Source organism: Citrobacter sp. S46_ASV_140, assembly GCF_018919545.1.
Classification (GTDB): domain Bacteria; phylum Pseudomonadota; class Gammaproteobacteria; order Enterobacterales; family Enterobacteriaceae; genus Citrobacter; species Citrobacter braakii.
In genome coordinates, this window is record NZ_JAHLRC010000003.1 from 1 (window position 1) to 57470 (window position 57470).

Annotated in this window: 53 protein-coding genes, 1 tRNA gene and 1 riboswitch (1 of these 55 running past the window's edge); of the genes, 30 read left to right on the forward strand and 24 right to left on the reverse strand. The window is 54.1% G+C overall.

Annotated features, from left to right (window positions below; genetic code table 11):
* Window positions 1–158, reverse strand: a 158-nt coding sequence (locus tag KQJ19_RS01680) for a 3,4-dihydroxy-2-butanone-4-phosphate synthase (RefSeq protein ID WP_216403295.1), incomplete at its 3' end; no start/stop codon positions are given.
* Window positions 159–264: 106 nt separating this feature from the next.
* Window positions 265–414, reverse strand: a riboswitch (FMN riboswitch).
* Between the two features lie 132 nt (window positions 415–546).
* Here KQJ19_RS01680 and ubiK point away from each other — a divergent pair.
* Window positions 547–843, forward strand: a complete 297-nt coding sequence (gene ubiK, locus KQJ19_RS01685; RefSeq protein ID WP_003024618.1) for a ubiquinone biosynthesis accessory factor UbiK — start codon at window positions 547–549, stop codon at window positions 841–843.
* Window positions 844–877: 34 nt separating this feature from the next.
* Here the strand turns inward: ubiK and glgS are convergent, their stop codons facing one another.
* From glgS to KQJ19_RS01705, 4 genes are all read right to left on the reverse strand, one after another.
* Window positions 878–1084: a cell surface composition regulator GlgS gene (gene glgS, locus KQJ19_RS01690; protein WP_019077704.1), complete on the reverse strand. Its 207-nt coding sequence runs from the start codon at window positions 1082–1084 to the stop codon at window positions 878–880.
* 307 nt (window positions 1085–1391) lie between these two features.
* Complete coding sequence (gene hldE, locus KQJ19_RS01695; RefSeq protein ID WP_016154530.1) at window positions 1392–2825, reverse strand: bifunctional D-glycero-beta-D-manno-heptose-7-phosphate kinase/D-glycero-beta-D-manno-heptose 1-phosphate adenylyltransferase HldE; 1434 nt, start codon at window positions 2823–2825, stop codon at window positions 1392–1394.
* 59 nt (window positions 2826–2884) lie between these two features.
* Complete coding sequence (gene glnE / locus KQJ19_RS01700) at window positions 2885–5725, reverse strand: bifunctional [glutamate--ammonia ligase]-adenylyl-L-tyrosine phosphorylase/[glutamate--ammonia-ligase] adenylyltransferase (RefSeq protein ID WP_103767099.1); 2841 nt, start codon at window positions 5723–5725, stop codon at window positions 2885–2887.
* A 125-nt stretch (window positions 5726–5850) separates the two neighbouring features.
* The gene (locus KQJ19_RS01705) at window positions 5851–7152 is read right to left on the reverse strand and encodes an inorganic triphosphatase (protein ID WP_103767098.1); all 1302 of its coding nucleotides are present in this window, start codon (window positions 7150–7152) and stop codon (window positions 5851–5853) included.
* Between the two features lie 241 nt (window positions 7153–7393).
* Here KQJ19_RS01705 and KQJ19_RS01710 point away from each other — a divergent pair, with 241 nt between their 5' ends.
* Together KQJ19_RS01710 and KQJ19_RS01715 are read left to right on the forward strand one after the other, a co-directional pair.
* Window positions 7394–8014 (forward strand): TIGR04211 family SH3 domain-containing protein, encoded by a 621-nt coding sequence (locus tag KQJ19_RS01710; protein ID WP_016154533.1) that lies wholly within the window; start codon window positions 7394–7396, stop codon window positions 8012–8014.
* A 61-nt stretch (window positions 8015–8075) separates the two neighbouring features.
* Complete coding sequence (locus KQJ19_RS01715; protein WP_047358654.1) at window positions 8076–9311, forward strand: multifunctional CCA addition/repair protein; 1236 nt, start codon at window positions 8076–8078, stop codon at window positions 9309–9311.
* A 52-nt stretch (window positions 9312–9363) separates the two neighbouring features.
* Here KQJ19_RS01715 and bacA read toward each other — a convergent pair whose 3' ends face one another.
* Together bacA and folB are read right to left on the reverse strand one after the other, a co-directional pair.
* The gene (bacA, locus tag KQJ19_RS01720) at window positions 9364–10182 is read right to left on the reverse strand and encodes an undecaprenyl-diphosphate phosphatase (RefSeq protein ID WP_016154535.1); all 819 of its coding nucleotides are present in this window, start codon (window positions 10180–10182) and stop codon (window positions 9364–9366) included.
* A gap of 86 nt (window positions 10183–10268) precedes the next feature.
* Complete coding sequence (folB, locus tag KQJ19_RS01725) at window positions 10269–10637, reverse strand: bifunctional dihydroneopterin aldolase/7,8-dihydroneopterin epimerase (protein ID WP_003828442.1); 369 nt, start codon at window positions 10635–10637, stop codon at window positions 10269–10271.
* A 106-nt stretch (window positions 10638–10743) separates the two neighbouring features.
* Here folB and plsY point away from each other — a divergent pair, with 106 nt between their 5' ends.
* Window positions 10744–11361 carry a glycerol-3-phosphate 1-O-acyltransferase PlsY gene (plsY, locus tag KQJ19_RS01730; RefSeq protein ID WP_016154536.1) on the forward strand — a complete coding sequence of 206 codons (618 nt, stop codon included), beginning with the start codon at window positions 10744–10746 and terminating at the stop codon, window positions 11359–11361.
* Between the two features lie 31 nt (window positions 11362–11392).
* Here the strand turns inward: plsY and KQJ19_RS01735 are convergent, their stop codons facing one another.
* Window positions 11393–12334, reverse strand: coding sequence for a LysR family transcriptional regulator (locus KQJ19_RS01735; protein ID WP_016154537.1), 942 nt, complete (start codon window positions 12332–12334; stop codon window positions 11393–11395).
* A 212-nt stretch (window positions 12335–12546) separates the two neighbouring features.
* Between KQJ19_RS01735 and ttdA the strand changes: the two genes are divergently transcribed.
* The 10 genes from ttdA to ureG all read left to right on the forward strand — a co-directional run bounded on the left by ttdA (window position 12547) and on the right by ureG (window position 20622).
* Complete coding sequence (gene ttdA / locus KQJ19_RS01740) at window positions 12547–13455, forward strand: L(+)-tartrate dehydratase subunit alpha (protein ID WP_016154538.1); 909 nt, start codon at window positions 12547–12549, stop codon at window positions 13453–13455.
* The gene (gene ttdB / locus KQJ19_RS01745) at window positions 13452–14057 is read left to right on the forward strand and encodes a L(+)-tartrate dehydratase subunit beta (RefSeq protein ID WP_047499219.1); all 606 of its coding nucleotides are present in this window, start codon (window positions 13452–13454) and stop codon (window positions 14055–14057) included. Before ttdA ends, ttdB begins: the two co-directional genes overlap by 4 nt.
* A gap of 48 nt (window positions 14058–14105) precedes the next feature.
* Complete coding sequence (locus KQJ19_RS01750; RefSeq protein WP_049283285.1) at window positions 14106–15569, forward strand: anion permease; 1464 nt, start codon at window positions 14106–14108, stop codon at window positions 15567–15569.
* Between the two features lie 123 nt (window positions 15570–15692).
* Window positions 15693–16517, forward strand: coding sequence for an urease accessory protein UreD (locus KQJ19_RS01755; RefSeq protein ID WP_200011998.1), 825 nt, complete (start codon window positions 15693–15695; stop codon window positions 16515–16517).
* A gap of 10 nt (window positions 16518–16527) precedes the next feature.
* Window positions 16528–16830 (forward strand): urease subunit gamma, encoded by a 303-nt coding sequence (locus tag KQJ19_RS01760; protein WP_016154542.1) that lies wholly within the window; start codon window positions 16528–16530, stop codon window positions 16828–16830.
* A 9-nt stretch (window positions 16831–16839) separates the two neighbouring features.
* Window positions 16840–17160 (forward strand): urease subunit beta, encoded by a 321-nt coding sequence (locus KQJ19_RS01765; RefSeq protein ID WP_016154543.1) that lies wholly within the window; start codon window positions 16840–16842, stop codon window positions 17158–17160.
* Complete coding sequence (ureC, locus tag KQJ19_RS01770) at window positions 17153–18856, forward strand: urease subunit alpha (RefSeq protein WP_019077710.1); 1704 nt, start codon at window positions 17153–17155, stop codon at window positions 18854–18856. Before KQJ19_RS01765 ends, ureC begins: the two co-directional genes overlap by 8 nt.
* 9 nt (window positions 18857–18865) lie before the next feature.
* Window positions 18866–19324 carry an urease accessory protein UreE gene (gene ureE / locus KQJ19_RS01775; RefSeq protein WP_049283286.1) on the forward strand — a complete coding sequence of 153 codons (459 nt, stop codon included), beginning with the start codon at window positions 18866–18868 and terminating at the stop codon, window positions 19322–19324.
* On the forward strand, window positions 19324–19995 hold the full coding sequence (locus KQJ19_RS01780) for an urease accessory protein UreF (protein WP_049283287.1): 672 nt from the start codon (window positions 19324–19326) through the stop codon (window positions 19993–19995). Before ureE ends, KQJ19_RS01780 begins: the two co-directional genes overlap by 1 nt.
* Window positions 19996–20004: 9 nt before the next feature.
* Window positions 20005–20622, forward strand: a complete 618-nt coding sequence (ureG, locus tag KQJ19_RS01785; protein ID WP_016154547.1) for an urease accessory protein UreG — start codon at window positions 20005–20007, stop codon at window positions 20620–20622.
* Between the two features lie 48 nt (window positions 20623–20670).
* Here ureG and tsaD read toward each other — a convergent pair whose 3' ends face one another.
* On the reverse strand, window positions 20671–21684 hold the full coding sequence (gene tsaD / locus KQJ19_RS01790; RefSeq protein ID WP_003024694.1) for a tRNA (adenosine(37)-N6)-threonylcarbamoyltransferase complex transferase subunit TsaD: 1014 nt from the start codon (window positions 21682–21684) through the stop codon (window positions 20671–20673).
* A 235-nt stretch (window positions 21685–21919) separates the two neighbouring features.
* Here tsaD and rpsU point away from each other — a divergent pair, with 235 nt between their 5' ends.
* From rpsU to rpoD, 3 genes are all read left to right on the forward strand, one after another.
* Complete coding sequence (gene rpsU / locus KQJ19_RS01795) at window positions 21920–22135, forward strand: 30S ribosomal protein S21 (RefSeq protein WP_001144069.1); 216 nt, start codon at window positions 21920–21922, stop codon at window positions 22133–22135.
* A gap of 240 nt (window positions 22136–22375) precedes the next feature.
* Window positions 22376–24121, forward strand: coding sequence for a DNA primase (dnaG, locus tag KQJ19_RS01800; RefSeq protein ID WP_019077713.1), 1746 nt, complete (start codon window positions 22376–22378; stop codon window positions 24119–24121).
* A gap of 164 nt (window positions 24122–24285) precedes the next feature.
* A complete protein-coding gene (gene rpoD, locus KQJ19_RS01805) occupies window positions 24286–26130 on the forward strand; it encodes an RNA polymerase sigma factor RpoD (RefSeq protein WP_016154549.1) in 1845 nt (614 codons plus the stop codon).
* Between the two features lie 45 nt (window positions 26131–26175).
* Here rpoD and mug read toward each other — a convergent pair whose 3' ends face one another.
* The gene (gene mug / locus KQJ19_RS01810; RefSeq protein ID WP_103767095.1) at window positions 26176–26682 is read right to left on the reverse strand and encodes a G/U mismatch-specific DNA glycosylase; all 507 of its coding nucleotides are present in this window, start codon (window positions 26680–26682) and stop codon (window positions 26176–26178) included.
* 125 nt (window positions 26683–26807) lie between these two features.
* Here mug and KQJ19_RS01815 point away from each other — a divergent pair.
* Window positions 26808–26883 (forward strand) — tRNA-Ile (locus KQJ19_RS01815).
* Window positions 26884–27150: 267 nt separating this feature from the next.
* Here the strand turns inward: KQJ19_RS01815 and KQJ19_RS01820 are convergent.
* The 5 genes from KQJ19_RS01820 to KQJ19_RS01840 all read right to left on the reverse strand — a co-directional run bounded on the left by KQJ19_RS01820 (window position 27151) and on the right by KQJ19_RS01840 (window position 32104).
* Window positions 27151–27474, reverse strand: coding sequence for a DUF1889 family protein (locus KQJ19_RS01820; RefSeq protein WP_071524484.1), 324 nt, complete (start codon window positions 27472–27474; stop codon window positions 27151–27153).
* Window positions 27475–27587: 113 nt separating this feature from the next.
* Window positions 27588–29399, reverse strand: coding sequence for a diol dehydratase reactivase subunit alpha (locus KQJ19_RS01825; RefSeq protein ID WP_047499197.1), 1812 nt, complete (start codon window positions 29397–29399; stop codon window positions 27588–27590).
* A 10-nt stretch (window positions 29400–29409) separates the two neighbouring features.
* A complete protein-coding gene (locus KQJ19_RS01830; RefSeq protein ID WP_047358662.1) occupies window positions 29410–29838 on the reverse strand; it encodes a diol dehydratase small subunit in 429 nt (142 codons plus the stop codon).
* 2 nt (window positions 29839–29840) lie between these two features.
* Window positions 29841–30425 (reverse strand): propanediol/glycerol family dehydratase medium subunit, encoded by a 585-nt coding sequence (locus KQJ19_RS01835; RefSeq protein ID WP_016154579.1) that lies wholly within the window; start codon window positions 30423–30425, stop codon window positions 29841–29843.
* A gap of 11 nt (window positions 30426–30436) precedes the next feature.
* Entirely contained in the window at window positions 30437–32104 is a 1668-nt protein-coding gene (locus KQJ19_RS01840) for a propanediol/glycerol family dehydratase large subunit (RefSeq protein WP_016154580.1), read from the reverse strand.
* A gap of 391 nt (window positions 32105–32495) precedes the next feature.
* Between KQJ19_RS01840 and KQJ19_RS01845 the strand changes: the two genes are divergently transcribed.
* Genes KQJ19_RS01845 through KQJ19_RS01860 form a run of 4 tightly spaced genes read left to right on the forward strand, consistent with a single transcriptional unit; the run spans window position 32496 to window position 35011 of the window.
* The gene (locus KQJ19_RS01845; RefSeq protein ID WP_003828504.1) at window positions 32496–32924 is read left to right on the forward strand and encodes a heme-binding protein; all 429 of its coding nucleotides are present in this window, start codon (window positions 32496–32498) and stop codon (window positions 32922–32924) included.
* A 22-nt stretch (window positions 32925–32946) separates the two neighbouring features.
* Window positions 32947–34110 carry a 1,3-propanediol dehydrogenase gene (dhaT, locus tag KQJ19_RS01850; RefSeq protein WP_016157511.1) on the forward strand — a complete coding sequence of 388 codons (1164 nt, stop codon included), beginning with the start codon at window positions 32947–32949 and terminating at the stop codon, window positions 34108–34110.
* Window positions 34111–34126: 16 nt separating this feature from the next.
* Entirely contained in the window at window positions 34127–34480 is a 354-nt protein-coding gene (locus KQJ19_RS01855; protein WP_049040240.1) for a glycerol dehydratase reactivase beta/small subunit family protein, read from the forward strand.
* Complete coding sequence (locus KQJ19_RS01860; RefSeq protein ID WP_049283290.1) at window positions 34481–35011, forward strand: cob(I)yrinic acid a,c-diamide adenosyltransferase; 531 nt, start codon at window positions 34481–34483, stop codon at window positions 35009–35011. It begins immediately after the preceding gene.
* Here the strand turns inward: KQJ19_RS01860 and dhaR are convergent.
* The gene (gene dhaR, locus KQJ19_RS01865; protein WP_016154585.1) at window positions 34989–36914 is read right to left on the reverse strand and encodes a dihydroxyacetone kinase operon transcriptional regulator DhaR; all 1926 of its coding nucleotides are present in this window, start codon (window positions 36912–36914) and stop codon (window positions 34989–34991) included. The genes KQJ19_RS01860 and dhaR overlap by 23 nt on opposite strands.
* A gap of 92 nt (window positions 36915–37006) precedes the next feature.
* Entirely contained in the window at window positions 37007–38104 is a 1098-nt protein-coding gene (locus KQJ19_RS01870; protein ID WP_016154586.1) for a glycerol dehydrogenase, read from the reverse strand.
* Between the two features lie 561 nt (window positions 38105–38665).
* On the opposite strand from KQJ19_RS01870, the gene KQJ19_RS01875 reads away from it, so the two are divergent.
* A complete protein-coding gene (locus KQJ19_RS01875) occupies window positions 38666–40324 on the forward strand; it encodes a glycerone kinase (protein ID WP_216403280.1) in 1659 nt (552 codons plus the stop codon).
* 65 nt (window positions 40325–40389) lie between these two features.
* Here KQJ19_RS01875 and cfa read toward each other — a convergent pair whose 3' ends face one another.
* A complete protein-coding gene (gene cfa / locus KQJ19_RS01880; protein ID WP_019077741.1) occupies window positions 40390–41544 on the reverse strand; it encodes a cyclopropane fatty acyl phospholipid synthase in 1155 nt (384 codons plus the stop codon).
* Between the two features lie 67 nt (window positions 41545–41611).
* Between cfa and KQJ19_RS01885 the strand changes: the two genes are divergently transcribed.
* Entirely contained in the window at window positions 41612–42460 is an 849-nt protein-coding gene (locus KQJ19_RS01885; RefSeq protein WP_016157517.1) for a helix-turn-helix transcriptional regulator, read from the forward strand.
* Here the strand turns inward: KQJ19_RS01885 and KQJ19_RS01890 are convergent, their stop codons facing one another.
* A complete protein-coding gene (locus KQJ19_RS01890) occupies window positions 42461–43234 on the reverse strand; it encodes a siderophore-interacting protein (RefSeq protein WP_216403281.1) in 774 nt (257 codons plus the stop codon). It lies immediately after the preceding gene.
* Window positions 43235–43469: 235 nt separating this feature from the next.
* Here KQJ19_RS01890 and KQJ19_RS01895 point away from each other — a divergent pair, with 235 nt between their 5' ends.
* Window positions 43470–44144: a PadR family transcriptional regulator gene (locus tag KQJ19_RS01895; protein ID WP_216403282.1), complete on the forward strand. Its 675-nt coding sequence runs from the start codon at window positions 43470–43472 to the stop codon at window positions 44142–44144.
* Between the two features lie 53 nt (window positions 44145–44197).
* On the opposite strand, the gene KQJ19_RS01900 is transcribed toward KQJ19_RS01895, so the two are convergent.
* Window positions 44198–45718, reverse strand: coding sequence for a PAS domain-containing methyl-accepting chemotaxis protein (locus KQJ19_RS01900; RefSeq protein ID WP_200047060.1), 1521 nt, complete (start codon window positions 45716–45718; stop codon window positions 44198–44200).
* A 430-nt stretch (window positions 45719–46148) separates the two neighbouring features.
* On the opposite strand from KQJ19_RS01900, the gene ygjG reads away from it, so the two are divergent.
* The gene (gene ygjG / locus KQJ19_RS01905) at window positions 46149–47528 is read left to right on the forward strand and encodes a putrescine aminotransferase (protein WP_049259762.1); all 1380 of its coding nucleotides are present in this window, start codon (window positions 46149–46151) and stop codon (window positions 47526–47528) included.
* A gap of 90 nt (window positions 47529–47618) precedes the next feature.
* On the opposite strand, the gene KQJ19_RS01910 is transcribed toward ygjG, so the two are convergent.
* A complete protein-coding gene (locus KQJ19_RS01910) occupies window positions 47619–47951 on the reverse strand; it encodes a tRNA-binding protein (protein WP_016157522.1) in 333 nt (110 codons plus the stop codon).
* Window positions 47952–48160: 209 nt separating this feature from the next.
* On the opposite strand from KQJ19_RS01910, the gene ebgR reads away from it, so the two are divergent.
* The 4 genes from ebgR (at window position 48161) to KQJ19_RS01930 (ending at window position 54388) form a co-directional block, all read left to right on the forward strand.
* Window positions 48161–49144, forward strand: coding sequence for a transcriptional regulator EbgR (gene ebgR, locus KQJ19_RS01915; protein ID WP_019077746.1), 984 nt, complete (start codon window positions 48161–48163; stop codon window positions 49142–49144).
* Window positions 49145–49350: 206 nt separating this feature from the next.
* Window positions 49351–52443 (forward strand): beta-galactosidase subunit alpha, encoded by a 3093-nt coding sequence (gene ebgA / locus KQJ19_RS01920; RefSeq protein ID WP_216403283.1) that lies wholly within the window; start codon window positions 49351–49353, stop codon window positions 52441–52443.
* Window positions 52440–52889, forward strand: coding sequence for a beta-galactosidase subunit beta (locus tag KQJ19_RS01925; RefSeq protein ID WP_016154597.1), 450 nt, complete (start codon window positions 52440–52442; stop codon window positions 52887–52889). The genes ebgA and KQJ19_RS01925 overlap by 4 nt, the downstream gene beginning before the upstream one ends.
* Window positions 52890–52954: 65 nt before the next feature.
* Window positions 52955–54388 carry an amino acid permease gene (locus KQJ19_RS01930; RefSeq protein ID WP_016154598.1) on the forward strand — a complete coding sequence of 478 codons (1434 nt, stop codon included), beginning with the start codon at window positions 52955–52957 and terminating at the stop codon, window positions 54386–54388.
* Window positions 54389–54599: 211 nt separating this feature from the next.
* Here the strand turns inward: KQJ19_RS01930 and KQJ19_RS01935 are convergent, their stop codons facing one another.
* The 3 genes in view from KQJ19_RS01935 to KQJ19_RS01945 are tightly spaced (at most 11 nt apart) and all read right to left on the reverse strand, a layout consistent with a single transcriptional unit that may run on beyond the window.
* Window positions 54600–55658 carry a glycoside hydrolase family 130 protein gene (locus KQJ19_RS01935; RefSeq protein ID WP_216403284.1) on the reverse strand — a complete coding sequence of 353 codons (1059 nt, stop codon included), beginning with the start codon at window positions 55656–55658 and terminating at the stop codon, window positions 54600–54602.
* Window positions 55642–57225, reverse strand: a complete 1584-nt coding sequence (locus KQJ19_RS01940) for an alpha-glucosidase (RefSeq protein WP_216403285.1) — start codon at window positions 57223–57225, stop codon at window positions 55642–55644. Before KQJ19_RS01940 ends, KQJ19_RS01935 begins: the two co-directional genes overlap by 17 nt.
* An 11-nt stretch (window positions 57226–57236) precedes the next feature.
* Window positions 57237–57470 carry the end of a carbohydrate ABC transporter permease gene (locus KQJ19_RS01945; RefSeq protein ID WP_216403286.1) on the reverse strand. 594 nt of this gene lie beyond the right edge of the window, so 234 of the gene's 828 nt are visible here — the last part of the coding sequence; the start codon falls outside the window, past its right edge; its stop codon occupies window positions 57237–57239.

Sequence of the window (57470 nt, forward strand, 5' to 3'; positions counted from 1 at the left end):
TCAACGGTCATGGTTTCTGCCGGGAAAATCATATCGCCTTCGTTTTCACGATCTTCGTCGTCAAGCACCATCACACCGCGTCCTTCACGCAGCGCAGACAGCGCAAGTTCAACACGTTCGAAAGGCGTACCAAAAGAGGAAAGTAGCGTCTGATTCATGGTAAAAAAACCTCACTAAAATTATGGTTACCAGAATCAGGGCAGTCTTAGGAGTACCGTCTAAGCGGCAAAAAAATAACGTGAGCGGGTCCATGCCCGACTGGATCGTTACTCTCTCCCATCCGGACTCTAACCGTCGGCCCCGGAATTACACCGGATCTGCTGACCTTTGAGTTTGCACCCAAAGCGCTCGCGGGCTTTCAACCTGAGTTGATTTACCGCCGGTGGGGAATTTCGCCCCGCCCTGAGAATAAGCGGGTTAACTATAACGCTATTGATTACCTTCATCAACGCCTTTGCTCGTCTTAGCTTCACACAATTCTGGTTTATGCCTGTGCCAGTTCGCACTACAATAGGCAACAACACGTACCAGTTCAGGGAAACCACAATGATTGACCCGAAAAAAATTGAGCAAATTGCTCGTCAGGTTCACGAGTCGATGCCGAAAGGGATCCGCGAGTTTGGCGAAGACGTCGAGAAGAAAATTCGTCAAACGCTGCAGTCACAGCTGACCCGTCTGGATCTGGTAAGCCGTGAAGAGTTTGATGTACAGACTCAGGTTTTGCTGCGTACCCGTGAAAAGCTGGCGCTGCTTGAGCAACGTCTGACTGAGCTGGAATCGCGTGAAAAAACGGCAGAAGTTAAACCTGCTCCCGCGATCCCGTCAGTCGATCCGCAAGAGTAAAAACGACAACGGGCCGCAAGGCCCGTTTTTTCTGTTAGTGTTCCAGTTCTAGCTTCCTGGCCTCCGTCGCCTGCTGGCAGTACAGCGCATAGCGTTTGCAAAACCAGCTACGATGTTCTTCATCCATATTCCCAGTTATCGCCTGGATATCTACGGGATGGCCCTCAGCTTGCATCCTGGCAAAACTACGGGCCAGGAAATCGAAATTGTTCATTGAATACATATTGCTGTTCATGAGCATACCCTCCAGTTATTGAATATCTGTTAAGGCCATATGCTTTTTCTAATTTCAGTATTTCCCTGGATGCGAAGTTATTCTGTACATATTGTGCGCAAACCCACTGCGTTGGTTCACAGTTTCCCACGAAATCTAAGAGGGGTCGGATTTAAGGTCAGCGTGACGCACGCTTATTGTGACGTCATGTAAAAGTAAATCGGGGGGAGAAATCCCCTCTCCCCTTATTCCTTTACTCTGGGTTGAAGAAAACAGCAGCATCAATAGCAAGAAACGTATCGAATCCAAAAGTTCGATACGTTTCCAGCATTTGTTATTTATCGCTGTCTTTTTGGATCTTCTTGATGATATTGGTCGTTGAGCAGCCATCTTCAAAGTTCAGCACCAGCACTTCACCGCCGTTCGCCCACACTTCTTTGCTGCCGGCAATATCTTCCGGCTTATAGTCGCCGCCTTTTACCAGCAGATCCGGCAGGATCCCGGCAATCAGACGCTGTGGTGTGTCTTCTTCAAAAGAGACCACCCAGTCGACGGCTTCCAGCGCGCCCAGCACGATCATGCGCTGTTCCAGCGGGTTGACCGGACGCGTTTCGCCTTTCAGACGTTTGGTCGAAGCATCGCTGTTTACCGCCACGATCAGACGATCGCCCAGCTTGCGCGCATTCGCCAGATAGGAAACGTGGCCCGCATGCAGGATGTCGAACACGCCGTTGGTCATCACCACTTTCTCACCGCGCTTGCGGGCGCTGGCTACGGCCTGTTTCAGCTCAGACTCGCTCATCACGCCAAAGCCAGTGTCGGCCCGACCGCGCACGGCGTTTTCCAGTTCAATCGGGGAAACGGTGGAAGTCCCCAGTTTACCGACGACAACACCCGCTGCGGCATTAGCAAAATAGCACGCCTCTTCCAGAGTGTTCCCCGCCGCCAGCGTCGCTGCCAGCACGCCGATCACCGTATCGCCCGCCCCCGTCACGTCATACACTTCCTGCGCCTGCGTCGGCATATGCAGTGGCGATTTGCCCGGTTGCAGCAGCGTCATACCCTGTTCGGAACGCGTGATCAGCAGCGCGGAAAGGTCGAAATCTGCAATCACTTTCATGCCGCGCTCAACCAGTTCATCTTCGCTTTTGCACTTACCGGCCACCGCTTCAAATTCAGACAAATTCGGCGTCAGCAGCGTTGCGCCACGATAGCGTTCAAAATCGGTCCCTTTCGGATCGATAAGCACCGGCACCCCAGCCTTACGCGCCAGAGCAATCATCTGCTGCACGCTTGCCAGCGCGCCTTTGGCGTAATCGGAGAGCACCAAAGCGCCAATGGAGCCCAGAGCCTGGTTAATACGCTCATGCAGTGGCTGCGGATCCACGCCTTCAAAACCTTCTTCGAAATCCAGGCGAATCAGTTGCTGGTTGCGGGAAAGCACGCGCAGTTTGGTGATCGTCGGATGAGTTGGCACAGAAACGAAGTCACATTTTACGTTCACATCCGCCAGCGTTTTGCTCAGCGCACGCGCCGCGTCGTCAATCCCAGTCAGGCCGACCAGACGCGAATTCGCTCCCAGAGAGGCAATGTTCATCGCCACGTTTGCTGCGCCACCGGGACGTTCTTCAATGGTATCAACCTTCACCACCGGAACCGGCGCTTCAGGTGAAATACGGCTGGTAGGACCGTACCAGTAGCGATCTAGCATCACATCACCGACAACCATGACTCCTGCACGTTCAAACTCTGGCAGCGTTACTTTCATTCCTGTCTCCTGAGAGATTCTCTGAGGGTCTTAAAATTTGCGCGCGATAATAGCACACTTCACTCGGCAACCAGCCACTTCTGCCAGCTGTCACGCACCAGCGTACGTTCAGCGTCGAAGTGCTCCGGCGCCACATGGCCCGGAAGTTCCTGCAATGCAAGATGATGAAGTTCATCGCGCAGCGTCGTATAAGCACGGGTAAGCGCCTGCGCTTCCTGCTCATCCATAATGTCGTTTTGCGCCAGTAACTCCAGAATGCGTACGTTATCCGACCAGCGCGTCAGCTTCGGTTTTTCATGCGCATAGCGCAGCACCAGGTATTGCGTAATAAACTCAATGTCGGTGATGCCGCCTTCATCCGCTTTGATATCAAAACGATCGCGATGCTTATTGCCCAAATGGGCCCGCATTTTCTCACGCATTTCGCGCACATCGGTCTGCAAGGTTTTCGCATCGCGGACGAGGGTCATGATATCGCGACGAATCGCATCAAACTGAGAGGTCAACCGTGGGTCGCCGTACACCACTCGAGCGCGCACCAGCGCCTGATGCTCCCACGTCCAGGCTTCGTTGCGCTGGTAATCAGCGAAAGCCTCGGTTGATGTCACCAGCATTCCCGCCGCGCCGGACGGACGCAACCGCGCATCCACTTCATACAAAATACCGGATGAGGTGCGGGTGCTGAAAAGGTGCATAATGCGCTGCGACAGACGCAAATAGAACTGTCGCCCGTCAATCTCACGCTCACCATCCGTCATCACGTCCATAGGACAGTCATGCAGGAAGATCAAATCAAGATCCGAACTGTAGCCCAGCTCCCAGCCGCCCAGTTTGCCATACCCGACGACGGCAAAACCGCGCCCCTCGCGCTCGTCAAGATGGGTGGGTTGCCCGTAGCGAGCGACCATCTGCATCCACGCCTGCTGGACTACCGCATCAATAATAGCTTCCGCCAGCCAGGTTAAGTGGTCGCTCACCTTCATCACCGGCAGCGTACCAGCGATATCTGCCGCGGCAATGCGCAGCAACTGCGTTTGCTTAAACTGACGCAGCGCTTCCAACTGCTGCTCTTCGTCATCTTCCGGCACGCGCAGCAAATACTGGCGCAGTTCATCACGGTAGGCATCCGTCGCGGTGGGTTGATACAAGGTGTTCGGATCCAGCAGTTCATCGAGCAACAGCGGATACCGCGCCAGCTGGCTGGCGATCATCGGCGAGGCGGCACATAACGAAATCAGATGCTTAAGCGCTCCGGGGAATTCGCTCAGCAGCTCCAGATAGGTCGTACGGGTCACAATGCCTACCAGCAGCGGTGTGATGCGTGACAGCGGGACTGAGGCGTCGTCACGCGAACAGACATCGCTCAGCAGATGCGGCATTAAGTGATCCAGCACCTGGCGTCCGCGTGGGCCAATGGTGCGTTTATCCAGCTCTTTGCGAAAATCGGCAATCAGAGACAGCACGCGCCGGCGATCGTCATCCGCCAGATGCGTCAGCACCGGCGTGGTGTCATCTTCCTGTAATGCGTCCTGCCACAGTTCACGCCACTGTTCTGAGAGCGACTCTTCCTGGGTTTCTGCTTCGTCATCGCCAATCAACTCGTTAAACACCCGGCGCACGTTGTCCATATGACTGGCCAGCACATCGGTTAGCTGCTGCCAGTCATCGACGTTCATCCCCCACGCCAGCCGCGCGCGATTCAGTTCATCGCCTGGCAACGTCTGGGTCTGCTCATCATTGATACTTTGCAGCAGGTTCTCCAGACGACGTAAATAGAGATAGGCTGCGCGCAGTTGTTCCGCGTCGGTGTCTGACAGCAGGTGCAACGCATTGATGGCGCTGAGCGTGGGTAACAGCGAGCGGGATTGCAATGACGGCTCGCGCCCACCGCGAATAAGCTGGAATACCTGCACGATAAATTCGATTTCACGAATACCGCCCGCGCCCAACTTAATGTTGTCTTTCAGACCACGGCGGCGCACTTCGCGGGCAATCATTCCTTTCATGTTACGCAGAGACTGGATCACGCTGAAATCAATATAGCGGCGGAAGACAAAAGGCCGCAGCATAGCGCGAAGCTCACTGACGTAAGTACCGTCGCAATCGCCCATAATGCGGGCCTTGACCATCGCATAGCGTTCCCAGTCGCGCCCTTGTTCCTGGTAATAATCCTCCAGCGCGGAGAAGCTCAGCACCAGCGGGCCGCTGTCGCCAAACGGGCGTAAACGCATATCCACCCGATAGACAAATCCATCCATTGTGGGCTGATCCAGCACTTTGATGAGCCGCTGGCCCATACGGGTAAAGAACTGCGCGTTATCCAGCTCGCGACGTCCACCCTGCGTACTGCCGTGCTCCGGCCAGGCAAAAATCAGATCGATATCAGAGGAAAAATTCAGTTCGCCGCCACCCAGTTTCCCCATGCCTAAAATCAGCAGCGGTTGCGCAACACCTTGTGGATTACAGGGCGTACCCCATTCACGACAGCAGGCGGCGTATAACCAGTCACGCGCGGCGACGATCAACGTTTCAGCCAAATGGCTTAGCTGCTGCAAGATACTCTCTTCCGTCACCAGCGACAGCGTCTGCGCCCAGGCGATACGCACCATGATGCGACGGCGAAACAGGCGCAGCTCACGCATCAGCGTGTTTTCGTCGCTAACGTCGACCAATACTTGCTGTAACCAATCAGCATAGTGTTGCCATTCATCCGCCTCGGGTGGCGTGCTTTCCAGTCCGACCAGCCATTCGGGATGGGCAATAATGCTGTCGCGAAAAAAATCACTGAATGTAAGCACTGACTTCGCCTGAATGCTAAGCGAGGACTCAGATATTGCTGCTGGCAGCCGCTCAACAACGGTCGGCCAGTACTGCTGTAACGGTGAAGAGAGCTGCTTCATTTATGGATTATCCTTTGAATAGTACCGGGCAGCGGCATGTTGCCTTATCCAGCCTGCATGACGCTTTCGCCCATCGCGTAAGCCTGATAAGCGCAGCGCCATCAGGCATCCCGGCCTCACCCTGATTATCGTTTTCCGCTGTGCAGCCAGAACGGTTCCAAAGCAATCGCCTCGTTGCGGAAGTGTTCAATTTCAATGTATTGGTTAGACGCAATGGCGTGACGTAAACCCTGCCAGGTGGCGATCCATTCCGATGCGACATTTTCGTCGTAGTATCCCGCCAGCATCAGCATGCTATCAATATTGCGCGTCAGGCGCGGAAGTTGATCGGCGTACTGATCGCCCAGCGGCTGAGCAAAAGCTGTTTTCAATTCAGCGGCATGGCGCGAGAGATGGGTATCCGAGAAACGCTTAAAGGAGTCGGCTATTTTAGCCTGCGCCTTCGCATCAAGGAACGGCTGCCACCCTTTGGTCACCAGCCATTCGGTCAGCGCCAGCTTGGCCATCGCCGTTTGCGTGCTGTAAACCGCGGAAACGGCAGAAACGTCAGACGCAATGATCGCTTCCGACTGGGTCAGCAAATCACGTAAGTGAGCACTCGCTTTTCTCGGCACATTACCGCCAAACAGCATCAGAATGTGACGCACCAGGCCCATCGCAGCCAGCACCTCGGCTTTCGCCCCTTTGACGCCGCGCACCCACAGCTCTTCATGGTACTGCCACTGTGATAATGCCAGCTCCAGCGCCGCTTCCAGCCCTTGCTCAATACTCGCTTTTGCCGGAACCTTCAAAATGCGCGTCGGTTTGAGTTCACGCGGTGCATTCCCCTGAGCCAGATGATAGCCGCGCGCCGCTTTACTCAGGCTGCCCTGGCGTAAACCGGTTTGCGATACCAGCTGGTTTGCCAGCTTCAATACCACACGGGTATCGCCGCTTAACAGCTCCAGTTCAAGCTCACAGATAGGTTCAGCCAACTCGCCCGCTTTCACTTCCCCAAGATCGAGGGCCATTTCAATGCGGCTACCGTCGATATCAAGGTGCCATTTCTCACGGTAAAAATCGGTGCTGAAGAGCGGCTGTACCTGAGAGGCAAGTTCAGCGGGCAGTTCGCCATCAGGCCAGACTTCCGTTGGAAACAGGGAGAGATCCAACTCTGGCGCGTTCAGCGCAACGTTAAACTCCGGCCGCTGATGCAGGCCACCCGTCACTCGTCCGGCAATTTTCATGGTCATTTCGTAATGACCGTTCTCACCGCGAATACGCAGCCCCATATCGTGACCACGCAGCCACGCATCGGGCGTTTCGTAGTAGATATTCAGCAACTGGCTGGGCGCATGATGCTCTCCCCCCAGCGTATTCAGACGTTCACGTAGCGCATCTACAGCGTCACTATTGACGATAAATTTTAATTCGATTTCCTGGGCCATGGTCTTGTACTTATGGGTTATGTCACAGTTGAGAAAACTGACTGCGAACTAAGCTCGTTCTTTATGGTCAGTAGATAGTATTTTGCGCCAAATTGCCATGCAACGAGCAATTTGACGGGCGTAAAAGTTTCGAGTGGTGGCAAAAAGGACACAGATGATTCCGATTGATGTCGAATGCTTTGCGTAGAGACACTGATGCCACTACTATCGTTCCACTTTCTATGACAATAACGACAGCCTGATGCCAAAATTACGCCTGATTGGATTAACTTTACTCGCACTTAGCGCCACTGCAGTCTCTCATGCCGAAGAAAAGCGCTATGTTTCTGACGAACTGAACACCTGGGTCCGCAGCGGTCCGGGAGATAATTATCGCCTCGTGGGTACGGTTAACGCCGGCGAGGAAGTCACGCTATTACAGACCGATGCCAACACTAACTACGCCCAGGTGAAAGACAGCACCGGACGTACCGCCTGGATCCCACTGAAAGAGCTGAACAGTACGCCGAGCCTGCGTACCCGCGTTCCCGATCTGGAAAACCAGGTCAAGACCTTGACCGATAAGCTCAATAATATCGACACCACGTGGAATCAGCGCACCGCCGATATGCAGCAAAAAGTGTCGCAAAGCGACAGCGTAATCGACGGGCTGAAACAAGAAAACCAGAAGCTGAGGAACGAGCTTATCGTGGCGCAAAAGAAGGTCAGCGCAGCCAACCTTCAGCTTGATGACAAACAGCGCACCATCATCATGCAGTGGTTTATGTACGGCGGCGGCGTGCTAGGTCTTGGTTTGTTGCTCGGCCTGGTTCTGCCACACATGATCCCCAGCCGTAAACGCAAAGATCGCTGGATGAACTGAATCGCCTTCTCCGCCGCACTGACATATGATTAAGGGATCATAATTTCAAAAGGAAAGTGGCGTGAAGATTTATCTGGTCGGTGGTGCTGTTCGGGATGCGTTATTAGGGCTACCGATTAAAGATAAAGATTGGGTTGTTGTCGGCGCCACGCCGCAAGAGATGCTCGACGCGGGCTACCAGCAGGTAGGCCGCGATTTTCCCGTGTTTCTGCATCCGCAAACCCGGGAAGAGTATGCGCTGGCGCGTACCGAACGCAAATCAGGCTCGGGGTATACCGGATTCACCTGCTACGCCGCGCCGGATGTGACGCTGGAGGCCGATCTTCAGCGTCGCGATCTGACCATCAACGCAATGGCCCGCGATGACGACGGCGAGATTATCGATCCGTATAACGGACGCGACGATCTGGAAAACCGTCTGCTACGCCATGTGTCCCCCGCCTTTAGCGAAGATCCATTGCGCGTGCTGCGCGTGGCGCGCTTTGCTGCCCGCTATGCGCACCTCGGTTTTCGTATCGCTGAAGAAACCATGACGCTGATGCGCGATATGAACGCCGCAGGGGAACTGGAGCACCTGACGCCAGAGCGGGTGTGGAAAGAAACAGAAGGTGCTTTAACCACCCGCAACCCACAGGTATTTTTTCAGGTCCTGCGCGACTGCGGCGCACTGCACGTCCTGTTTCCGGAAGTAGATGCCCTGTTTGGCGTTCCCGCGCCCGCGCAATGGCATCCGGAAATTGATACCGGTATTCACACGCTGATGACGCTGTCGATGGCGGCCATGTTAAGTCCGGAGGTCGACGTGCGTTTTGCCACGCTGTGCCACGATCTTGGCAAGGCATTGACGCCAAAAGCGCTGTGGCCACGCCACCACGGTCACGGTCCGGCTGGCGTGAAGCTGGTCGAGCAACTGTGCCAACGCCTGCGCGTGCCGAATGACATCCGTGATTTAGCCAAACTGGTAGCCGAGTTCCACGACCTCATTCATACCTTCCCGATCCTGCAGCCGAAAACCATCGTTAAGCTGTTTGATTCCATCGATGCCTGGCGCAAACCGCAGCGCGTGGAGCAAATCGCCCTAACCAGCGAGGCCGACGTGCGTGGGCGAACCGGTTTTGAAGCGGCGGATTATCCACAAGGCAGGCTGTTGCGTGAAGCCTGGCAGGTTGCGCAGGCGGTACCAACGAAAGACGTCGTTGAGGCGGGATTCAAAGGTCAGGCTATTCGCGAGGAACTGACCCGGCGTCGGATCGCGGCGGTGGCCGACTGGAAAGAACAACGTTGCCCGAAAGCGTAGACAGAGCATTGCCGGATAAGCGTTAACGCCGCTATCCGGCAAGCTAGTAAAATCAGAAGAACACGACGTAAACGGCAGCCGCCACAATAAAGCGGTAAATCGCAAACGGAATAAACGAGATGCGCTTAATCAGCTGTAGGAAGGTTTTGATCGCCACCAACGCCACGATAAACGCCGTCACGAAACCAACTGCAAACATCGGAATATCTGATGCGCTGAGGAACGTCCAGCTTTTGTAGAGATCCAGCGCCGTTGCGCCCATCATCATCGGCACGGCCAGCAGGAAGGAGAATTCGGAGGCCGCGTAACGGCTTACTCCCATCAGCATACCGCCAGAAATCGTCGCCCCGGAACGAGAAAAACCCGGCCACAGCGCCAGACACTGGAAACAGCCAATCATAAACGCCTGGCGATAAGTCATATCATCCAGACCCGGCGCACGCGGCTCTTTCGGCTTCAGGCATTCTGCGGCAATCAGCAGCACGCCCCCTACCACCAGCGCATACATGACGTTGATCGGGTTAAACAGAGATTTGATGATGTCGTGGAAAATCAGTCCCAGTACGACGGCAGGAACCATCCCCAACAGGATATGGCCCAGCGTCAGCCGACCTTTGCCAGTGCCTTCATGTGGGACCTTACCGAAGTGAATGCCAATCAGGCCAAACAGGCGTCGCCAGAACATCACCACGACCGCCAGGATAGAGCCCAACTGGATAACCACCTCAAATGTTTTTGCGGTGTCACCCTCAAAACCCAACAAGTGGCCAACAATAATCATATGGCCGGTACTGGAAACGGGTAAAAACTCCGTCAATCCTTCGACCACACCCAAAATTGCCGCCACCAGCAGCGAGTGCATATCACTCATTAATGAACCTCTAGATAGATAAACCACGGCGAAAACGAGCCGACATAAAGACCCTTTTATACCCGTTTGGTTTAGATATTATTATTTTAATTATTTTCTTTCAGATTATTGCCACGCTCAATGATAACCCCGACGTTCGCCGCACGGGCTACCGCGCCAGGTTTACTGAGTTTGATCCGCACCCATGGAGAATTAAAACGGCTAAGCAGCAGATCCGCCACTTCTTCCGCCACGCGTTCGACCAGCGCAAAGCGCCCGCCTTCCACATGATTAACAACCGTTTGAGCAATATCAGCATAGCTCAGGCAATCAGCCACATCATCGCTTTTAGCCGATTTACGGTTATCCCACGCCATTTCGATATCGAACACCAACTGTTGTTCGATCGTTTGTTCCCAGTCGTAAACACCAATAGTGGTGATTACAGAAAGTTGCTCTATAAATACAATATCCATCACGACCTGCCTGCTTTTTGGCTAACCCGGATACCACTTCCGGCGAAATATGCGTATTATCCACAGAAGTAGCGTTTTACACGACATTTTCAAAACGGAACAGCTTATGAGTGCAATCGCGCCTGGAATGATTATCTTCGCGTACCTCTGTGGCTCAATTTCCAGTGCTATTCTGGTATGCCGCCTTGCTGGATTACCGGACCCGCGTGACAGCGGATCTGGGAATCCGGGCGCGACAAACGTATTGCGCATCGGTGGCAAAGGAGCCGCCGTCGCGGTGCTGATTTTCGACGTCCTGAAAGGTATGTTACCCGTCTGGGGTGCCTATGCGCTAGGCATTAGCCCCTTCTGGCTGGGATTGATCGCGATCGCCGCCTGTCTGGGTCACATTTGGCCGGTCTTCTTCGGCTTTAAAGGTGGGAAAGGCGTTGCCACCGCCTTTGGCGCAATTGCGCCGATTGGTTGGGATTTAACCGGCGTGATGGCCGGAACCTGGCTGCTGACCGTCTTATTAAGCGGCTATTCATCATTAGGTGCTATCGTCAGCGCGCTGATCGCCCCCTTTTACGTCTGGTGGTTCAATCCCCAGTTCACTTTCCCGGTGTCCATGCTGTCGTGCTTAATTCTGTTACGCCACCATGACAACATTCAGCGTCTGTGGCGTCGTCAGGAGCCAAAGATTTGGACCAAGCTGAAGAAAAAACGCGAAAGAGACCCAGAGTGATTTTAATGTCGGATAGCGACGCAACAGCGTCTTATCCGGCGTGGGGAATGTGATACCCCTCCACCGGTTTGCCTAATCGGTGCTGGCACCACGTCGCCAGAAACTCCACGCACACCCGAAGCTTCACGCTGCGGTACAGCGGCTCCTGATAAACCGCCCAGATATTGGCGCTTTGCGCATAGTCCGGCAGCACGCGCACCAGTTCACCGCTTGCCAGAAACGGCTGCAGGTCCCATTCGGAACGCAGCATAATCCCTTTTCCCTGTAGCGCCCACTGCAACACAATCTCGCCGCTGTTAGAGGAGAGATGTCCCGCCACCTTGACCGACTTTTTCTCCTGGCCGTTATCCAGCTCCCACACCCCGTGGGTCATATCGCGTTCTTTAGTGACCAAGCAATCATGACGACTTAATTCCTGCAGCGTTGTCGGCTCACCATATTTTTGTAAATACGTCGGCGCTGCACATAATATTCTTCTATTTTTCGTTAACAAATGCGCAATATAATAATCCGGAATCTCGTCATTAATACGAATATCCAAATCGATATTATCCTGCGCCAAATCAATTTGCCGATCGTAAAGTTCAAAATGCACCTGTAATTCAGGATAGCTATGCATCAGTTCGGTAATAGCCGGTGCAATATAACTGCGCCCAAAGCCAAAGCTACAGCCGATACGAATCATCCCTGCCGGGCGTGTTTTGAGTTGCGTGACGTCATCGACCAGATGCTGATAGCCCGCAAGAATAGCCTGCGCATGTTCATAACAACGTTGACCACTCTCCGTGAGTGTCACGCCGCGCGCGGAGCGGCTTAGCAGCGTCGTCCCCAGCGTGGACTCAAGGATCTGAATGCGTTTCGTCACAAACGCGGGCGTTTGGCCCAGCGCCGCGGCGGCGGCACTGAAGCTGCCGCTATGAACAATTTCAACCAGGACCTGCAGGTCTTTCGCGAGGGGATACGTGTTCAGCATGATCGGTATATCCGTAAAGTTGTTAACTGCAGTGTAATTCCCTCATGCGTATTAAACCCTGCCTTTGCGCAATTTTTATTGCTTATCTGAACATCATTCACGATCTGTTAATTGGATATTCACAGTGGCAAATAATATAAACCCACATTTTTAGTGGTAGTTTGTGGCGGAGAATTTATTTCCAGATAAATAAAAGAACTGGAGTTAACAAGATGAGCAATCAAAATAACCAAAATGCGATAACTACGCTGACAAACATTGTCGCCGATTTTACCGCCATGATTTCTACCCGCATGCCTGACGACGTCGTAGATAAATTAAAACAGCTGCGTGAAGGCGAAACTTCGCCGATGGGTAAAATCATCTACCACACCATGTTTGACAACATGCAGAAAGCTATCGACCTGAACCGTCCGGCCTGTCAGGACACCGGCGAGATTATGTTCTTTGTGAAGGTCGGCTCCCGTTTTCCGCTGCTGGGCGAACTGCAAAGCATCCTGAAACAGGCCGTTGAAGACGCCACGGTAAAAGCGCCGCTGCGCCATAACGCGGTCGAGATTTTTGACGAAGTGAATACCGGCAAAAATACCGGTACCGGTGTGCCGTGGGTCACCTGGGACATCATCCCTGATAACGACGACGCGGAAATCGAAGTCTACATGGCAGGCGGCGGTTGTACGCTGCCGGGACGTTCGAAAGTGTTAATGCCTTCTGAAGGCTACGAGGGCGTGGTGAAATTTGTCTTCGAAAATATCTCCACGTTGGCAGTCAACGCTTGCCCGCCGGTGCTGGTGGGCGTAGGTATTGCCACCTCCGTGGAAACCGCCGCAGTCCTTTCTCGTAAAGCAGTACTACGTCCTATCGGATCACGTCATCCGAATCCAAAAGCGGCCGAACTGGAACTGCGTCTTGAAGAAGGGCTGAACCGTCTGGGCATTGGCCCGCAAGGGTTGACCGGGAATAGCTCGGTGATGGGCGTGCATATCGAATCCGCCGCACGCCATCCGTCGACTATCGGCGTTGCCGTTTCTACCGGCTGCTGGGCACACCGTCGCGGCACGCTGTTGGTTCATGCTGACCTCTCCTTCGAAAACCTGTCTCACACCCGGAGCGCGTTATGAAAAAGATCCTCACAACCCCGATCAAAGCCGAAGATCTGGCCGACATTCGCGTTGGCGATGTCATCTACCTGACCGGTACGCTGGTGACCTGCCGTGACGTGTGTCACCGCCGCCTGATCGAACTGAAGCGCCCGATTCCTTATGACCTGAACGGCAAAGCCATTTTCCACGCGGGGCCCATCGTACGTAAGAACAGTGAAAAATGGGAGATGGTCTCCGTTGGCCCAACCACCAGCATGCGTATGGAAGCGTTTGAGAAAGACTTTATCGAGCAGACGGGCGTCAAACTGGTGGTCGGCAAGGGCGGCATGGGACCGCTAACGGAAGCAGGCTGCAAGCAGTTTAAAGCGCTGCACGTAATCTTCCCGGCAGGTTGTGCGGTCGTGGCGGCAACCCAGGTTGAAGAGATCGAAGAGGTACACTGGACCGAACTTGGCATGCCGGAATCCCTGTGGGTATGTCGGGTTAAAGAGTTCGGCCCGCTGATCGTTTCCATCGATACCCACGGCAATAACCTGATCGCCGAAAACAAAAAGCTGTTCGCTGAACGTCGCGATCCTATCGTCGATGAAATCTGCGAGCACGTGCACTACATCAAATAACCCTCCCAGAGAGGCGCTGCGCCTCTCCCTTTTCGTAGGGATACAACAATGGCACCTTTAGCTGGTTGGTGGCGATACCTGGCTCCGCTGGTGGTCATCGCCATTATTGCTGTACTGCCCGTCCCCAACGGCCTTGAGAGCCACACCTGGCTCTATTTTGCCGTTTTTACCGGTGTGATTGTGGGGCTTATTCTGGAACCTGTACCGGGCGCGGTGGTGGCGATGATTGGCATTTCGATCATCGCCGTCCTTTCACCGTGGCTGCTGTTCAGCCCGGAGCAACTCGCGCAGGACGGTTTTAAATTTACCGCCAAATCGCTGTCATGGGCGGTCTCTGGTTTTTCAAACTCGGTAATCTGGCTTATCTTCGCGGCCTTTATGTTTGGTACCGGCTATGAGAAAACCGGGCTCGGTCGGCGTATCGCGCTGATGCTGGTGAAAAAGATGGGGCACCGGACGCTGTTTCTCGGCTATGCGGTGATGTTCTCTGAACTTATCCTCGCTCCCGTCACGCCGTCCAACTCCGCGCGCGGGGCCGGAATAATCTACCCGATTATCCGCAACCTGCCGCCGCTGTATAACTCGCAGCCCAATAGCGCCAGTTCTCGCTCCATTGGCTCGTACATTATGTGGATGGGCATTGTCGCCGACTGCGTCACCAGCGCCATTTTCTTAACGGCGATGGCGCCGAACCTGCTGTTAATCGGCCTGATGAAAGGCGCGTCCCACACGGCGCTGAGCTGGGGCGACTGGTTCTTAGGCATGCTGCCGCTGAGTATTTTACTGGTGCTGATTGTGCCCTGGCTGGCGTACGTGTTGTATCCACCGGTGCTGAAATCCGGCGATCAGGTTCCGCGCTGGGCGGATACAGAGCTAAAAGCAATGGGACCGCTCTGCGCACGCGAGAAAAAGATGTTGGTGCTGATGGTCGGCGCACTGGTGCTGTGGATCTTCGGCGGCGATTACATTGACGCCGCGATGGTCGGATACAGCGTAGTGGCGTTGATGCTGGTACTGCGCATCATTAGCTGGGATGACATCGTCAGTAATAAAGCCGCGTGGAACGTCTTTTTCTGGCTGGCCTCGCTGATAACGCTGGCGACCGGGCTCAATAACACCGGTTTTATTACCTGGTTCGGCAAGCTGCTGGCAAACGGGTTGAGCGGTTATTCGCCGATGATGGTGATGGTGGCGCTCATTGTGGTGTTCTATCTGCTGCGCTACTTCTTTGCCAGCGCCACGGCGTATACCTCCGCCCTGGCACCGATGATGATTGCCGCCGCGCTGGCGATGCCGGAAATCCCACTCCCGGTCTTCTGCCTGATGGTCGGCGCAGCCATTGGTCTCGGCAGCATTCTGACCCCGTATGCCACCGGTCCTAGCCCTATCTACTACGGCAGCGGCTATTTGCCGACGGTAGATTACTGGCGACTCGGTGCTATTTTTGGCCTGATTTTCCTTGTGCTGCTGGTGATTACCGGTCTGGTCTGGATGCCCCTCGTTTTACTGTAAAACCCCATTGGGGCGGCATATTGTCGCCCCTTTATCCATAAGCTTCTCATATGATCGATTTCCCGATGTGCTGAGGCATACTTTTTTGTATGCAAACACCCTCATGCTGATAAGGGAAACGCTCTGGACACGGTTGCGCACGAGACACTCACACGGGGCTGGCAGGCCGAACTGGATCTGCATTTCACCCGCACTGGGCACAACACGGTGCTCGCCTCGGCGCGTCATCATGGTCCATTGACGGTTCAGCGCCCGTTTTACCCGGAAGAGGACGTCTGCCACCTCTATTTGCTTCATCCACCCGCGGGGATCGTCGGCGGGGATGAACTACACATTGCCGTAACTCTCAACGAAAACAGTCATGCGTTAATCACCCAGCCCGGCGCGGGAAAGTTTTATCGCAGCGGTGGGCCGCAGGCGTTGCTGCGCCAACATTTCACGCTCGCGCCGCACGCCACGCTGGAGTGGCTCCCCCAGGATACGATCCTCTTTCCTGGCGCCAACGCCACTATCCAGTCCGTCTTTCACATCGCGTCGGAGAGTCGACTGCTGGCCTGGGATCTGCTGTGTCTCGGGCGACCGGTTATGCAGGAGTCCTTCAGCCACGGCACGCTGCAAAACCGTCTGGAAGTGTGGCGAAATGGGCAGCCGCTGCTGATAGAGCGCTTGCAGTTGCAGAAGGGGGAGCTGAGCGGCGTCGCGCACCATCCCTGGGTCGGCACGTTGCTGTGTTATCCGGCCACTGAAAACATGCTGGAAGGCACGCGCGAGCGGCTGACGCCGCTTGGCGATTATGCCGGGGCAACGCTTAACGACTCACTGCTGACGATCCGCTTTCTTGCCGACGACAACCTGATTGTTCAGCGCGTTATGCGTGACATTTGGCAATTTCTGCGCCCGCTTTTGACACACAAACCGCCCGTACTACCGCGAATCTGGCAAACCTAAGAGACCCCGTATGGAACTGACCCCCAGAGAAAAAGACAAGCTGTTGCTGTTTACCGCCGCGCTGGTGGCAGAACGTCGCCTGGCCCGCGGGCTGAAGCTGAACTATCCGGAATCGGTGGCGCTAATTAGCGCTTTCATCATGGAAGGGGCACGCGATGGTCAAACTGTGGCCTCGCTGATGGAAGACGGGCGTCACGTCCTGCGCCGCGATCAAGTGATGGAAGGCGTTCCGGAGATGATCCCAGATATTCAGGTTGAAGCGACGTTTCCGGACGGATCAAAGCTGGTCACCGTCCACAACCCGATCGTTTAAGGAGCGGCAATGATCCCAGGTGAATATCAGATAGCCAAAGGCAATATCGCGCTCAATCAGGGGCGGGAAACCTGTACGATCGTGGTGGAAAATCATGGCGACAGACCCATCCAGGTGGGATCGCACTATCACTTTTCCGAGGTGAACCCGGCGCTGCGCTTTGACAGGCGGGCTGCACGCGGCTTTCGTCTAAACATTCCTGCGGGCACAGCGGTACGTTTTGAGCCGGGACAAAAACGCGAAGTCGAACTGGTGCGCGTCGCTGGCGCACAAAGGATCGTGGGTTTTCGCAGCGAAGTGATGGGCGCGCTGGAGGCAAATGATGAGTGAAATTTCACGGCAGGCGTACGCCGACATGTTTGGCCCAACCACCGGCGATAAGGTACGTCTGGCGGATACCGACCTGTGGATTGAGGTGGAAAAAGACTTCACCACCTACGGCGAAGAGGTCAAATTCGGCGGCGGGAAAGTGATCCGCGACGGCATGGGTCAGGGACAAATGCGCGCGCAAGCGTGTGTGGATCTGGTGATAACCAACGCCCTGATCGTCGATCATTGGGGGATCGTGAAAGCGGATATCGGCATCAAGGACGCCAGGATCTTCGCCATCGGCAAAGCCGGTAATCCTGATATTCAGCCCGACGTCACGATCCCGATAGGCGTGGGAACTGAAGTCATCGCCGGGGAAGGCAAGATCGTCACCGCGGGCGGCGTGGATACGCATATTCACTGGATCTGTCCACAGCAGGCACAGGAGGCGCTCGTTTCCGGCGTAACGACGATGATCGGCGGCGGCACCGGCCCGGCAGCAGGAACTAACGCCACCACCTGCACGCCGGGTCCGTGGTACATCGCGCGCATGCTGCAGGCGGCAGACGCCTTGCCGGTTAACATCGGTTTGCTGGGTAAAGGCAACGGCTCAAACCCTGACGCCCTGCGCGAGCAAATCACCGCGGGCGCCATTGGCCTGAAAATCCATGAAGATTGGGGCGCCACGCCAGCCGCCATCAACTGTTCCCTGGAAGTAGCAGAGGAGATGGATATCCAGGTGGCGCTGCACAGCGATACGCTCAATGAGTCCGGTTTCGTTGAAGATACGCTGGCGGCGATTGGCGATCGCACCATTCATACCTTCCACACCGAAGGCGCGGGCGGCGGCCATGCGCCAGATATCATCACCGCCTGCGCGCATCCGAATATTCTGCCCTCCTCCACTAACCCGACGCTGCCCTATACCGTCAACACCATCGACGAGCATCTCGACATGCTGATGGTTTGCCACCACCTCGATCCGGATATCGCCGAAGACGTGGCCTTTGCCGAATCACGCATTCGCCGGGAAACGATCGCTGCCGAAGATGTGCTGCATGACATTGGCGCGTTTTCCCTGACCTCGTCCGATTCACAGGCGATGGGGCGCGTGGGCGAAGTGATCCTGCGCACCTGGCAGGTGGCGCACCGCATGAAGGTTCAGCGTGGTCCGCTGGCAGAAGAAACAGGCGACAACGACAACCAGCGCGTTAAACGCTACGTCGCCAAATACACCATCAACCCGGCGCTAACCCACGGCATCGCCCACGAAGTTGGCTCCGTTGAGCCTGGCAAACTGGCCGATCTGGTGCTGTGGTCCCCAGCCTTTTTTGGCGTAAAACCAGCGACGATCGTAAAGGGCGGGATGATCGCCTGTGCGCCGATGGGCGATATCAACGCCTCGATCCCCACCCCGCAGCCGGTGCATTACCGCATGATGTTCGGCGCACTTGGCGCGGCGCGGCATCGTACTCGGCTGACCTTTATTTCGCAGGCCGCTAACGCGCAAAACATCCCGCAGCAGCTCAATTTGCAAAGCGCCATCGCCGTCGTCAAAGGCTGTCGGACGGTGAAAAAGGCCGACATGATCCACAACGGCCTGCAACCCAATATTACCGTCGATGCTCAGACTTATGAGGTGCGCATTGATGGCGAACTAATCACCAGCGAACCGGCAGACGTTTTGCCGATGGCGCAACGCTATTTCCTGTTTTGAGGAGTGACGATGATCTACCTGACCCTACGCCTTGACCACGCCCACCGCGTCACCGCAAGCGTCACGCTACCCATTGATATGCGAGTAAAAAGCCGTGCCAGAGTGACGCTGAACGACGGTCGCGAAGCCGGGCTAATGCTTCCGCGCGGTTTGCTGTTACGCAGTGGTGATCTGCTGACCACCGAAGATGGCAGCGAGGTGATCGAAGTGATCGCCGCGCCGGAGTCGGTTTCCGTGGTGCGCTGCGCCGATCCTTTCCTGCTCGCCAAAGCCTGTTATCACCTCGGCAATCGCCACGTTCCGCTGCAAATTCTGCCGGATGAGTTGCGCTACCATCACGATCATGTGCTGGACGCCATGTTGCGCCAGTTCAGCCTGGAGGTGACGTTTGCTCAACTACCGTTTGAACCGGAAGCAGGCGCTTATGCCAGTGAATCACACGGGCATCATCACGCCCATGCGCACTGATGCATAACATCCAACAGCTGCGTCTGATGCAGCTCGCCAGCAGCGCTCTCCCGGTGGGGTCGTTTACCTGGTCCCAGGGTCTGGAGTGGGCGGTTGAAATCGGCTGGGTGAAAAGCGCCGATGACTTCTCTGACTGGCAAATCCAGCAGATGGAGCAGAACTTCTTTACCGTCGACCTACCGCTACTGGCGAGACTGTATCGCGCCTGCGAGCAGGACGATCTCGCTGCAGCACGCCGCTGGAGCGCTTACCTGTTGGCCTGTCGGGAAACCCGCGAACTACGGGATGAAGAACACAGTCGGGGCGCGGCGTTTACTCGGCTGGTCACCGACTGGGAAGCAGATTGCTCGCGGGAGTGGCGCGCGCTCTTTGTCGACAGCCAACTCTGCGGTATGGCCTGGCTGGGCGTGCGCTGGAAAATCCCCCTGACGGAGCTGGCATTAAGCCTCGGCTACAGCTGGATTGAGAGCGCAGTGATGGCTGGCGTCAAACTGGTTCCATTTGGGCAGCAGGCGGCCCAGCGTTTGATCATTGCGCTCTGCAATCGGTATGCGCAAGGTCTGGCACAGGCGCTGGCGTGTCCTGACGCCAGCCTCGGCTCCGCAACCCCGTTGGCGGCCATCGCATCTGCCCGGCATGAAACCCAATATTCCCGATTATTCCGCTCCTGAGGAGAAAAAATGAGTAACAACAAGCATCCCCTGCGCGTGGGCGTTGGCGGCCCGGTTGGCTCCGGCAAAACGGCGCTGCTGGAAGCGTTATGCAAATCCATGCGCAGCAGCTATCAACTGGCGGTGGTAACCAACGATATCTATACCAAAGAAGATCAGCGCATTCTCACCGAAGCAGGCGCACTGGAGCCAGACAGGATCGTCGGCGTGGAAACCGGCGGTTGCCCGCACACCGCTATCCGTGAAGATGCGTCGATGAATCTGGCCGCCGTTGAGGCGCTGAGCGAGAAATTCGGCAATCTGGATCTGATTTTTGTGGAAAGCGGCGGCGATAACCTGAGCGCCACCTTCAGCCCGGAATTAGCGGATCTGACAATCTATGTGATCGACGTTGCCGAAGGTGAGAAGATCCCGCGTAAGGGTGGCCCGGGGATCACCAAATCTGATTTTCTGGTGATCAATAAAACCGATCTGGCCCCTTACGTGGGTGCCTCGCTGGAGGTGATGGAGCGCGATACCCTACGCATGCGCGGCGAGCGTCCGTGGACGTTTAGTAATTTAAAATCCGGAGAGGGTCTGGAAAAAATTATCGCGTTTCTGGAAGAGAAAGGGATGCTGCGGGAGTAGAGTATTGCCCGGTGGCGCTACGCTTACCGGGCCTACAATATTATGTGCTTATGCCGCCGGTAATTCCGCCAGCGGCCAGCGAGGACGCACGGTCACGCCAAGATCCGCGGTTGCACCCGCTTTAAAACGCACCATGCCCGCGTAGGCGATCATCGCCCCGTTATCGGTGCAAAATTCCGGACGCGCGTAAAACACTTCGCCACGACGTTTTTGCATCATCTCGGCCAGTTTTGCGCGCAGCGTACGGTTAGCGCTCACGCCCCCCGCCATCACCAGACGTTTAAAACCGGTTTGATCCAGCGCGCGTTTACACTTGATCATCAGCGTATCAACCACAGCATCTTCAAACGCACGGGCGATATCTGCACGCGTCTGATCGTCATTTTCGTTATTACGAATGGTATTCGCGGCGAAGGTTTTCAGGCCGGAGAAACTGAAATCCAGACCCGGACGGTCGGTCATCGGGCGCGGGAAGACAAAGCGTTTTTCAACGCCTTGCGATGCAAGCTTTGACAACATTGGGCCGCCAGGATAATCCAGCCCCAGCAGCTTGGCCGTTTTATCGAACGCTTCACCAGCGGCATCATCTATCGATTCACCCAGTAATTCATACTGCCCAATACCGGTGACGCTAATCAGCTGCGTGTGACCGCCGGAAACCAGCAGCGCAACGAATGGGAAAGCAGGGGGATTATCTTCCAGCATCGGCGCCAGCAGATGCCCTTCCATATGGTGCACAGGAATTGCCGGTACGCCCCAGGCGAACGCCAGCGAACGTCCTACGGTTGCGCCGACCAGCAGCGCGCCAACCAGACCAGGACCTGCGGTATACGCCACCGCATCAATCTCTTTTGCCGTCAGTCCCGCTTCTTTCAGCGCGGCCTGGATCAGCGGTACGGTTTTACGTACGTGATCGCGCGAGGCCAGTTCTGGCACTACGCCGCCGTAGTCAGCGTGTAATTTCACCTGACTATACAATTGGTTGGCTAAAAGACCTTTTTCATCGTCGTAAATGGCGATGCCGGTTTCATCGCAGGATGTTTCAATACCCAGTACACGCATGACTTGTTTTACCTCGCTCTATTACCGCGCAGTGTAGGACCAATGCGGGTTGATGTAAAACTTTGTTCGCCCCAGGAGTTCCGCTCGTGTATACTCCTTATCCTTATAAAAGTCCCTTTCAAAATCGCGTCGGTGCTTTACAAAGCAGCAGCAATTGCAGTAAAATTCCGCACCATTTTGAAATAAGCTGGCGTTGATGCCAGCGGCAAACCGAATTTATAAAGGTGAGAGTTACATGCCGGTAATTAAAGTACGTGAAAACGAGCCGTTCGACGTGGCACTGCGTCGCTTCAAGCGTTCATGCGAAAAAGCAGGTGTTCTGGCGGAAGTTCGTCGTCGTGAGTTCTATGAAAAACCGACTACTGAACGTAAGCGCGCTAAAGCTTCTGCTGTGAAACGTCACGCGAAGAAACTGGCTCGCGAAAACGCACGCCGTACTCGTCTGTACTAATCCATTGAGAGCCAAGGCTCTCAATTCAGACAGAGTTGTAGTTGTAAGGCCGTGCTTCCGGAAGGAATGCGCGGCTTGTTTTCGTTTATACGCGTCATCATTCAAGCTGCCTCTGCGTTGGCTGCAGTCGTTCCCTCCAGTCACGTACTGATGTACGCTCCTGAGGATTCGCTCCCTTGCCGTCTTGATGCATCTTGAATGATTTTGTGTATATAAGTCATAAAAAAATAAACGGGGCATATGGCTGGACGAATTCCACGCGTATTTATAAATGACCTGCTGGCAAGAACCGACATTGTCGATCTCATCGACGCGCGGGTAAAGCTGAAGAAGCAGGGCAAAAATTATCACGCGTGCTGTCCGTTCCATAACGAAAAAACCCCCTCTTTCACCGTAAACGGTGAGAAACAGTTTTATCACTGCTTTGGGTGTGGCGCACATGGCAACGCCGTCGACTTTCTCATGAACTACGACAAGCTCGAGTTTGTGGAAACCGTCGAAGAACTGGCCGCAATGCACAACCTTGAAGTGCCCTATGAAGCAGGCAGTGGCCCTAGTCAGATAGAGCGCCATCAACGGCAAAGCCTTTATCAATTGATGGACGGCCTGAACACTTTTTATCAACAGTCTTTGATGCAACCCGCCGCTACCCCCGCGCGCCAGTACCTGGAAAAGCGAGGATTAAGTAGCGACGTTATCACCCGTTTTGCTATTGGTTTTGCGCCCCCCGGCTGGGACAACGTCCTGAAACGGTTTGGCGGCAATGCTGAGAATCGTAAATCGCTGGTCGATGCGGGAATGTTGGTCACCAACGATCAGGGACGCAGTTACGATCGCTTCCGCGAACGGGTGATGTTCCCCATCCGCGACAAACGTGGTCGAGTCATTGGTTTTGGTGGACGCGTGCTGGGCGATGCCCTGCCGAAGTATCTCAACTCCCCGGAAACCGATATTTTCCATAAAGGTCGCCAGCTGTATGGCCTTTATGAAGCCCAGCAGGATAACGCCGATCCGCAGCGCCTGTTAGTGGTAGAAGGCTATATGGATGTGGTGGCGCTGGCGCAATACGGCATTAACTACGCTGTGGCATCCCTTGGGACGTCAACCACCGCCGATCACATCCAGTTGTTGTTCCGCGCAACGAACAACGTAATTTGCTGTTACGACGGTGACCGTGCCGGACGCGACGCAGCATGGCGCGCGCTGGAAACCGCACTGCCCTATATGACAGACGGACGCCAGCTACGCTTTATGTTTTTACCTGACGGCGAAGACCCCGATACGCTGGTGCGTAAAGAAGGGAAAGAGGCCTTTGAAGCCCGGATGGAGCAGGCGCTGCCACTCTCCGCGTTTTTATTTAACAGCCTGATGCCGCAGGTGGATTTGAGTACTCCAGACGGACGCGCACAGCTCAGCACGCTGGCATTACCGCTGATTACTCAGGTACCAGGCGAAACGTTACGCATTTATCTGCGACAGGAGTTGGGAAACAAGCTCGGCATTCTGGATGACAGTCAGCTTGAACGTTTAATGCCAAAACTGGCAGAAAATGGGGCTTCCCGCCCTGTTCCACAGCTAAAACGTACGACCATGCGTATACTTATAGGGTTGCTGGTACAGAACCCGGGTCTCGCCCCGCTGGTTCCGCCGTTAGGCGCACTGGATAGCAATAAGCTGCCTGGACTTGGCTTATTCAGAGAACTGGTCAACACTTGTCTGGCTCAGCCAGGTCTGACCACCGGACAACTTTTAGAACACTATCGTGGCACAAATGATGCTGCGACCCTTGAAAAACTGTCGATGTGGGACGATATAGCAGATAAAGATATCGCAGAAAAAACCTTCACCGACTCACTCAACCATATGTTTGATTCGATGCTTGAGCTGCGCCAGGAAGAGTTGATAGCTCGTGAGCGCACACACGGTTTAAGCAGCGAAGAACGCCGGGAACTCTGGACGCTGAACCAGGAACTGGCCAAGAAATAACAGAAAGACAAAAGTATTTAACGGCTTAACTGCCGAATATCGCTCGGGAAGCCCCCGACAGCCGCACGGAGAGGCAGCGGCAAAATATAAGTATGCCCTCGTTTTGCCGTTGGCGGTTTTACCGCCCAACACCAATCAAACGAATTAAGTGTGGATACCGTCTTATGGAGCAAAACCCGCAGTCACAGCTGAAGCTACTTGTCCAACGTGGTAAGGAGCAAGGCTATCTGACCTATGCCGAGGTCAATGACCATCTGCCGGAAGATATCGTCGATTCAGATCAAATCGAAGACATCATCCAAATGATCAATGACATGGGTATTCAGGTGATGGAAGAAGCACCTGATGCCGATGATCTGCTGCTTGCTGAAACCTCCAACAGCACCGATGAAGACGCGGAAGAAGCGGCTGCCCAGGTTCTGTCCAGCGTTGAGTCCGAAATCGGTCGTACAACTGACCCGGTCCGCATGTACATGCGTGAAATGGGTACCGTTGAACTGTTAACCCGTGAAGGCGAAATCGACATCGCTAAACGCATCGAAGACGGGATTAACCAGGTTCAATGCTCCGTTGCCGAATACCCGGAAGCCATCACCTACCTGCTTGAGCAATACGATCGTGTAGAAGCTGAAGAAGCGCGTCTTTCCGATCTGATCACCGGCTTTGTCGATCCGAACGCGGAAGAAGACATGGCGCCAACGGCGACACACGTCGGTTCTGAACTCTCTCAGGAAGAGATGGATGACGATGCAGACGAAGATGAAGAAGATGACGACGACAGCAGCGATGACGACAACAGCATCGACCCTGAATTAGCGCGTGAAAAATTCGGTGAACTGCGTACTCAGTACGAAATCACTCGCGACACCATCAAAGCGAAAGGCCGCAGCCATGCTGCCGCGCAGGAAGAAATTCAGAAGCTGTCTGAAGTGTTCAAACAGTTCCGCCTGGTGCCGAAGCAGTTCGACTACCTGGTAAACAGCATGCGCGTCATGATGGACCGCGTGCGTACTCAGGAACGTCTGATCATGAAGCTCTGCGTTGAGCAGTGCAAAATGCCGAAGAAAAACTTCATCACCCTGTTCACTGGCAACGAAACCAGCGAAACCTGGTTCAACGCGGCAATCGCGATGAACAAACCGTGGTCTGAAAAACTGCACGACGTGGCAGATGATGTTCACCGCGGACTGCAGAAACTGCAGCAGATTGAAGAAGAAACCGGCCTGACCATCGAGCAGGTTAAAGACATCAACCGTCGCATGTCCATCGGTGAAGCGAAAGCCCGCCGTGCGAAAAAAGAGATGGTTGAAGCGAACTTACGTCTGGTTATCTCTATCGCCAAGAAATACACCAACCGTGGTCTGCAGTTCCTGGATTTGATTCAGGAAGGTAACATCGGTCTGATGAAAGCGGTTGATAAGTTTGAATACCGTCGTGGTTACAAGTTCTCTACCTATGCAACCTGGTGGATCCGTCAGGCGATCACCCGCTCGATCGCGGATCAGGCACGTACCATCCGTATCCCGGTACATATGATTGAGACCATCAACAAGCTCAACCGTATCTCCCGTCAGATGCTGCAAGAGATGGGCCGCGAGCCGACGCCGGAAGAGCTGGCTGAACGCATGCTGATGCCAGAAGACAAGATCCGTAAAGTGCTGAAGATCGCTAAAGAGCCTATCTCAATGGAAACGCCGATCGGCGACGATGAAGATTCGCATCTGGGTGATTTCATCGAGGATACCACCCTCGAGCTGCCGCTGGATTCTGCTACCACCGAGAGCCTGCGTGCCGCAACGCACGACGTTCTGGCTGGCCTGACCGCCCGTGAAGCGAAAGTTCTGCGTATGCGTTTCGGTATCGATATGAATACCGACCACACGCTGGAAGAAGTCGGTAAACAGTTCGACGTTACCCGCGAACGTATCCGTCAGATCGAAGCGAAAGCGCTGCGTAAACTGCGCCACCCGAGCCGCTCTGAAGTGCTGCGTAGCTTCCTCGACGATTAATCTCGCCGCATAAGCATAAACGCCACCGCAAGGTGGCGTTTTTCTTTATAGTCCCCGCCTGGCCAGGGCGTCATTCACTTCCCGATACGCCTCCACCAGTTTATCCAGAGTAATCCGACTTAACCCGCTGGGATTCGGCAAAACCCATATTTGCGTCGCGCCAATAGTCAGCGTTTGTTTTCCCCATTGCGCCCCACGCTGGCTGAGGCCCTGCTCAAATGCCTGCTTCCCAAGGATTGCGAGTGCGGCGGGCTGATACTCTTCTATTTTCTCAATGAGCTTACGGCCGCCGTTGCGCATCTCCTGTAGCTTCACTTCATTGGCTTGCACCGTCGGTCTGTCGACAAATTTAGTCACGCCGCAACGGAAGTCCAGCAAGTGTTGTGCCTCTTCGGGTTTGAGCTGGCGATCGGTAAATCCCGCCTGATGGATGACCTTCCAGAAGCGATTAGCGGGATGTGCAAAGGGGAATCCTGTACCTGCGGAAGACAACCCCGGATTGATGCCGCAAAACACCACCCGCAGCCCCGGCGCCAGTATGTCCTTAACCATAATTACTCCCATCAATACATCAGAGGAACAAGTATAACGGACTGAAAATACATTGTTTATAAAAACAGCATCCGTACGCTTATGTCTGGATTGCAACGCGGAGTTACTTTATAATCCACCGCCACGGCCCCTTAGCTCAGTGGTTAGAGCAGGCGACTCATAATCGCTTGGTCGCTGGTTCAAGTCCAGCAGGGGCCACCAAGATTCAAGGACTTGCGAGAAATCGCAGGTCCTTTTTTTTGGGGGTTCTTCCGTAGCTGTTGGCGCGAGCCAAAAGGATTCCTGCTGGAACAAATCAATATCTGTTCGCACCAAAATGTGAAATAAGAGCCGGGAAGAATACGGCAGGCGGGGCCTGAAGATATATTACGGGATGCCTCTGTCCAGCAACAAGCTTGTCACTGTCCCCCTCTGGACGTTGCCATCCAGAGATGGAAACGTCCGTTAGAGTTTGATTCGATAGTCAGCTCAAACTAGCTCTTTGAGCTGCTCCTGCATATAGGTTGAAAAATACTCTGGGTTCTTGATAAGGATGCGGTTACCGGAGGCCACTTTTTCTGCCCATCCGGCCACTTTTTTCGTGAACTCGGGATTCCATCCCTCCTGCTCACCCCGTGCCATCACAGCTTCCGGACTTGCTGGCACACCTAAGTCATGCAAATACTTTAAGATTCCCTTAGCGGTACTTTCATCCATTGAATGGGGTACTGACGCCGAAGTGTTCATACCACCAATAAAATCCAATGCTTTCTCAATTGCTGTTGGCATGCTCTTATCCTTAAAATTAACCACGTGAGAGACACATTTATACTATGTACCCAACTCCGCCGGGATATCAAAGAGAACATCACCTTTATTTGATTTACCCCGCAGCTAAACGCTTGCGGCGGCTGTTTTCTGCACGATTAATTCGCTATTCCGGCCAAAACCAGCCCGGTCGCTACCGCATTACGCGGCCCTTCAGTACCACGGATGTTGCCCTGTCCGGCAACCACGCCGTAATGCGCCAGCGCATCGGTGATCATCTGCGGGATTTCGAAATCCAGCGAGGAGCCGCCCACCAGCACCACAAAAGTCATATCGCGAATAGAGCCGCCGGGTGACACCTGGCGTAAAGCGCGCAGGCAGTTGGTCACAAAAACCTTCTCTTTGGCCTGTCGGCGCACCAACCGAATTTTTTCCAGTGAGGTCTGGTTATCTACGGGGATCAGCTCGCCGTTTTTCAGATAAACGACTTTGGCAAACACTGACGGACTGAGCGGTTCGCGAAAAAACTCCACCGCGCCGTTCTCGTGGCGAATGCTGAACAGGCTCTCCACTTTTGCCAGCGGGTATTTTTTAATTTCCTCCGCCAGAAACGGATCGCTTAAGCCCAGCTCGGTTTGAATCAACAGGCTGACCATATTCCCCGCGCCAGCCAGATGGACCGCTTTCACTACGCCATCGCTATTGATAATGGCGGCATCGGTGGAGCCTGCGCCTAAATCGAGGATCGCCAGCGGTGCAGCACATCCGGGCGTTGTTAACGCACCGGCGACAGCCATGTTGGCCTCCACGCCGCCGACTTCAACCGGGATGTTTAAACGGGCGCTCAGCTCACTGGCGATGGCCTGCATCTGTAAGCGATCGGATTTCACCATCGCCGCAATGCCAACGGCGTTCTCCATTGAACACTCCCCGGCAATACCGCCCTGCACCTTGCGGGGAATAAACGTATCCACCGCCAACAGATCCTGAATATACACCGCGTTCATGTCGTGACCGGTCAGCGACGCCATCACTTTACGCACCCGCTCCAGCATACCGCCTGCATGCGTACCTGCTTCACCACGAATATCGCACACGGGCGCACAGGTGCTCATCGCCTGCATAATGGCCTGTGCGCCTTGCGCTACGTCGGCTTCACCGCCGCGCTTTTCGCCGCGGATAAAGATCTTACCCGCCGGGATCACCCTTGAGCGCACATCACCCTGCGGGGTTTTCAGCACCACGGCGGAACGGTTGCCAATTAGCGCTCTGGCGATGGGGACGATAGTTTGCGTTTCCTCGGGCGTCAGGGTAAAGAAGGTCGCGATGCCATAAGGATTCGACAGCACTCGCACCACCTGTCCTGGGGCCGCCACTTCCACCGCCGCCAGCACACCTTCCGGCACCTTCTCCAGCAGGGTGACTTCATCTACCACCGGCATTGTTCGACGCAGACGATTGTTCACCAGCACGCCATCATCTTTTTTCAGGATCGCCGCTACCACGTTGACCCCGCGATCCAGCGCTTCATTGATAAACCAAACCGCCTCGAGGAAATCCTTCTCCTCACCGACCAGCGGGATCCAGCCCTGGGTAAACCGATCTTCGCTCAACGCCGCCAGCTTCTCCACGGCGATGGTAGTTCCCATTCCCACGCCAACGCCGCCGGGCGTTTGCGGGTTATGCCCAATCATTGTTGATTCGGTAATGATGGTTTCAGTGATGGTTTCCATCGCCACATCGCCAATCACCGGTGCCGCCTCGTTGATGCAGATTTTCGCCACGTCCTGAAGCGACCATAGGGTGTTATTCAGCGCCTGCTGCAGGGAGGCCACCACCCCGGCAATATTGTCCCGTGTACCTTTCATACCGGTCGTGGCGACAATCCCGCTGGCGATAAACCGGCCATGCTGCGCCAACGCCACTTCGGTGGTGGCGTTGCCGATATCAATCCCTGCAATTAACGGCATACAACCTCCGTCACTGGCTGCCTTTACGCAGCTTGTTTCTCTGCAGATACACCTCTGCCGACTCGCGGACAAACCCGGCGTTCACCGTGGCATGCCAGGTATGTTCCAGTTCATCGGCAATGGCCTGAAGCTCGGCGAACGAAGAACGAAACGGCCGCAGCGCGTTATAAATTTCAAGAATACGGGCATCCGGAATTGCTATAAGCTCCGCCGCACGACGGAAATTACGCGCCACGGCGTGACGCTGCATCTGTTCGGCAATCTGCGCCTGGTACTCCAGCGTTTGCTGAGAAATACGCACATCCTGCGGACCTACGCGGCCCGCCAGCACATTCTCAAGGGTAATCTCGGTTAGCGGTTTGCCGGTAGGAGTCTGGATTTTCTCCGGGCAGCGGGTCGCTAATGGATAATCCTGCGCGGTCATGATGTTGTCGTTCATAGTCATTCCCTTACGAGTGCAATATGCAGCGTGACAGGCGCAGCATCCTGCACCACGTGTTTGGTTTCTTTGATATGAAACAGCGCGGCCTTGGCCATAAATTTGGGGCGTACCATCTGGTCATTAACCACTGGCACTGGCGAAGGCGACTCTTTACGTGCATAGCGCGCGGCGTTTTTACCAATCTGGCGATAGGTTTCCAGCGTCAGCAGCGGAGCCTGAGAGAACAGCTCAAGGTTGCTCAGAGGCAGCAGATCGCGCTGATGAATCACCGTGGTTCCTTTCGACTGGATACCAATCCCGATGCCAGAACCGCTGAGATTTGCCGCATCCCATGCCATAAATGAAACATCCGAGGTGCGCAGAATCCTCACCACCCGTGCATGCAGCCCCTCTTCTTCAATGCCGGCAACCAGCTCTTTCAAAATCGCTTTGTGCGGCATATCAATCAATGTTTTGTGCTGATACTTATCAAAGGCGGGGCCGACGCCTATCACGACTTCATCCACGCGTTCGTCCGCTTTAGCCGCCTCGCCTTCACTCACCTGCAAGGTGAAAACCGGCTTACGTTCAGTTGTGCATTCCACTGTGTACCGCCTTATTCGATCGAGCCGGGCTGAACCACGCCCGCAATATTTTTAATTTCAGCCCAACGTTCAGCAGAGATGCGATAGCCGGTGCCGGGTCCCTGATAGTCGTTGATGTCATTAACGGCGCTGACGACGTCGAACTGACGATCCAGAATGGCCGACGTTTGCAGGTAATCACCAGTAACACGCTGCCTCAGCATGTTGAGGATATTGCTGGCGATGTCTTCGAAGCCGCTGGAACTCAACGCGCCGACGATATCCAGCCCGGTGATATTGCGTTTCATCATCTCTTCCACGGCAGCCAAATCTTCCACCACATTGCGCGCGGGCATATCTTTGCTGCCGTGAGCGTAAGTGGCGGCTTCCACCTCTTCATCGCTAATCAGCGGCAGGCCCAGTTCGCGGAACACCGCCTGAATGGCGCGCGCGGCCTTATTGCGGATGGCGATTGTCTCCTCTTCCGTGACCGGACGCAGGCCCCCATCAACCATCAGATCGCGTTGCAGAATGTTGTAATCATCGAAGTCTTCAGCGTCGAAGTTCGACCCGGCAAACATGTTGTCGTAGTTCGGTACCGCGCTATAGCCGGAGAAGATAAAGTCGGTGCCCGGCAGCATCTGCATCAGGGTGCGAGCAGTACGACGAATATCGGAGTGGGAAAAGGTCTGGTCATTGGCGGAGGCCACTTCAAGGTCGAGCATCGAGGCAATCAGGTTTTCCGCCAGCACCGCGCGAATCCCCGACGGCACAGCGCCGGTCATGCCGATACAGCTGACCGCACCGTTTTGTAACCCCTGCACGCCCGCGCCTTTGGTGATAAAAATGCAACGCGACTCCAGATAAAGCATCGATTTACTTTCGGAATAGCCCATCAGCGCTTCCGAGCCGGTGCCGGAGGTGTAGCGCATCTTCAGGCCACGAGAAGCATACGCCGAGGCAAGAAACGCTTTTGACCACGGCGTATCATCGCCATCGGTAAACACCGATTCCGTGCCATATACCGACACCGTTTCGGCGTAGCTGGTTAGCCCGCGCATTCCCAGCTCCAGCTCCGTGGCCTCTTCAACGGAGCATTGCGTCAGCACGCCGGGGCGACCGCATTGGGACCCCACCAGCAGCGCCAGGGCGTTAAACGGCGCATAGCGGGCGATCCCGACCGTTGTTTCCTGTTCGGAAAAGCCACGGATCCCCGCTTCAGCAGCGTCGGCAGCAATCTGTACCGGGTTATCTTTCAGGTTGGTCACGTGGCACTGATTGGAGGGGGTGCGTCTGGCGCGCATTTTTTGCAGTGCCATCATCATCTCCACCACGTTCATTTGCGCCATCACCTCCACCGCTTTCGCCGGGGTGATGGCAGTCGTAATGGCAATGATCTCTTCCCGACTGACGTGGATATCCACCAGCATTCTGGCGATCTCCAGCGCGTCGAGCTGCATGGCGCGCTCGGCCTCGGGCACGTTAATCGCGTAATCGGCAATGAACCGGTCAATCATGTCGAACTCGGCGCGGCTCTTGCCGTCCAGCTCAACAATACGACCATTTTCCACCTTCACCGACGAAGCCGGATCGTAAGGGCTTTCCATTGCGATCAGCCCCTCTTCAGGCCATTCGCCAATTAGCCCATCCTGATTTACAGGCCGCTGGGCAAGCACTTCGAATCGTTTTGATCTTCTCATAGTTTATGGACTCAAAAGATAAAAAATAGGGACGCCGGGCCGTATTGCCGGGGACACAACACCCGGCATTCGCCTTTCATCAGCAATAGCCGAACTCTAAATGAGCAGGACAATAAAAAAATAAAATTAATTTCGTTCCAATTTGGCACGTAATAAAAAACCATCGTTTCATATTGAAACGCGGCTCAGGAATATTCACCGCGAATTGTGACGAGGTTAAATGATCATTATCAATAAACGCCGCAACAGGAAACTGAAGGTAATATTTTTGAAATTCCCACCCTATTGACTTAATAACGCGGGGCGAGAAAATAAGATAAAGCCAATGATAAAAATAGCTGTTGCGCGATATTTTCGTGACCTCAGCCCTACAACCTTTTCAGGAGAGACTGTGAATAAGAGCCAACAAATCGCCACTATTACGCTGGCGGCTGCAAAGAAAATGGCGCAGGCCGTCGAGGCTAAAGCGCTTGAAATCAACGTTCCGGTGGTGTTTTCCGTGGTGGATCACGGCGGGAACACGCTGCTAATGCAACGTATGGACGACGCGTTTGTCACCAGCTGTGATATCTCTCTTAATAAAGCTTATACCGCCTGCTGCCTGCGACAGGGTACCCATGAAATTACCGATGCGGTACAACCAGGTGCCTCTCTATATGGCTTGCAGCTCACCAATCAACAACGAATTGTTATTTTTGGCGGCGGTTTACCTGTCATATTAAACGGCAAATTAATCGGTGCCGTTGGCGTAAGTGGCGGTACCGTCGAACAAGACAGATTATTAGCAGAAACCGCATTGAATTGTTTCTCTGAATTATAATTTAAATCTAAGAAGGTATATTATGAGCTATCGTATGTTTGATTACCTGGTGCCAAATGTGAACTTCTTTGGCCCCAATGCTATTTCCGTGGTCGGCGAACGCTGTAAACTGTTGGGCGGTAAAAAAGCGCTGCTGGTCACTGATAAAGGTCTGCGGGCAATTAAAGACGGCGCGGTAGATAAAACCCTCACGCATCTGCGTGAAGCCGGTATTGACGTCGTGGTTTTTGACGGCGTTGAGCCAAACCCCAAAGACACCAACGTGCGCGACGGCCTGGAGGTCTTTCGGAAAGAGCATTGCGACATCATCGTTACCGTTGGCGGCGGTAGCCCGCATGATTGCGGTAAAGGCATCGGTATCGCGGCGACTCACGAAGGGGATCTCTACAGCTATGCCGGGATTGAAACCCTGACCAACCCGCTGCCGCCGATCGTTGCGGTGAATACCACCGCCGGTACCGCCAGCGAAGTCACCCGCCACTGCGTGCTGACCAATACCAAAACCAAAGTGAAGTTTGTGATTGTCAGCTGGCGCAACCTGCCGTCGGTCTCTATTAACGATCCGCTGCTGATGCTCGGCAAGCCAGCCCCACTGACTGCGGCCACCGGGATGGACGCCCTGACCCACGCCGTGGAAGCCTACATTTCCAAAGATGCCAACCCGGTCACCGACGCTGCCGCTATCCAGGCGATCCGCCTGATCGCCCGTAACTTGCGCCAGGCCGTGGCGCTGGGCAGCAACCTGAAAGCTCGCGAGAACATGGCCTACGCCTCCCTGCTGGCGGGTATGGCCTTCAACAACGCCAACCTCGGCTACGTTCACGCGATGGCGCATCAGCTTGGCGGTCTTTACGACATGCCGCACGGCGTGGCGAATGCCGTACTGCTGCCGCACGTAGCACGCTATAACCTGATCGCTAACCCGGAAAAATTTGCCGACATCGCAGAGTTTATGGGCGAAAACACGGACGGACTCTCCACCATGGATGCCGCCGAGCTGGCCATTCATGCTATTGCCCGCCTCTCCGCCGACATCGGTATTCCGCAGCATCTGCGCGATCTGGGCGTCAAAGAAGCCGATTTCCCGTATATGGCGGAAATGGCGCTGAAGGACGGCAACGCCTTCTCCAACCCGCGCAAAGGGAACGAGAAAGAAATTGCCGAGATCTTCCGTCAGGCGTTCTGATAACGCAGGGGGCGCAATGTCACTTTCATCACCGGGCGTACACCTGTTTTATCACTCACGCTGGCAGGGTACTCGCGTGCTTGATGAGCTGTGTTGGGGGCTGGAAGAGCAAGGCGTTCCCTGCCGGGCAATCTGTTGCGACGATCATGACTGCGCGCTGGCGCTCGGCAAACTGGCGGCCAAAAGTTCGACGCTGCGCGTGGGTCTCGGTCTCAACGCCACCGGTGATATTGCCTTAACCCATGCCCAGTTGCCCGAGGATCGGGCGCTGGTCTGCGGGCATACCCGCGCCGGGACAGCACAGATCCGCACGCTCGGCGCCAATGCCGGTCAACTGGTTAAAGTTCTTCCCTTCAGCGAGATAAAATAAATGTACCGCATCTATACCCGAACCGGCGATAACGGCACGACCGCGCTGTTTGGCGGCAGCCGTATCAATAAAGACGACATCCGCGTTGAGGCCTACGGCACGGTGGATGAACTGATTTCCCAGCTTGGCGTCTGCTATGCCAGCACGCGCCAGGCCGAGCTACGCCAGGAATTGCACGCTATGCAGAAGATGCTGTTCGTACTGGGGGCGGAACTCGCCAGCGATCAGAAAGGACTCACACGCTTAAAACAGCGTATTGGCGAAGAGGATATTCAGGCGCTGGAGCAGCTTATTGACCGCAATATGGCGCAAAGCGGCCCGCTCAAAGAGTTTGTTATTCCGGGGAAAAATCTGGCATCGGCACAGCTGCACGTTGCGCGAACCCTGACGCGTCGGCTGGAGCGGATCCTCATCGCGATGGGCAGAACGCTGACGTTACGCGATGAGGCCAGGCGTTATATCAACCGGCTGTCGGATGCGCTGTTCTCGATGGCCAGAATCGAAGAAACTACTCCAGATGTTTGCGCTTAAACTGGCTGGCATCGATGTCGTACTGCTTCATCTTACGCCACAGGGTGGTGCGACCAATATTCAGCAGTTGCGACATCTCCTGAACACGCCCACTGGTCACGCGGGCGGCATGGATAATCGCCTCTTTCTCGATGGCGGTAAAGGTCAGGCTGGCGGGCAGCAGTGAAGACGCCGTCTCCAGACCAGGGCGTTCGGCAAACAGATAATCCGGCAGATTGCTCAGCCGAATATGGCCGTTATCACTGCTGATGGCGATGTTTTCAATAATGCTGTTCAGCTCAAAATCATTACCCGGCCACGAATAGGCCACCAGCTGTGCCAATGCGTCGTCGTCGATCTTCAGGCTGGATGAAAAGCGTTTTTTCAGGCTATTCAACCGCGTATAAATCAGCGATGGAATACTGTTACGCCGCGCCCGCAGCGGCGGGATAACGATCTCAAAAGAGTGCAGCGCGTAATACAACTGACGGCTAAAGCGGTTTTGCTCCACCAGATTCGCGAGATCAACCGTGGTGGTAGCGATCACTTTGACATCCACCGGAATCAGCCGCCGGGCATCCAGGCGGGTTAAAACGCCCTGCTTAATCACCTGCAGCAACGCGGATTGTAACTCCGGCGCCAGATATTCAATTTTTTCCAGAAACAGCGTGCCGCCGTTCGCCAGTTCAAGACGGCTCAGCCGACCGTTTTCATCATCAGTAGGCGCACTGCCCATAAAATCCTGCCCCAGTACGCTGTTGGCATACAGCTGGCAGTTCACGGCGATATACGGCCCGCTGGCGCGTTCGCTTTCATTGTGAATGGCCTGACTCAGTAGCTCTTTACCGACGCCCTCTTCCCCGCACAGCAGGATCGGGAAACTTCCCCTCGCCGCCTGACGACCAAAGTGGATCAAACGTCGGGTTTCTGGATCGTCTGTCGACATCTGCTCAAAGGTATGGCTCACCTTGCCGAGCTGGCTGGTCATCAGTTGACGCATTTGCTCCACCGGATGCAGCAGCAGGATAAAGCTGTTGCCCTGCTCTTCAACAATCGGTTTCAGGGTGATGACGGCATCAACAAACTGGTGCTGGCTTTCAAAGGTGACTTCGACATGATTCAGGCCGCGGGCATGTTTGATCGCCCGACGCAGCAGCATGGGGAGATTGAGCAGGTCGTTAATATTCTTCCCCTGGCTGGCCTGCGCGTCGAGATGCAAAAGCAGAGCCGCGCGCGCATTGAGGAACTGCAATACGCCCTGTTCGTTCCAGGCCATCACGCCATCATCCATACTCTCCAGCAGCCCGTACATCTGGTTCAGATGGCGGTTGGATTCAGCCAGCAGGCTGTCAGTCAGCAATGAGTTGCCGACTTCTCTGGCAATCGCCAGCGTCAGGGATAAATCAGAAACGCACTCATGCTCTACCAGACAGCACAGCGAGATGGAGCCAAACAGTCGACCATGGTTATCGAATACTGGCGTAGAGCAGAACGACCACGGATGCAACGCCTGTTTAAAGTGCTGATCGCCAGAGGTTTTTGTCGGTTGCCCCGGCATCGTCGCCAGCGACAACGCGCAGCTGCCAATAATGCTTTCCGCACAGTAACTGCCGTCGCGAAAACCGAGCTCCGCCAGTTGCTCCACCGTCTGCGGATCGCCGCAACGGCTGAGAATACAGGCCGATTCATCCAGAATTAACAGCGCGCACGGACGGCCGTCCATAAACTCCCAGGCATCTTCCAGCGCGGCCTGAGCAATCGTCAGCAGCGCCGTTTTGCGACGACAGATCGACTCAAAGGTCAGGCCCTGCGCCTGATGCGGCGCCTGCCAGGTTTCCCGCTGCATAAACTTGCTGCAACGATGCCATGACTGGGCAATGACCGAAGAGACTTCCTTCCCAATGTCCTGAGTGTGCGTCGTCATATCCCTTTCCGCTGTTTTACCATAGACAACCCCTCCGGCAGAGACTGTCAGAGGGGGGAGAAGATGCCGGATAAAAACTTACCGACGACTGATTAACGCGCCAGCCACTGCTGTCCCAGCAGGTCTGCCGTCAGTATCGCGGCATGTACGCTTTCAGGCGTCACCGGGAACGGCATATTGTGGATAGTTTCACCTTCTGCGCAGGTCGCTTTAGCCACGGCCATGATCTTGCCGTCAATGTCGTCTTTCACGCCCATTTCCGCTAACGTTACCGGCAGGCCTACTTTCTGACAGAAATTCAGCACGGTTTCGATCTCTTCCATCGGGCTGTTTTGCAGCACCAGCTGCGCCAGCGTACCAAAGGCGACTTTTTCACCGTGGTACAAATGGTGACACTCTTCCAGAATCGTAAAACCGTTGTGGATAGCATGCGCCCCTGCAAGACCGCTGCTTTCAAAGCCGATGCCGCTGAGGTAAGTGTTCGCTTCGACAATACGCTCCAGCGCATCAGTCACCACGCCAGCCTGCGCGGCAAAGCGTGCCTTTTCGCCTTCCGCCAGCAGGGTATCATAGCACAGGCGCGCCAGGCTCAGCGCCGCTACGGTGGACTGTCCGCCCGCCATGCTGGTCGCTCTGGCGTCATAACAGGCTTTCGCTTCAAACCAGGTTGAGAGCGCATCGCCCATCCCGGCCACCAGCAGGCGTACCGGCGCTTTGGCAATGATTGCGGTGTCCATCACCACCATATCCGGGTTTTTCGGGTAGATCAGATACTCTTCAAACTCACCGGCTTCGGTATAGATAACGGACAGCGCGCTGGTTGGCGCATCGGTAGAGGCGATAGTCGGGATCACCACCACCGGTAGCTTCTGGTAGTAACCAATCGCTTTGGCGGTATCCAACGTTTTCCCGCCGCCAATCCCAACCACGCCGCGGCAACCGTGCTGTTTCAGAATGGCAATCAGGCGATTAATTTCAATATGGCTGCATTCACCGTTGAAGCGTTCCGCGTGGCAGCTAATGTCGTGGCTGTGCAGGCCATTGAGTACCTTCTCTCCCGCCAGCTTCATCACGAAGTCATCCGCAATCACGAAAAAGCTGTCCGCCAGATTTTTAGCGTATTGACCAAATAAGGTGGAAGCGTCAGGGCCCTGGAGATATTTGGCTGGAGATTGAATAACTTTTAGCATTCCTTTCATCCTCAAATAAGTACATGTTTTTACATGGTGAGCCCTGGCGTTAACCTGTTTGGCCTGTTGCTGTCGGCAAAAACAGGAGGTACCGGAGCGATGCAATAACTGTATGGCGAGGCGTGAACAAAAAAATCTTTCGTCATTTTGTTCTGATATGAAACAGATAAAAACGACGTACGTTCCATTCTGGAACGCTTATCCACAAAAATGATAAGGTTTGCGATCCCGATCCGTACATTTACCCCCAAATCTCCGGCAAACACGAAGCTCAGTTCCTCTTTTACTCATGCAGTTGTATTAAAACCGGCAAAAAAAGGCTGGCTGCGCCGTATGAGCGGCGCTGATCGCAGGAGAAAAAAGTCGAGCGAGCTCGCATTATGATCATTCCCCGCTTTTTTAAGTTTCATTTCGGAACAAAAAACAGCATCAACGTTCCGTAATGAAACTCATTTTAGCGTTGTTTTTTTCCACGCTGACTTCGCCAGAATCTCTTCATTGCCTCCGCACCATGATCCTACATTCGGGGGTTTGTCTTTCACTCAACCTCGAGGAGCCGTTATGTCTCAATTCTTTTTTAATCAACGCACCCATCTCGTGAGCGACGTCATCGACGGGGCGATTATCGCCAGCCCATGGAATAACCTGGCGCGTCTGGAAAGCGATCCGGCCATTCGCATCGTGGTCCGTCGTGACCTTAATAAAAATAACGTAGCGGTCATTTCCGGCGGCGGTTCGGGACACGAACCCGCGCACGTTGGGTTTATCGGTAAAGGCATGCTAACCGCTGCGGTCTGCGGCGATGTTTTCGCCTCCCCGAGCGTGGATGCAGTACTGACCGCCATTCAGGCGGTGACCGGTGAGGCTGGCTGTTTGTTGATTGTGAAAAACTACACCGGTGACCGTCTTAATTTCGGTCTCGCCGCCGAGAAGGCGCGTCGCCTTGGCTATAACGTTGAAATGCTGATTGTCGGCGACGACATCTCCCTGCCGGATAACAAACACCCACGTGGCATTGCGGGAACTATCCTGGTGCATAAAATCGCAGGCTATTTTGCCGAACGCGGCTATAACCTCGCCACCGTCCTGCGTGAAGCGCAGTACGCAGCCAGCAACACCTTTAGCCTGGGCGTAGCTCTTTCCAGCTGTCATCTGCCGCAAGAAACCGACGCAGCCCCTCGTCATCATCCGGGTCATGCGGAGCTGGGTATGGGAATTCACGGCGAACCAGGCGCATCGGTTATCGACACCCAAAACAGTGCGCAAGTGGTAAACCTGATGGTGGATAAACTGCTGGCCGCCCTGCCTGAAACCGGTCGTCTGGCGGTGATGATTAATAATCTTGGCGGCGTTTCCGTGGCCGAAATGGCCATCATCACCCGCGAACTCGCCAGCAGCCCGCTGCACTCGCGTATCGACTGGCTAATTGGCCCGGCCTCGCTGGTCACTGCGCTGGATATGAAAGGCTTCTCACTGACGGCCATCGTGCTGGAAGAGAGCATCGAAAAAGCACTGCTCACCGAAGTGGAAACCAGCAACTGGCCGACGCCGGTCCCACCGCGTGAAATCAGCCGCGTAGCGTCATCTCAGCGTAGCGCCCGCGTGGAATTCCAGCCTTCGGCAAACGTCCTGGTGGCCGGGATTGTGGAGCTGGTCACCGCAACCCTTTCCGATCTGGAGACTCATCTGAATGCGCTGGACGCCAAAGTCGGCGATGGCGATACCGGTTCGACCTTTGCCGCCGGCGCGCGTGAAATTGCCAGCCTGCTGCATCGCCAGCAACTGCCGCTGGATAACCTTGCCACGCTGTTCGCGCTGATTGGCGAACGTCTGACCGTGGTGATGGGCGGTTCCAGCGGTGTGCTGATGTCAATCTTCTTTACCGCCGCCGGGCAGAAACTGGAACAGGGCGCTAACGTTGTCGAAGCGCTAAATACGGGGCTGGCGCAGATGAAGTTCTACGGCGGCGCAGACGAAGGCGATCGCACGATGATTGATGCGCTGCAACCGGCCCTGACCTCGCTGCTCGCACAGCCGAAAAATCTGCAGGCCGCATTCGACGCCGCGCAAGCGGGAGCCGAACGAACCTGTTTGTCGAGCAAAGCCAATGCGGGTCGCGCATCGTATCTGAGCAGCGAAAGCCTGCTCGGAAATATGGACCCCGGCGCGCACGCCGTAGCGATGGTGTTTAAAGCGCTGGCGGAGAGTGAGCTGGGCTAAGATGTAACAAGGAGCGCTTCTCAGGTATTTACTGCCTGATGGCGCTTCGCTTATCAGGCAGAACGTTAACGATACACGCGGATCCCGCCCTCTACGCCGCGACTAAACAGCACCTGCCAAAGTTCAATATCTCTGGCGCGGAAAGCCCCGGCGCAGGCGCATAAATAGTAGTTAAACATTCTTCTGAAGGTGGCGGAATAACGTGATGACAGCTCCGGCCACGCTTGATTAAAGCGCTCGTGCCACGCCATCAGCGTTTTATCGTAATCGCTGCCAAAGTTATGCCAGTCTTCCATCACAAACCGTGATTCGCTGGCTTCGGCAATATGGGAGATCGCCGGTAAGCAGCCGTTCGGGAAAATGTATTTATTGATCCACGGATCGACGCTCATCCCTTTTTTATTGCTACCAATGGTGTGTAGCAGGAACAGTCCGTCCGGTTTTAAACAACGGTCGGCGATGCTGAAATAGGTGTCGTAGTTTTTTGGCCCGACGTGTTCAAACATCCCCACGGAGACAATGCGATCGTAGTGTTTATCGAGGTCGCGATAATCCTGCAGCAGAATCTTAACGTCCAGTCCTTCACAGCGCTGCTGCGCCATTTTTTGCTGCTCTTTGGAAATGGTGACGCCTTCCACCGCCACGCCATAATGACGCGCCGCATATTCCGCCAGTCCACCCCAGCCACAACCAATATCGAGTAAACGCATACCCGGTTTAAGTTGTAGCTTCTCACAGATCATTTTTAATTTAGCATTTTGCGCATCGTCTAATGTGGTCGCATCTTTCCAGTAAGCGCAGGAATATTGCATATGCGGATCAAGCATCAGCGCAAAGAGATCGTTACCAATATCATAATGTTCTTTGCCGACAATCCACGCGCGGCTCCGCGACTGCAAATTAAACAGGCGTGCGCTGGCAATACGTAAAATATCTTTCAGGTTACCCGGCATCTGCTGGTCAAGTTTTGCTTTCAGGATTTTGCAGAACAGAATATCGAGCCGCTCGCAGTCCCACCAGCCTTCCATATAGCTTTCGCCAAGCCCTAACGAGCCTTGTTGCAGTACCCGTTTAAAGAAACCGGCATGATGAAGTTGAATGTCCCAGGCACGGGAGCCATTAATCCTGATATCCGCTTGCGAAAGCAGCTCTTTTCCCATTCGGGTCCAGTTATCATTTGTTTCATTGACGATGACAGCATCTGAACAAAGCGAGTTCATGGTATTTACCAAAGGTGGGCTAAAAATTCTTACGCAAGATTATTATGGAAAAAAGAGTGTATGTATTATGATCCGCGGACAAGATCTATCGAGCAGCGGACACACCATCGGGAGCATTGACGATCTATTTATGGAAACTCTCGTGCAAAAACAGTGGAACTCCTTCCCGGATAACTCCATGACGGAACTGCCGCAGGATGTTTACTTTCGCTCGTATGTCCTGGAAGCCAATCATCATGTTCCACAGCATTCACACTCTTTTATGCAGTTTCATTTCGCCCGCAAAGGCAGTATGCGTATTGATGTTGCAGGCAAGTGCTGGATAATCCCGGCGCATTATGGCATCTGGATCCCGAATCATACGGAGCATGCGGTTTGGGCATTGGATGATGTGTATTTAGAGAATCTGGATATTAAACCGAGCTTTCTTGAAGAGAGCATCAATGAATGTAAAGTGGTGGCTATCAGTGATTTCGCCAGAGAGTTTATTCATTACGCCACGAATTTAATTTCGGGCCATTATGATAGCCAGTCAAAAGAGGGCAAGCTGGTTAGCGTCCTGGTCGACATTATTCTGCAGCTTCCGGAAGTCGCTTTTGTATTACCCTGGCCGCAGGATCGCGAATTAACCAAAGTTTGCCGAACAATACAAGAATCCCCGGCGCTGGAGCATTCGGTTGAATACTGGGCGCAGCATCTGGGTATGTCTGCCCGTACCTTTTCACGCCATTTCAAAAAAGAAACCGGATTGCCTTTCAGCGTCTGGAAGCAAAAAATGCGTATTCTGGAATCCGTATTAATGCTGAAGAAAAATAAAAGCGTGACCGCCGTGGCGCTCGACGTAGGGTATTCAAGCACCGCGGCATTTAGCTACGCATTCCGCCAGGCGTTTGGCGTTCCGCCATCTAATTACTGATTAACGACGCTGATGCCAGTAAGCCGCTGCGCGAACAAGTTGCTGATCGAACGCCTCGCTTTCAAAGCGAGCACTCAGGTTTTTGACCACCTTACCTTCGCCGGTAATCCAGATGTAGTAATCATCTGCAGGTACGCTTAGCTGCGATAAGTGTTCATTCACCGCCTGCTCGTCATGGCCGATAAACCACTGAATAGTAAATCCGTCGAGATGGGCAAAATAGTCCTGGTACGCGGCATCCTGCACGCTTACCAGCGCCGTGACGTTCGGACGTACCGCTAAACGGCTGAGCGACTCCAGGCGTCGGCGCAGCGCAGGCATTCCCGATTCATCACACACGTAAACCTGATACGCATAGTCCTCTGGCACCACCAAAGAACCGCGCGGTCCGCCTACCGTCAGCTTGTCACCCTCGCGGGCATTCATCGCCCACGTACTTGCCACGCCACCGTCATGAATATAGAAATCCAGTGCCAGCTCATGGCGCGCTTCGTCATACAACGGCGTGTAATCACGGGATATCGGACGCACGCCGTCAGCCCAGACAATACCTTCATCGGTGACAATCGGCGGCACAAAGTGGCTGCCCGGTTCAGGGAAAAAGACCTTGGTATGGTCATCAAAGCCGTGTGAGCTAAAACCGTCCAGAGCGTCACCGCCCAGTACAATGCGCTGAAAGCCTGCGCTAATACGTTCGACGCGCAGGACGGTAAGTTCCCGAAAACGCAGTTCATTGCGAACGCGCTGCGGGTAGCGTGAGGTGTTTTTTGTCATTTTTTCGCCTTCGGAAGATAATACGATATATCTAATTTAATTTTTAAATGATAATGATTGCTAATCAGAAAGATTGCAAGCACTTTTTTGATATAGTCGCCTTCTGATTAACCGGCTAACGCAACCCCTTTAAAACAGATAAAAATCATTAACTTAAACAAAAAACATTTTATTGGCTTGCACCAAAACAATATTTAGATATAAATTAGATATATCTAAAACACATCAGGAGACGATGATGCAAAACCATCATGAAGGTTGCTGCAAGCATACAGAGCACCAACACGAAGGCTGCTGCAAGGGTGAAGGACGTCACCACGAAGGCCGCCACAACGAACACCATGCAGGTTGCTGCAAAGGTGAAGAACATCGCCATGAAGGCTGCAACAAAGAACATCACCACGAACAGGGGTGTGGACACCGCCACGGTCGCGGCGGCGGTCGTCGCCAGCGCTTCTTCGGTCACGGAGAATTACGCCTGGTCATTCTGGATATCCTGACCCACGACGCCAGCCACGGCTATGAGCTGATTAAAGCGATTGAAACCCTGACTCAGGGCAACTATACCCCGAGCCCGGGCGTCGTCTATCCGACGCTGGATTTCTTGCAGGATCAAGAGCTGATCACCATCAGCGACGAGGAAGGCGGGCGTAAACAGATTGCGATCACAACCCAGGGCCAGCAGTGGCTGGATGAAAACCGTGAGCATCTGGAACATATCCACGAACGTATTAAAGCCCGCTGCGTGGGTTTTGAATTACGCAAGAATCCGCAGATGAAACGCGCGCTGGAGAACTTCAAAGCCGTGCTGGACCTACGGGTCAATCATGGTGATACCAGCGATGCGCAGATCAAAAAAATCATCGGTATTATCGATCGCGCTGCGCTGGATATTACTCAACTGGATTAATCTACAGAGCAGGCGGAACGCGTTCACCCTGCGTTCCGCCTTTATCGTTAATATTAATGCAGCACCGTGACTGCATCTTCCAGACGACCAGCGCGATGTTTCACCATCGCGGAAATCTGGGCACTCTCTTCAACCAGCTCGGCGTTTTTCTGCGTAATGTTGCTTAATTCATTCACTGCGCGAGTCAGGCTCGAAAGACCATCTGACTGTTCCAGCGTTGAGTGACTGATTTGGGCGATCAACTGCGTCACGTTTTGCACCTGCGCCACAATATCATCCATCGTGCGCCCTGCGGCGTGAACCTGGTCAGATCCGGACTGCACCTTATCGGCGCTGGCATCAATCAGCTTGCGGATATCATTGGCTGCACTGGCGCTGCGGCTGGCAAGATGACGCACCTCTCCCGCCACCACGGCGAACCCTTTCCCCTGCTCACCCGCCCGTGCGGCTTCAACAGCGGCGTTCAGGGCCAGAATATTAGTCTGGAAAGCGATATCGTTAATCAACGTGGTAATGGTGCCGATCCGCTGGGTGCTGTTGGCGATATCGTCCATAGTTTTGATGACGGTATCCATCGCCTCGCCGCCGTGCGTCGCCGCGCTGCTGGCTGCAATGGAGAGCTTGTCGGCCGCGGCGGCGGTCTCTGAGTTTTGCTTCACCGATGCCGCCATCTGATTCATAGTGGTCACCGTTTCCTGCACGTTCTCTACGGTCTGCTGCGTATGCTTGTTTAAATCATCGCTGCCTTTCGCCAGCGTTTCGCTATCGCTGCGCACACAGCTCACCTGACTGGAGACATCATGGATGAGCCAACGGCACATTAGCCCCAGTTGCCCGACCGCTCGCAGCATCAGGCCCAGTTCATCACTGCGGTTAAGATGCGACACGCTGTTTCGTTCACCGGTCGCCACTTTTAGCGCCTGACGAGCGACATTCTCAATAGGACGCACAATCTGCCATTCGAAAATAGCCGTTCCCAGCATCATCACCAGCGCGCTTATCAGCAGTAACGGCCATTCGCCGCCCATTTGCTGCAATGCGGCCGCCAGTACGATAAACATAATTGCCATTACGCTGCGCACTCGCCAGCGAATCGGCAGCGCCGGGAGTTTACCCAGCCAGCCTTTGCGTACCACCAGTCCTTTATGGATACGTCGGTTGCAACGCCCTTCATTCAGCGCTTTATATAAAGGCTCTACCGCCGCAATCTCCTCGTCCGTGGCCCGGGTACGAATCGACATATATCCGGTGACACGACCTTCCCGTACCATCGGCACCGCATTGGCCCTTACCCAGTAGTGATCGCCATTCTTACGCCGGTTTTTCACAATCCCGCTCCATGGCTCGCCCTGTTTCAGGGTGTACCACATATCCGCAAACGCCGCTTTTGGCATATCCGGATGACGAACCAGATTGTGCGGCTTATCGAGCAATTCATTCAGTTGATAGCCACTGACCTGGACAAAGGTATCGTTCGCGTGGGTGATATAGCTTTGTAAATCGGTGGTCGACATGAGGGTGATATCATCATCCAGCGGTGTATTTTGCTGACTAACGTAGGGATGAGAAGACATGATTGCGTCCTGTGCAGGTTATCTGGTTGTTAACTCTTTCGGCTTATGTTATTTCGGCGATAATTTTTTTATCTTTAGTTGTTAAATTTGATTTAGATCGCAATTTGCGATTAAACCTCAAAATCTGTACGCATTCTAATCCATTGATTTAAAATACTTTCATTCAGTAACTATTCAACTACACGTCTACCAACGCACCGTCACAGTGCAAATATTGCTCACTTTTAGAGCAGAAAAGTGCTTTTCCGATCTGTTTTCACGGCCTTAACCTGGGCAAAATGCCAGCAAATGTTAAACGTCAGCATTAAATGTTGCGTGAATGAGATGTTTCCTGGTGTTTATCCCGATTTTTGCTAAGCGCGCCGGAATGGCGCAATCACTGCAATACTTAAATCAGTATCATGTGATACGCGAGCTCCGGGAGCATATTTTGAACAGGTTACCTTCCAGCGCATCGGCCCTGGCCTGCAGCGCACACGCACTGAATCTCATCGAAAAGCGCACGCTTGATCATGAGGAAATGAAATCTTTAAACCGAGAGGTGATTGAATACTTCAAGGAGCATGTCAATCCGGGGTTCTTAGAGTATCGAAAATCTGTAACTGCAGGCGGGGATTACGGAGCCGTAGAGTGGCAAGCGGGAAGCCTGAATACGCTTGTCGACACCCAGGGGCAGGAGTTCGTCGATTGCCTGGGTGGATTTGGAATTTTCAACGTGGGGCACCGTAATCCAGTCGTGGTTTCCGCCGTACAGAATCAACTCGCGAAACAACCTCTGCACAGCCAGGAGTTACTTGACCCTCTGCGGGCCATGCTGGCAAAAACCCTCGCCGCGCTGGCGCCAGGTAAACTGAAATACAGTTTTTTCTGTAACAGCGGGACCGAGTCGGTTGAAGCCGCTCTGAAGCTGGCGAAAGCGTATCAATCGCCGCGCGGTAAATTTACGTTCATTGCCACCAGTGGCGCATTCCACGGCAAATCACTGGGAGCACTGTCCGCCACGGCTAAATCAACCTTCCGCAAACCCTTTATGCCGCTGCTGCCGGGTTTCCGCCATGTGCCGTTTGGCGATATTAACGCGATGCGCACCATGCTCAGCGAGTGTAAAAAGACCGGTGACGACGTCGCAGCCGTGATCCTCGAACCTATCCAGGGTGAAGGGGGCGTGATCCTGCCACCGCAAGGGTATTTGCCCGCCGTGCGTAAACTTTGCGATGAGTTTGGCGCGCTGATGATCCTTGATGAAGTGCAGACCGGCATGGGTCGTACCGGCAAAATGTTCGCCTGCGAGCACGAAAACGTGCAGCCCGACATTATGTGTCTGGCCAAGGCGCTGGGCGGCGGCGTGATGCCAATTGGCGCAACTATTGCCACTGAAGAGGTGTTTTCCGTCCTGTTCGACAATCCCTTCTTGCATACCACCACGTTTGGCGGCAACCCGCTCGCTTGTGCGGCTGCGTTAGCCACCATTAACGTCCTGCTGGAGCAAAATTTACCGGCTCAGGCGGAGCAGAAAGGCGATATGTTGCTGGATGGTTTCCGCCAGCTTGCGCGGGAGTACCCAGACCTGGTGCATGATGTACGCGGTAAAGGCATGCTGATGGCAATTGAGTTTGTCGATAATGAAATCGGCTACAACTTTGCCAGTGAGATGTTCCGCCAGCGGGTACTGGTTGCCGGCACGCTAAACAATGCAAAGACGATCCGTATCGAACCGCCGTTAACGTTAACGATCGAGCAATGCGATCTGGTATTGCGATCGACGCGCAAAGCCCTGGCAGCATTACGGGTGAGCGTGGAGCAGGTGTAATACAGGTCGGATGGCGCTGCGCATCTCAGGCTTACGGGATCAAATGTAGGTCGGATAAAAGCGTAGCGGCCATCCGGCAATTAGCACAACTTAAACAATCCGCACACCCGCAGGCATAAGGCGTTCTGGCGTCAGCAGCACGCTTTCGCTGCCATCGTCCGTCTCAGCGCACAGCAACATGCATTCTGACGTTTCCCCGCGCATTTTGGCCTTTTGCAGATTACACAGCACCACCACCGTTTTCCCCATCAATTCCTCTTCGCTGTAATAAGGCACCAGGCTGGTCACGGTTTGCAGCGTACGCTCTCCCACATCCACCTGCACGATATACAGCTTATCAGCATTGTCATGGCGCTTTACCTGTGCGATTTTTCCAACACGTATTTCCATTCGGGCAAAATCAGCAAATGCGACGGTATCCATTGTGTTCTCCTTTGGTAAAATTTTACTGAATACTAGCAAAATATTTTCTTGGCATGGTTCTCAAAAGCGGGAAAATGACGTAGTCATCACACTCTGAAAGCCCAGTTTTACCCCAGGCATGTCAATTAAACGTACTTTTTTTACTGAAAACAGATGAATAGATAAGCACTTCATTTACAATGCGCAGGTAACTCAGGGAAAAGGCAAACATGGCAACACTTAAAGACATCGCAATCGAAGCTGGCGTGTCCCTGGCGACAGTGTCCCGGGTTTTAAACGATGACCCCACGCTGAATGTAAAAGAAGAGACCAAGCATCGCATTCTGGAGATCGCGGAAAAACTGGAGTACAAAACCAGCAGTGCTCGTAAAAACCAGACCAGCGCGCTCGGCCCCCAGCATATTCTGGCGCTCTATAGCTACCAGCAGGATTTGGAAATCAACGATCCTTACTATCTCGCGATCCGTCACGGAATAGAAACCCAGTGTGAGAAGCTGGGGATCGAACTGACCAACTGCTATGAGCACAGTGGGCTGCCGGAGAGCAAAAACATTACCGGCATTCTTATTGTCGGCAAGCCTTCTCCGGCTTTGCGTAATGCGGCAACAGCGCTTACTGACAACATCTGCTTTATCGATTTCCATGAACCCGGCAGCGAATATGACGCCGTCGATATCGATCTGGCCCGCATCAGTAAAGAGAGCATCGACTACTTCATCGCCCAGGGCGTCACTCGCATTGGCTTCATCGGCGGTGAAGACGAACCCGGCAAGGCAGATATCCGTGAAGCCGCGTTTGTCGAATACGGTCGTCTGCAGCAGGTCGTTTCTGAACAGGACATCTATCGCGGCGGTTTCTCCAGTTCATCAGGGTATGAACTGGCCAAAAAAATGCTGGCGAAAGCCGACTATCCCGGTGCCCTGTTTGTGGCTTCAGACTCGATTGCTATTGGCGTTCTGCGCGCCATTCACGAGCGTGGCCTGAACATTCCGCAGGACATTTCGCTGATTAGCGTTAATGATATCCCGACAGCGCGCTTCACCTTTCCTCCGCTTTCCACCGTTCGCATCCATTCAGAAATGATGGGTAGTCAGGGCGTCAACCTGCTGTTTGAGAAAGCCCGCGATGGGCGTGCGCTTCCTCTGCTGGTTTTTGTTCCCAGCAAACTGAAACTGCGCGGCACCACCCGCTAAAATCCCCAGTAAACACGCCCGGTTTCTTCTGATGCCGGGCGCGCATTATCATGCATTATTTTCTGCGCCCCATTATTTTCGTGATCCAGTTAAAGTAAATCACCTCACTCGCTATATTTTAGTAAAACTTTTACTAAAATCACCATCAATTACACTTACTCACCATTACAATGAATGGTTCCGATTTTTCTCCACCGGGAGGCCTTATGAATCGCTGGGAAAACATTCAGCTCACCCACGAAAATCGACTGGCGCCACGCGCATATTTTTTCTCTTATGACTCCGTTGCGCAGGCTCGCTCGTTTGCCCGCGAAACCAGCAGCCTCTTTCAGTTGCTAAGCGGTCAGTGGAATTTTCAGTTCTTTGAGCATCCGCTGCAGGTGCCGGAAATCTTTACGTCGCAGTTGATGAATGACTGGGGCAGCATCACCGTCCCAGGCATGTGGCAGATGGAAGGACACGGCAAACTGCAGTATACCGACGAAGGTTTTCCTTTCCCGATTGATGTCCCCTACGTTCCGACCAATAACCCCACCGGAGCCTACCAGCGCATTTTCTCCCTCAGCGAAGGCTGGCAGGGCAAACAAACGCTGATTAAATTTGATGGCGTAGAAACCTACTTCGAAGTTTACGTGAATGGTCAGTACGTCGGTTTCAGCAAAGGCAGCCGCCTGACGGCTGAATTTGATATCAGCGCGGTGGTGAAGACCGGTGACAACCTGCTGTGCGTTCGCGTAATGCAATGGGCTGATTCCACTTACGTTGAAGACCAGGACATGTGGTGGTCGGCGGGAATTTTCCGCGACGTCTATCTGGTAGGCAAACAGGCGACCCATATTCAGGATTTTACCGTTCGCACAGAGTTCGATGATGACTATCGCGACGCCACCCTCACCTGCGACATTGCGCTGGAAAACCTGGCTGCCACGCCAGCGATGGCGTCGCTCGAATACACCTTGTTTGACGGTGAGCAGGCGCTGCATAGCGGCGTGATTAACAATCTGGCAGTGGATCAACACACCCGCACCGCTTTTAATTTCAAGGTTAGCGCGCCGCAGCAGTGGTCAGCGGAATCGCCGTATCTTTATCATCTGGTGATGACGCTGAAAGATGCCAACGGCAATCTCCTTGAGGTCGTGCCACAGCGGGTCGGATTCCGCGATATCAAAGTTCGCGACGGTCTGTTTTACATCAATAACCGCTACGTGATGCTGCATGGCGTTAACCGCCACGATAACGATCATCTTAAAGGCCGTGCGGTTGGCATGGATCGCGTTGAAAAAGATCTGCTGTTAATGAAGCAGCACAACATCAACTCCGTGCGTACCGCCCATTACCCGAACGATCCGCGCTTCTATGAATTGTGCGATATCTACGGTCTGTTCGTGATGGCCGAAACCGACGTTGAATCTCACGGCTTCGCCAATATCGGCGATATCAGCCGGATAACCGACGATCCGCTGTGGGAAAACGTCTACGTTGAGCGCATCGTGCGCCACATCCATGCACAAAAAAACCACCCGTCGATCGTCATCTGGTCGCTCGGCAACGAATCCGGATACGGCTGTAACATCCGCGCCATGTATCACGCCGCGAAAGCGCTGGATGACACGCGTCTGATCCATTACGAAGAAGATCGTGACGCCGAAGTGGTGGATATCATCTCCACCATGTACACCCGTGTGCCGCTGATGAATGAGTTTGGCGAATATCCACATCCTAAGCCGCGCATCATCTGCGAATATGCTCACGCCATGGGCAACGGTCCCGGCGGGCTGACGGAATATCAGAACGTCTTTTATCAGCATGACTGCATTCAGGGACACTATGTCTGGGAATGGTGCGATCACGGGATTCAGGCCAAAGATGACGACGGCAACGTCTGGTACAAATATGGCGGCGACTACGGCGACTATCCGAACAACTACAACTTCTGCCTTGATGGCCTGATTTATTCCGATCAAACCCCGGGGCCGGGTCTGCAGGAGTACAAGCAGGTGATTGCGCCAGTAAAAGTACGCGCACAGGATCTGGCTCGCGGCGAGCTACGGGTAGAAAACAAACTGTGGTTTACCACGCTTGACGACTACACCTTGCATATTGAGGTTCGCGCCGAAGGAGATACGCTTTCTGCTCAGCAGATAAAACTGCGCGACGTCCCTCCTAATAGCGATACCCTTGTGCAATGCACACTGCCGGAGCTGGATGCGCGCGAAGCGTTCCTCAACGTCATCGTGACGAAAGATTCCCGCACGTTATACAGCGAAGCCGGGCACCACATCGCGACTTATCAGTTCCCGCTGAAGGCCAGAACGGCGGCTGCCGTACCGTTTAGCCAGCAAAACGCTACCCCTCTGACGCTGGAAGACAGCCGCCAGAGCTGCACCATACGCGGTTATAACTTCCTTCTGACCTTCTCAAAACTGAACGGTAAGCCCATTAGCTGGACCGTTAACGGTGAGGAGCTGATTACCCGTGAGCCGAAGATTAATTTCTTCAAACCAACCATTGATAACCACAAACAAGAGTTCGAAGGCCTTTGGCAACCAAATCATTTACAGATTATGCAGGAGCATCTGCGCGATTTTGCCATTGAGCAAACCGATGACGCGCTGTTGATAACCAGCCAGACGATTATCGCCCCGCCGGTATTTGATTTCGGTATGCGCTGTACCTACCGCTGGCGGATTGCCGCAGATGGTCAGTTGAACGTGGAGCTTTCCGGCCAGCCTTACGGCGAGTACCGGGACATTATTCCGTGCATCGGCTTCACGATGGGCATCAACGGCGATTTGGGGCAGGTGGCGTATTACGGACGTGGTCCCGGTGAAAACTATGCCGATAGCCAGCAGGCCAACATCATCGATATCTGGCGCAGCAGCGTGGATGAGATGTTCGAAAACTATCCGTTCCCGCAAAACAACGGCAATCGTCAGGACGTGCGCTGGGCAACGCTAACCAACCGCCACGGCAACGGTCTGCTGGTGGTTCCGCAGCGCCCTGTCAACCTGAGCGCCTGGCGCTATACGCCAGAAAATATCTTTGCCGCACAGCACTGTAATGCGCTGCAGCGCAGCGATGACATCACCCTAAATCTGGACCACCAGGTGCTGGGCTTAGGCTCCAACTCCTGGGGAAGCGAGGTGCTTGATTCCTGGCGCGTCTGGTTCCGTTCGTTCAGCTACGGCTTCACGTTGTTGCCGGTTTCCGGTAGCGAATCTAGCGCTCAAACCGCCGCCAGCCGCGTCTTTGGTACCGGGTTCTTTTCCACGAATTTGCACAGTGAGAATACAAAATGAGGATCATCGACAACTTAGCGCAGTTCCAACAAATTTACGCATCCGGGAAGAAGTGGCAGCGCTGCGTCGAAGCGATTGAAAATATTGATAATATTCAACCAGGCGTCGCCCACTCTATCGGTGATTCCCTGAGCTATCGCGTGGAGACAGACTCCGCGACCGATGCACTGTTTACCGGTCATCGTCGTTATTTTGAAATCCATTACTACCTGCAAGGACAGCAAAAAATAGAGTATGCCGCCAAAGAGGATCTCCAGGTGGTTGAATATTATCGCGATGAAACCGATCGCGAATATCTGAAAGGCTGTGGAAAAACCGTAGAAGTGCGCGAAGGACAAATGGTTATTTGTGACAACCATGAAGCCTATCGTTTTATTTGTAATAACGCAGTGAAGAAAGTCGTACTCAAAGTCACCATCGAAGATGGTTATTTTCATAATAAATAAAAACACAGGCGGCGCCGACGTTGCGCCGCCAGTACCCTATAATAATCAGGAATCGGAGATGTGCTATGTCTGATACCAAACGTAATACCATCGGCAAGTTCGGCTTACTTTCACTCACCTTTGCCGCGGTTTATAGTTTTAATAACGTTATCAACAATAATATTGAGCTGGGTCTGGCATCCGCACCGATGTTTTTCCTCGCGACGATCTTCTACTTTATTCCGTTCTGCTTAATCATCGCTGAATTTGTTTCGCTGAATAAAAACTCCGAAGCCGGTGTCTATGCATGGGTGAAAAGTTCGCTGGGCGGACGTTGGGCATTTATTACCGCCTATACCTATTGGTTCGTTAACCTGTTCTTTTTTACCTCGCTGTTACCCCGTGTTATCGCCTACGCCTCATATGCTTTTTTAGGCTACGAATACATTCTGACACCGTTCGCAACCACGGTGTTAAGTATGGTGCTGTTTGCCTTCTCCACCTGGGTTTCGACCAACGGCGCAAAAATGTTAGGACCGATTACTTCGGTCACCTCCACATTGATGCTGCTGCTGACCCTGTCCTACATCCTGCTGGCGGGTACTGCGCTGGTTGGCGGCGTACAGCCTGCTGACCCTATCACCGTAGACGCAATGATCCCGAATTTTAACTGGGCCTTCCTCGGTATCACCACCTGGATCTTTATGGCGGCAGGCGGTGCGGAGTCGGTGGCAGTGTACGTCAACGACGTCAAGGGCGGGTCCAAATCGTTCGTGAAGGTCATTATCATTGCCGGGATTTTTATCGGCGTGCTCTATTCCATCTCCTCGGTACTGATCAACGTCTTCGTGAGCAGCAAAGAGCTGAAATTTACCGGTGGTTCGGTACAGGTATTCCACGGCCTGGCGGCATACTTTGGCCTGCCGGAACTGATCGTTAACCGCTTTGTCGGCCTGGTCTCCTTTACCGCGATGTTCGGCTCTCTGCTGATGTGGACCGCAACGCCGGTGAAAATTTTCTTCTCTGAAATTCCGGCGGGTATTTTCGGTAAAAAAACCGTCGAACTGAATGAAAATGGCGTTCCGGCCCGCGCAGCCTGGATTCAGTTCCTGATTGTTATCCCGCTGATGATTATCCCAACGCTCGGCTCCAATACCGTGCAGGATTTAATGAACACCATCATCAACATGACCGCCGCCGCATCGATGCTGCCGCCGCTGTTTATTATGCTGGCTTACCTGAATCTGCGCGCAAAACTGGACCACTTACCGCGCGACTTCCGTATGGGCTCGCAAAAAACCGGCATTATTGTGGTATCGATGCTGATTGTCCTTTTCACCATCGGGTTTATTGCCTCGACCTTCCCGACCGGTGGTAACATCATGACCATTATTTTCTATAACGTCGGGGGGATTGTTATTTTCCTCGGTTTTGCCTGGTGGAAATACAGTAAATACATCAAAGGGCTAACCAAAGAAGAAAAAGCTATTGAGGCGGCTCCCGCGTCAGATATTAATTAAAATATTAATAACGATTAGAGCGGTCTGTTTTCTTGCTCACCTGAAATACAATGTGAAATTAAATATACAGACTTGCAGGGCATTTATTGCCCTGCTCTTCTGTTGTGTACTTTCATTATTTGCAGCAAAGATTCGTCCACCAGCGGCCGCAACGTGTGAATCGCCCCCCCAGCCAGAAGGAGGTTTAGCAACCCAGGACACTCTGCGGCATTTATTTAACCCCCAGATGCCGCCACAGTTTGTCCAGCGGCATTGTCGCCAGCGCCACGCACTCATCGGCGGCGCCGTACCAGACGTGCAGCGTCTCATCGCGGATCAGCGCCCCACAGGTGAACACCACATTGCCGAAGAAGCCTTCGCGCTCGTAGGGCGCATCTGGCTCCAGCAACGGTACCGGTGATTTCGCCAAAATATGGGTCGGATCGTTGAGATCCAGCAGCAGCGCGCCGAGGCAGTAGTGCTGATCGGCATCCACACCGTGGTAGATCTCCAGCCAGCCGCGATCGGTTTTTAATACCGGCGCGCCGCCGCCTGATTTACGGCAGTCCCAGGCATCGCCGGACCGTCCCAGCAGGTGGCGATGGTTGCCCCAGTGCAGCATATCCGGCGACTCGCAGATCCAGATTTCCGGATGACCGAAGTGGCACGGGGCCGGACGGGTCAGGGCGTGATATTTACCGGCGATCTTTTCCGGGAAAAAGCAGACGTCGCGGTTGTCCGGACAGAGGATCAACCCTTTTTTCTCCACCGTGACAAAGTCTTTGGTCACCGCCAGCGCGGTAGAGATCCCCAGCGACGACACCGCCGAGTAGTTGATGTACGCGATATCATCGATGCGGGTGATCCGCGCATCTTCGCAGCCGAACTCTTCATATTGCGTATCGGCGATGATAAACGGCTGGCTGTCAATCCGGAAGTTCACCCCGTCGCGACTGCGCGCCAGACGCAGATGCGACATGGAGGTCAGCCACACCCGCGCCGGATCGCTTTTCAGCACGATCACCCGCGGATCGCTGAAATCATAGCGTTCATCGCGACGATCGAAACTCGCGGTGGCCTGTACCCAGCCCGCATCGGTTTTTTCCAACAGCGGTACGACACGCTGCTGCGGGTCGGAATTGATCACGCTTTCCGCCACCCGCAGCAGCAAAACGATCTCCCCGTCACACTCCGTTACGCCAGCATTGAAAACACAATCGACCTTCCTGCCGGGCAGTGAAGGCGTCACGTCCGCCGGGGTAATCAACGGGTTTTTACTGTGCCTGTCCATGTACTCTCCTTTTGATCAAACATTGATTCTTACCAATCCATTGCGCGTCCTCTCCGTACAGCTCTTCAGCCTCAATCTCCTGCCACGGATTGCGAACAGGCGCACCAAAGTTGATGGCGATCCAGACCTGCTCCGCCGCCGTCGAACGGGTAAACCAGACGCATTCGTCAGTGAGGTTAAGCGAGTCCTGCTGTCCCTGATGCAGCGCCGCAACGCAGCGGCGCAGGGCGATCAGCAGCCGGTACTGATGCCAGAACGATGTCTCATCCTGTTGCTGGCGCTCCGCGTTAATCAGGGCGATATCGCCGCCGACGGGCATCCACGGCGCGACGGTGGAAAATCCGCCAAAGGGGGCGTCGCGCCAGGGCAGCGGCGCGCGCGAACCATCCCGCGAATGTTCAATAGCCAGCGCCAGCGCCTGCTGTGGGCTGCTGCCTGCGGCAAGGGCGGTGCGGTAATGGGTTTTTCCCTGTATATCAAAAAGCTGCTCTGCCGTTTGCGGACGGTAGTCGGTCACCCCCAGCTCTTCGCCCTGGAAGATAAACGGCACGCCGCTCACCGTTAGCTGGAGCGCCAACACCGCCAGCGCCCGCCCGGTATCGCGCTCGTTTTCGCCAAAGCGGCTGATCATCCGTGACATATCATGGCTGGAGAAAAACAGCGTCGGTAAACCCGACTGCGCAGCCAGCGTGGTTTTTAACTGGCTGAAAAGACGGGAAACATCAAAGGTTTTCTGGCTGCCGATATTGAAATTAAACACCACGTCCATCAGTTGCGGACTTTGATAGCGGCTGAGCACGTCAGGGTCTTCGCTGCCGATTTCGCCAATCAGGAAATAGTCCCCCTGCGCCCGAACATGGGCACATAGCCGTTGCAGCGTTTCCGGGAGTCGCGGCTGATTGATGTCAAATTTATGGCGCTGCTCGCCGTTCTCTTCCGGGTTATCAGGCCCAATGCCGTCGGTAGTAAGAAAGTTGATGACGTCAAAGCGAAAACCGTCCACCCCCTGCGTAACCCAGAAATCCACCACCCGGTAAATTTCCTGTTCCACCGCGGGGTTGGCCCAGTTGAGATCCACCTGGCCGGGCGCGAATTTATGGTAATAAAATTCGCCGGTGTCAGGCTCCGCGGTCCACGCGCTGCCGGAAAAGAAAGAACGCCAGTTATTCGGCTGGCGGCGAAAAAGGAAATAATCACGATAGCGGCTGTCCGGATTATTCCACGCATCGCAAAACCAGGGATGTTCTGAGGAGACGTGATTGACCACCAGATCGATAATCACCCGAATGCCTCTGGCATGGCAGCCGTCAACCACCCGGCGGAAATCGTCGAGAGTGCCGAAACGGGCGTCAACGGCGCAGTAATCGCTGATATCGTAGCCGTTATCCACCAGCGGAGAGGGATAAAACGGCGTGATCCACACCGCGCCAATGCCCAGCGCCTGCAAATAATCCAGCCGGGAAATCAGGCCCGGAAAATCGCCCAGCCCGTCGTTATTGCCGTCGCAAAACGAAGGCAGATAAATTTGATAGCAGGTACACGCCTGCCACCACAGTTGCTTTTTCACCGTCACGTTCCTTATTTCAGTGATAACGACATGCCTTCGAGGAAGTATTTTCTGAACAGAATAAACAGGACAACGATTGGCAGCATCTGCACCACCGACCCCGCCAGCACCGGTCCCAGGTAGATGCCATAGGATTTGCTGAAGGTGGCGAGCAGCACCGAAAACGGCATTTTGTCCACTTCGCGCATCACGATCAGCGGCCAGAGGAAGTTGTCCCATGAGCTGGAAAAGGTGAACAGCGCGAC

Excerpts from the sequence above, each read along its gene's own strand:
- KQJ19_RS01840 (WP_016154580.1), bottom strand. The coding sequence starts at position 32,104 with ATGAGAAGATCAAAACGATTCGAAGTGCTTGCCCAGCGGCCTGTAAAT.
- dhaR (WP_016154585.1), bottom strand. The coding sequence starts at position 36,914 with ATGACGACGCACACTCAGGACATTGGGAAGGAAGTCTCTTCGGTCATT.
- ureC (WP_019077710.1), top strand. The coding sequence starts at position 17,153 with ATGAGTGAAATTTCACGGCAGGCGTACGCCGACATGTTTGGCCCAACC.
- hldE (WP_016154530.1), bottom strand. The coding sequence starts at position 2,825 with ATGAAAGTAACGCTGCCAGAGTTTGAACGTGCAGGAGTCATGGTTGTC.
- ebgA (WP_216403283.1), top strand. The coding sequence starts at position 49,351 with ATGAATCGCTGGGAAAACATTCAGCTCACCCACGAAAATCGACTGGCG.
- KQJ19_RS01890 (WP_216403281.1), bottom strand. The coding sequence starts at position 43,234 with ATGACAAAAAACACCTCACGCTACCCGCAGCGCGTTCGCAATGAACTG.
- folB (WP_003828442.1), bottom strand. The coding sequence starts at position 10,637 with ATGGATATTGTATTTATAGAGCAACTTTCTGTAATCACCACTATTGGT.
- KQJ19_RS01830 (WP_047358662.1), bottom strand. The coding sequence starts at position 29,838 with ATGAACGACAACATCATGACCGCGCAGGATTATCCATTAGCGACCCGC.
- KQJ19_RS01875 (WP_216403280.1), top strand. The coding sequence starts at position 38,666 with ATGTCTCAATTCTTTTTTAATCAACGCACCCATCTCGTGAGCGACGTC.
- glgS (WP_019077704.1), bottom strand. The coding sequence starts at position 1,084 with ATGCTCATGAACAGCAATATGTATTCAATGAACAATTTCGATTTCCTG.
- KQJ19_RS01825 (WP_047499197.1), bottom strand. The coding sequence starts at position 29,399 with ATGCCGTTAATTGCAGGGATTGATATCGGCAACGCCACCACCGAAGTG.
- KQJ19_RS01900 (WP_200047060.1), bottom strand. The coding sequence starts at position 45,718 with ATGTCTTCTCATCCCTACGTTAGTCAGCAAAATACACCGCTGGATGAT.
- ttdB (WP_047499219.1), top strand. The coding sequence starts at position 13,452 with ATGAAAAAGATCCTCACAACCCCGATCAAAGCCGAAGATCTGGCCGAC.
- KQJ19_RS01855 (WP_049040240.1), top strand. The coding sequence starts at position 34,127 with ATGTCACTTTCATCACCGGGCGTACACCTGTTTTATCACTCACGCTGG.
- ubiK (WP_003024618.1), top strand. The coding sequence starts at position 547 with ATGATTGACCCGAAAAAAATTGAGCAAATTGCTCGTCAGGTTCACGAG.
- KQJ19_RS01870 (WP_016154586.1), bottom strand. The coding sequence starts at position 38,104 with ATGCTAAAAGTTATTCAATCTCCAGCCAAATATCTCCAGGGCCCTGAC.
- KQJ19_RS01910 (WP_016157522.1), bottom strand. The coding sequence starts at position 47,951 with ATGGATACCGTCGCATTTGCTGATTTTGCCCGAATGGAAATACGTGTT.
- KQJ19_RS01750 (WP_049283285.1), top strand. The coding sequence starts at position 14,106 with ATGGCACCTTTAGCTGGTTGGTGGCGATACCTGGCTCCGCTGGTGGTC.
- ureG (WP_016154547.1), top strand. The coding sequence starts at position 20,005 with ATGAGTAACAACAAGCATCCCCTGCGCGTGGGCGTTGGCGGCCCGGTT.
- KQJ19_RS01705 (WP_103767098.1), bottom strand. The coding sequence starts at position 7,152 with ATGGCCCAGGAAATCGAATTAAAATTTATCGTCAATAGTGACGCTGTA.
- ttdA (WP_016154538.1), top strand. The coding sequence starts at position 12,547 with ATGAGCAATCAAAATAACCAAAATGCGATAACTACGCTGACAAACATT.
- KQJ19_RS01760 (WP_016154542.1), top strand. The coding sequence starts at position 16,528 with ATGGAACTGACCCCCAGAGAAAAAGACAAGCTGTTGCTGTTTACCGCC.
- rpoD (WP_016154549.1), top strand. The coding sequence starts at position 24,286 with ATGGAGCAAAACCCGCAGTCACAGCTGAAGCTACTTGTCCAACGTGGT.
- KQJ19_RS01935 (WP_216403284.1), bottom strand. The coding sequence starts at position 55,658 with ATGGACAGGCACAGTAAAAACCCGTTGATTACCCCGGCGGACGTGACG.
- KQJ19_RS01710 (WP_016154533.1), top strand. The coding sequence starts at position 7,394 with ATGCCAAAATTACGCCTGATTGGATTAACTTTACTCGCACTTAGCGCC.
- dnaG (WP_019077713.1), top strand. The coding sequence starts at position 22,376 with ATGGCTGGACGAATTCCACGCGTATTTATAAATGACCTGCTGGCAAGA.
- rpsU (WP_001144069.1), top strand. The coding sequence starts at position 21,920 with ATGCCGGTAATTAAAGTACGTGAAAACGAGCCGTTCGACGTGGCACTG.
- KQJ19_RS01735 (WP_016154537.1), bottom strand. The coding sequence starts at position 12,334 with ATGCTGAACACGTATCCCCTCGCGAAAGACCTGCAGGTCCTGGTTGAA.
- mug (WP_103767095.1), bottom strand. The coding sequence starts at position 26,682 with ATGGTTAAGGACATACTGGCGCCGGGGCTGCGGGTGGTGTTTTGCGGC.
- KQJ19_RS01930 (WP_016154598.1), top strand. The coding sequence starts at position 52,955 with ATGTCTGATACCAAACGTAATACCATCGGCAAGTTCGGCTTACTTTCA.
- KQJ19_RS01780 (WP_049283287.1), top strand. The coding sequence starts at position 19,324 with ATGCATAACATCCAACAGCTGCGTCTGATGCAGCTCGCCAGCAGCGCT.
- bacA (WP_016154535.1), bottom strand. The coding sequence starts at position 10,182 with ATGAGTGATATGCACTCGCTGCTGGTGGCGGCAATTTTGGGTGTGGTC.
- dhaT (WP_016157511.1), top strand. The coding sequence starts at position 32,947 with ATGAGCTATCGTATGTTTGATTACCTGGTGCCAAATGTGAACTTCTTT.
- KQJ19_RS01885 (WP_016157517.1), top strand. The coding sequence starts at position 41,612 with ATGATCCGCGGACAAGATCTATCGAGCAGCGGACACACCATCGGGAGC.
- cfa (WP_019077741.1), bottom strand. The coding sequence starts at position 41,544 with ATGAACTCGCTTTGTTCAGATGCTGTCATCGTCAATGAAACAAATGAT.
- ebgR (WP_019077746.1), top strand. The coding sequence starts at position 48,161 with ATGGCAACACTTAAAGACATCGCAATCGAAGCTGGCGTGTCCCTGGCG.
- KQJ19_RS01895 (WP_216403282.1), top strand. The coding sequence starts at position 43,470 with ATGATGCAAAACCATCATGAAGGTTGCTGCAAGCATACAGAGCACCAA.
- plsY (WP_016154536.1), top strand. The coding sequence starts at position 10,744 with ATGAGTGCAATCGCGCCTGGAATGATTATCTTCGCGTACCTCTGTGGC.
- KQJ19_RS01925 (WP_016154597.1), top strand. The coding sequence starts at position 52,440 with ATGAGGATCATCGACAACTTAGCGCAGTTCCAACAAATTTACGCATCC.
- tsaD (WP_003024694.1), bottom strand. The coding sequence starts at position 21,684 with ATGCGTGTACTGGGTATTGAAACATCCTGCGATGAAACCGGCATCGCC.
- ureE (WP_049283286.1), top strand. The coding sequence starts at position 18,866 with ATGATCTACCTGACCCTACGCCTTGACCACGCCCACCGCGTCACCGCA.
- KQJ19_RS01860 (WP_049283290.1), top strand. The coding sequence starts at position 34,481 with ATGTACCGCATCTATACCCGAACCGGCGATAACGGCACGACCGCGCTG.
- KQJ19_RS01765 (WP_016154543.1), top strand. The coding sequence starts at position 16,840 with ATGATCCCAGGTGAATATCAGATAGCCAAAGGCAATATCGCGCTCAAT.
- glnE (WP_103767099.1), bottom strand. The coding sequence starts at position 5,725 with ATGAAGCAGCTCTCTTCACCGTTACAGCAGTACTGGCCGACCGTTGTT.